The following is a 57671-nucleotide window of genomic DNA, read 5'->3' as shown; positions in this document are numbered from 1 at the left end:
GGCAAACAATCAAAATAATACACACTACATAACCACCTCATCAACTTAAACTTCAAGATCCATTAATGTCCTCAAACAACAGGCAGATATTTCAGGCCGATAACCCCGGAAGGTGGAACCGTTTTAAATGGCTTAGTCGTGTATTACTTATAGTTTTTGTAGTTGGCGTTGTTGCTGCCGTTATTACGGTAACATCAAAAGAATACCCTGCATTGCCGGTTTTGGATCCTACACCAAAACGGATAGCCAAAGAAGACCTTAATGCTTTCAAAAAATCTAAAAGATACCGCGATTTTACAATCGAAAAGGCGGAGATAGAGCAACTGGCACGCGCGCGCCGTCTGCACCAGCTCAAGCACCCAAACAACGCTAGGCGTATTAACGCAGCTTTTTATAAAGCATGGGAATCACAGGCTTACACATCCCTGGTAGAGAGTATGCCTCACCTGGATATGATCATATCTGAGGGTTTTTCTTTTTCGCGCAATGCCGATACGCTCACTACTGCCATTGATACCGGTTTGATCAACGTAAACAAGCGCTTTAAAAAGCAGGTACTTGTTACCTTATCCAACTACGTAAACATTGATAATAAAACCGGCGAATTTGATACCAAGGATGTACAGCGCATCTTTAAAAGCAAAAAGTTGCGTACCGCTTTCATCAACAGTATGGTGGGGGTGTTAAAGCATTACAACTTTAATGGTGTTAACGTTGAGATTGAAGATATTAAAAACCGTAACAGCAAAGAGTATATTGCCTTTCAGAATGATCTTTACCGGATATTTAAAGCCAATGACCTGCTGGTAACACAAAACGTTGCTCCTGATGATGAAGAGTACGACCTTAAGCGCCTGCAGCATGTAAACGATTATTTGTTTGTGATGGCCATAGATGAACACAACGACGGCACCAACTCCGGCGACGTGGCTCACCAGCACTGGGTAGAGGAGATTTTGGATCATGTTTGTTCTCTTATACCGAGCGAAAAAGTGATCTTAACGCTTGCCAGCGGCGGGTACGATTGGCCCGAGGGTAGCGTTGGGCAATCCATAGGTTATCAGCAGGCAATAGGTACTGCACAGCAGAAAAATAAAAAGATAATTTTCGATTCCAACTCGGCCAATTCACACTACACTTATTTAGGTAATGATGGTCTCGACCACACCGTTTACTTTGCCGATGCAGCTACCAACTTCAATGTTATGCGCATGGCTGACGATTGGGCAACGGGTGGCGTGGCCCTTTGGCGCTTAGGTGGTGAAGACCCGCGCTTGTGGACCTTCTTCCGCAAAAACCTTTCGATAGACTCGTTAAAGAAAACCGGCGTCGAGATAAAAAGGCTAACAACCGTAGGTTTAAATAATAACATCAGTTACGCTGGTGATGGCGAGGTGCTGGACCTGATAACTGTACCTAACAAAGGAGAGATCGATATTTCGATGGATCCGAAAAATTTTATCATTACCAGTCAGTACTATAAAACTATACCCACCAAATACGTTATCCGCAAGTATGGTTACAAGCCGGGTAAAATTGTTCTAACTTTTGATGATGGTCCCGATCCTGATTATACGCCACGGATATTAGATATTCTGAAGCGTGAGAAAGTTCCCGGATCTTTCTTCGTGGTGGGGTCAATGGTAGAGAAAAATATACCTCTGCTCAAACGTATTTATGATGAAGGATATGAAATTGGTAATCACACGTTCTTTCACCCTGATATTTCTACCATAAGCCTTGAGCGGGTTAATCTGGAGCTTAACTCCACCCGTAAGTTGATCGAATCGGTAACCGGGCATAGCACCATACTTTTCCGCCCGCCGTTTAATGCCGATGCCGAGCCGCAAACGCTTGCAGAGGTTATCCCGGTGGCCGAGAGCCGCAGACAAAGCTATATTACCATAGGGGAGTCTATCGACCCATGGGATTGGCAGCCTGGCGTTACAGCTGATAGCATCATCGCCCGTACCATTCGCCAGAAAGACAATGGCAGTATGATTCTGTTGCACGATGCGGGTGGTGATACGCGCGAAGAAACGGTGAAGGCTCTCCCGGCCATCATCCATTTCTTTAAAAAGAACGGCTACGAGTTTACCACCATTGCTGATATCCTAAATAAAAAGAAGATCGAACTGATGCCGGTAGCTACCGATGAGCAGAATTTCTGGGGGCATTACTACGATATTGTTGTGGTAGGGTTCTTCCTGGGTAATAAGTTCTTCTTCTACGTGTTCTTGTTTGCGATATTCCTGGCAATGGGTCGTATTATCCTTATAGGTATACTGGCAACAAGGCAGTTTAATGATAACAAGAAGATACAATACACGGCGCATGAATTGCCGCCGATAAGTATTATTGTGCCGGCTTATAATGAGGAAGTAACGGCAACGAAAACCATCGAAAGTTTGCTAAAGACCGAATACCCGGTATTCAACATCATTTTTGTCGATGATGGTTCAAAAGATAGTACCTACAAAGTGGTAAGCGAAGCTTATGCAAATCACCCTAAGGTAACGGTGCTCACCAAGCCTAACGGGGGCAAAGCTTCTGCTTTAAACTTCGGTATAAGCCATGCAACCAACGATTATGTGATCTGTATCGATGCTGACACCCAGCTCAAAAATGATGCTATTTACCACATGATGACCTATTTTACTGACGAGCAGATAGGGGCAGTGGCAGGTACGGTGAAGGTGGGTAACGAAACCAATATGATCACCAAGTGGCAGTCGTTAGAGTATATAACCGCTCAAAACATGGACCGCCGGGCGTTTGACATCATTAATAGTATTACGGTTGTGCCTGGCGCTATTGGTGCTTTCCGCAAGTCGGCTATATTCAGGGCTGGCGGTTTTACTTATGATACGCTTGCGGAGGATTGTGATCTTACCATGCGTATCCTTAAAGAAGGCTACGTAGTGAAAAACTGTGCCGAAGCGATAGCCTACACCGAAGCACCTGAAACATTAAATGCACTGCTTAAACAACGTTTCCGCTGGAGCTTTGGCGTTATCCAGAGTTTCTGGAAAAACCGGGATGCTTTATTCAATAGCAAGTTCAATTACTTTGGTATGGTTGGGATGCCTAACATCCTGATCTTCCAGATCATCTTGCCGCTATTTTCACCACTGGCCGATCTCATCATGATATTAGGTTTATTCGGTAGCCACCCTGAAAAAATGCTGGTATTTTATGTAGCATTCCTGCTGGTCGATTTTATAGTGGGTGCAATCGCTTTCCGTATGGAAAAGGAACCGTACGGTAAATTGGTATATCTGATACCGCAGCGCTTTATATGGAGGCAACTGATGTATTACATCTTATTCAAATCTATCCGCAAAGCTTTAAAAGGGGAGTTGAACACATGGGGTGTATTAAAACGTACCGGTAATGTGAAAGTGAAAAAGGCAGGGCTCGTAGGCGGCGGAGACGAGCCACCGGTTTAATATACATTAACGTTGATAATGGCTTAACGCAAGATTAATAATGCTGAAGTTCTTTTGCGGACAATTTAACTACTCCTCAAATGAACAAAAATTTACTAACTATTCTTGCTGTTGCTGCCCTTAGCTTTAGTGCTTGTAAGAAAGACCGTGTTGCAATTGATCCGGTTACCACGGTAAGCTATCCTGATATGGCAGAGGCATCAGATCCTGCTGTGCTTTTTACTACTGCTGCCGGTGTAAAAGTTTACAACGGTGGTTTTGGTTCTGCTTTGGCTGCTGATCCTAACGACCCAACCGTATTTTACCTAATGACAGACCGTGGCCCAAATGTGGCCGGTACTGCTGCAAACTCTATAATATTAGGCAAAGCTGATTTTACCCCGGCAATTGGAAAATTCCGTTTAAAGGATGGTAAACTCGTTTTAGAGCAAACCATTGCCTTTAAAAATGCTGCCGGCGCCAACCTTAATGGTTTGCCTAACCCAACAGGGCAGGGTGCAACTGGTGAGGTACCTTACGATCTTAACGGTAATGTTTTACAAACCAGTGCCGATGGTATCGACTCTGAAGGCCTTGTGCGTGCCGCAGACGGCTCTTTTTGGGTGAGCGACGAATACGGCCCGCACATTGTCCATTTTGATGCTACAGGCAAAACTATAGAGCGTATTAATCCATTTGGCACCGGCACCGGCGGAAGGAAGATCCCCTTGGTGTTTGCAAAGCGTCGTGCTAACCGCGGTATGGAAGGCCTGGCTATCACACCTGATGGAAAAACACTGGTAGGTTTAATGCAATCGCCAATGTACAACCCATCAAAAGCAGCAATCGGCAACTCTGTTGTGTTGCGTATTCTTACTTATGAAATTGCAACCGGCAAAACCAAACAGTACGCTTACCTAATGGATGATCCATCGCTCACCGGCTGTAGCGAGATCACGGCCGTTAACGCAACCACGTTCCTTACTATCGAGCGCGATGGCTTATATGGTGGTGCTGCAACTAATCCGGCAAAATTTAAAAAGATCTTTAAGATCGATATCAGCAATGCCACGGATATATCAGACCCTGATAACGGAGCCAATGGAAAACTTTACGGTGGTAAAACGGTAGAAGAACTGGGTACCACAGCTGGTCTGCAAGGTGCAGGCATCACCCCAGTTACAAAAACATTGGTTTTAGATCTTTTAAAAGACCTGCCAACTGTTTACCCGCATGATAAGGCCGAAGGTATCACGCTGCTTCCGGGAAACATCCTGGCTATATCAAATGATGACGATTTTGGTGTGGTGGATAATGGCTCAAATACCTTTGCCCAAAAGCTATTGCCGTTAACAGGCAAGGTAGACCATAACAGCATTTATTTTGTAAAAATCAAGCTGTAATAAAAAGGCCTAATTAAATTCTTATAAACGCTATGGCGTATAAAACAAAGGCCCCCGCCAACTGGCAGGAGCCTTTTCATTTTTTGTGCTCCGTAATTTATACAATTACTTAATTGTAAGCTACCAAAAAAGATGGCAGCTGATGTAGATGATTATAGCTGTAAAAGTTCTTATAACCGTATTTTTCAGGGTTCGTGATGATCTCCTTCATGGCTATAAGTTTGTAAACGTAAGAACCGGTTTCGCGGTTAAGGCTCATGCGGAAATAATTATCCTCATTTTGCTTGTTAATGGCGCGTTCCAGTTTAATAGAACCATTGTTGTAAGCTGCTGCAGCAAGCGTCCAGCTGTTAAACTCCTGGTAAAGCTCTTTGATGTACTTACAAGCTGCTATGGTTGATTTGCGCAGGTTAAGGCGTTCATCAACCCGGCGGTTAACCCTTAAGCCATAGGTGCGGGCGGTACCAGGCATAAATTGCCATACCCCACGTGCACCCTTTGGCGACGTACCTCCACGTAAGCCTGATTCAACTAAAGGCACATATTTAAAATCTTCGGGGATACCGTAAGCTCTTAAGATTGGCTCGATAATTGGAAACACTTTATCGGCTTTAGCATGTAACACGTTTGACTGTACAGTTTTATACCTGTGTTTTGCTATCGATTTTTTTAATTTAAAATCTACTTTTTTGTCGTCAAGCGGTAGCGCTTCGTCAGCAAAATTGTAAGCTGCTTCTTCTGCTTCAGCGGGCTTGCTGAAAAGGAGATTTGCAGGTACTAAAACAATGTGTTTTGCTGCCGGCATAACCGGTGTTGTACTGAAAATGTTGAGTGCGGAAATGATAACCATCACTACGATTACGGAGCACGTAATTAAGTGTTTTTTAGTCATTTCTTTTCTATCCATTAATTAAACATTTTGGTAAGATGTGCTGCAAAGGTACGTTATATGAGGCAGACTGTCAAACAGTTAGTAGGTACTTAGTGTTTTGAGAATTTAAAAAAGGGTACAAAATCGGCGTTTAAAGTGGTTTAAACGCCGATTTTTAAACAGGTAAAAAAAAATAAATTAGCGGGTTAAAATCCCGGAAATTTCGTACTTTTGACCCTTCACGCTGCGAAAGCGCAAAACAAAAATATATGGTATTTAAAAGACCAACCGGTAATCGCGACGATAAGCCAAACAGAAATTCAGGCAGCCAACGTGGCGGTGCCGAAAGCACGAAAAGAACGTCTTCTTCCGCTCCCTACGGAAGCCGTGACGCGGATAGTAAACCGTACGGTAACAGAAGGCAAAACACAACAAATCCAAAACCATTTTCCCGCAAGGCAGAGTTCGGCGATAAAGAACCGGGCAAGCGTTTTGATGCGTCATCAGCTGGCGACAGAAAACCATTTGCCGGGAAAGGCAAGCCATATACAGGCCGTCCCGAAGGAGGCGACCGCCCATACAATGCACGCCCTACCGAGGGTGACCGCCCAAAGCGCAATAACTATGGCGAACAGGCAGGCGGTAAAAAAGCATTTGGTAAAGGCAAACCATACGCAGGCAGGGCTGAGAACAGCGACCGCCCTTATGGAACTCGCTCTACCGAAAAAAGTGACCGTCCTTATGGCGCACGTCAGACAGAAGGGACAGATCGTCCTAAAAAATCATTTGGCGAAAGCCGTGGCACTGGTTATACCAACAGCACGGGTAAAAAAGATTTCAAAAGCACAACATCAGGTTACAGAAAACGCGAAGGTAGCGAATTTGAAGGTGGCAACGAAGGTTCTTCAAGAACTATGCGCAGCCGCAAGAATGCACCTGCTGCAACGGCTAAAGACGATGGCCTGATAAGGCTGAACCGTTATATTGCTAATGCCGGCATATGCAGCCGCCGTAAAGCGGATGAGCTGATACAGGCAGGTGTGGTATCTGTAAACGGCGAGGTAGTATCTGAATTGGGTTATAAAGTTGATCCGAATAAAGATCTTGTACGTTACAACGGTGAGCCGCTTAAACGCGAGCGCATGGTTTACGTATTGCTAAACAAGCCAAAAGATTATATCACCACTACTGATGATCCTCAGGAGCGCCGTACGGTTATGCACCTGGTAGAGAAAGCCAGCCGTGAACGTATTTACCCCGTTGGCCGCTTAGACCGCAACACAACAGGTTTGCTGCTAATGACCAATGATGGTGATTTAGCTGATAAGCTATCGCACCCACGCAATAATATTGTTAAATTATACAATGTAGAGTTGAATAAAAGCCTAACCCAGGGCGACCTTAACAAAATAGGTTTTGGTTTAGAACTGGAGGATGGTTTCATTAAACCGGATAGCGTATCTTATGTAACCGGTGGAACTAAGAAAGAAGTAGGTATCCAGATCCATAGCGGTAAAAACCGCATTGTACGCAGGATATTTGAATCATTAGGGTATGAGGTTGTAAAGCTTGACCGTTCGGTTTATGCAAATTTAAATAAGAAGGACCTTCCTCGCGGCCGTTGGAGATATCTTGATGAGAAAGAGATCATCCAGTTAAAACACCTGGTATAATACAATAATAGTGAAGGGCGCCTGATAAGGCGCCTTTTGTATTTAAACTTAACGGTGTGCGGCGGAGTCATACCATCATCAGGCGAAATGTAAAATTTTGTAAAGCTGTTATAAAATCAGGATTTTACTACCTTGCATTCATAAACCAAATTTCTTGATGAAAAAGATTTTATTTTGCGCTTTGGCAATGTTCCCTGGGCTGGTTTTTGCTCAGAAGAAACACATGGGACCAAAATCATACGACCTTGTGGTAGGTACTTACACCAGCGGCACCAGCAAGGGTATATCAGTATACCGTTTTTACCCGGAAAGCGGTAGGTTGGCTTACTTAAACCAAATTGAAGGTGTAAGCAATCCGTCGTACTTAGCGGTATCAAATAACAACAAATTTATTTACGCTGTTAACGAGAACGATCAGGGTGAAGTAAGCGCATTTCATTTCGATGGTAAAACCGGCAAAATGGATTTCATTAACAAGCAATCTACCCTTGGTGGTGCGCCTTGTTATGTGACTGTTGACAAGGGGCAAAAGAACCTTTTGGTTGCAAATTATTCAGGCGGCAACATCGCTGTGCTGCCATTGAATGAGGATGGCTCTATTGCCCCGGCTGCATTGACCATCGCTGGCGATAGCAGGAAACTGGGTCCTAACAAAGAGCGCCAGGAAAAATCGCATGTACACACAGCAGTATTATCACCCGACGAGAAACAGGTTTTATATACAGATTTAGGTGCCGACCAGATCCACATAGCTAAATATAAAGCAGCTAAGAAAGATCAAATTTCACAAGGCACGGTTATTTCAGTTAAGCCGGGCGATGGCCCAAGGCACATAGCTTTTTCTAACGATAAGAAGTTTATGTACCTGATTACGGAGATGGGTAGTTCGGTTGTGGTATTTGACTATAATAGCGGCAAACCTAAGCAACGCCAGGAAATATCTTTATTGCCTGATAACCCTAAAGGACAAACCGGCGCTGCAGACATCCACTTATCGCCAGATGGTAAGTTCTTGTATGCATCAAACCGCGGCGATTATAACGATATATCTTTTTTCTCGGTTAACCCGGAAAATGGCGAGTTAACATTCGTTCAACGTACGCCATCAGGTGGTAAAGGCCCGCGTAATTTTATTATCGATCCATCAGGTAAATACTTGCTGGTAGCACATCAGTATACCAATGACATTGTGGTTTTCAAGATAGACCAGGAAACCGGCAAATTGATACAAGCAGTTAATCGTGTTGAAATTGGTAACCCGGTTTGTTTGAAATTTGCTGCTGTTGAATAAACGTTCAATAACCCCATAAAAAAGAGAAAGCCCGAAGCATTATGCCCCGGGCTTTCTCTTTTATGTTAAATGCAGGATTATTGCTTTGTAAAGGTGTACACTACATAGCCTGTACCGTTACCTACGGCAACAGGTGATAGTAAACTCATGTTTGTGCTGGTGATCTGGCCGATATTAAGGCGGTAACCTTCTGCAACGTTTTTAGCTTTATCGCCTTCAAACAATTTTTTGAATTGGAATTGTGTGCCACCGTTACCATTGAAAACAGACCAAAAAATAGTTTGAGACTGGCCATTGGTAAGCGAGTACATGCCGTTACCGCTGTTGGTTAACTTCCAGGTGCTGCCTATGAAAGCTGCGGGTGGTGCCTGGTCAAATACATTTTGTACTGCATTTGGTAAAAGGCCCTGATAGCTTACATCATTACAAACCCAGGTACCTACAAATTTACCGCGTGATACATTACCAGACGACATGCCCGATTGTGTGTTTTGGGTAGATGAGCAGGCTGAAATAACAAAGGTTAGGGCTAATACTGCAATTGCTGTTTGGAATATCTTTTTCATGGTTGATTTGGTTATTATTTTTTGTTGTGTGTGTTTTTGCTAATAACACAAATCAAGCCAAAAGGTTACTGGTTTTTGCTGTTTTCTATTACTTCTTCGTAATAGCGCTCATACAGCGGCATTATATTACTTAGTTGCAATTGTTTAGCTCGTTCAAGCGCATTTTCCTTAAACTGCTGTAAGCGTTCATCATCTTCCAATATATATATTGCTTTCTCGGCCATTCCCTCAACGTCGCCAACATCTAACAGGAAACCGGTAACACCTTCTATATTTAGCTCAGGAAGGCCGCCGGCATTACTGCTTATAACCGGTACTTTACAGGCCATGGCCTCAAGAGCCGCCAAACCAAAACTTTCTGATACAGACGGCATCAGGAACAGATCGGCAACAGATAAAATCTCTTCAACCGCATCCTGTTTACCCAGGAAACGCACATGCTCGCTTATGCCCAAAGAGCGGCTTAATTTTTCGCAAGATGAACGCTCACCGCCATCGCCAACCATTAACAATTTGGCCGGTATGGTTTTAATAACACGGGCAAACATCTCTATCACATCTTCTGTACGTTTAACCTTGCGGAAGTTAGATGTATGTACCATTATTTTTTCGCCGTTGGGAGCGATCGCTTTTTTAAAGTGATCCTTAGGTTTAAGGCTAAAGCGCTGCATATCAATAAAGTTAGGTATCACACGTATATCTTTCTCTATCTTAAAGTATTTGTAGGTATCGGCTTTTAAATGTTCAGACACGGCTGTTACACCATCAGATTTATTGATGGAAAATGTGACTACGGGCTTTAGCGTGTTATCCTGGCCCACCAAAGTAATATCGGTACCATGCAAGGTGGTTATAACCGGTATGCTAATGCCGTAGGTGGCTAGTATCTGTTTGGCCATAAACGCCGCCGAAGCATGCGGTATAGCGTAATGTACGTGCAGCACATCCAATTTTTCAAAACGTACTACATCAACAAGGCGACTTGCAAGTGCAAGTTCATAAGGCGGATAATCAAATAGCGGATATTGTGCAACCGAAACCTCGTGGTAAAAAAGATTTTCAGAAAAGAAATCTAACCTGGCAGGCTGGTTATAAGTAACGAAATGGATCTGGTGGCCGCGGTCGGCGAGGGCTTTGCCCAATTCAGTTGCAACAACGCCGCTACCACCAAAGGTAGGATAACAAACTATTCCTATTTTCATTGAAATTGAAAGATTTAAGCCCTCGAAACAGGGCTTAGCGGCCATGCTTTAGAGCATGCAAGTTTAACAGCATTTTATTATAAATGTGTTACAGGGGTGTAAAATGATTGTGGCAGAGGCGCCGGGGCCAATTAAATGCTTCAACAGCGTTCGCGTCATCGGCGGAACGAAGCAGACTACTTTATGGAATAGAGATTAAGATAAATTAATTACCTACACCAGCCACCCACTTCAATAATGAAGCATCGATGATGTTATTGATGGCGTTAAGAGCAGCATTGCTTTTAGATTCCTTCTTCAAGTCTTCATGATAGATCATGTGATCAACACCTAAAACTTTAAGGGTAGAATCAGCACGCGGACTTTCTTTTTGCTTATAGCAACAGATCTTAATGTTCTTGTAGAAAATATTTGATTGCAAACGTCGCAGCACGCGCTCCATGTGGTCAGCCATGTGGGCATGGTCAAACAATATTACATGGGGTTTAAGCTCGTGTATGGTTGGGAATATCGTGGTAATAGCCGAAATATGTTTAACGTTATCGTACTCGGCCAGTAACTGGTCGGGGAATATGCTCGGCGCTACCAAAAGAACTTTTTTGGAACGGGTACGTATCATGGTCAACTAATTAAGGGGTTTGTAAAGATAAAACGTATCTTTTACAATGTCAACCATTTATACGCGCAAACGGGCAAAAGGATACTGTTAATGTAAAGGTCGGGCGTCTGCAGTATCAACTGCGCTCCGGCCAGATGGATCTGCATTGCCGCCGTTCATCTTACCGCTATCATTCTTGGTACTGTCGGCAGCCTTTGTGTTGTTAGGGTCGCCGGTGCCTGCTTTTGCAACGGTATCTTTTGTTCCGCCAAGCGTTGAATTACTGCGGTCGCCACAGGCAGTTAATGTTGCAGAAAGTATTAGTACAGCTGCTATATATTTTAAAGCTTTCATGAGGCCGTTTGGTTTGTTAGTTATTATTTAACATGCCCCTAAACCAAATGTTTGCAACAAAAAACGGCGGACCATAAAGCCCGCCGTTTAACTTATATATTGATTTGATTATTTTATCTCGAAAATAGCATTGATCTGGAAGCTCAGTTTGATCTTACGTACATCAATGTCAGACTCAGGCGTAGCATCACCAGCCATATTGGCCTTTGCCATAAACATTACATTACGTGGCTGTGGGAAGTTGCTGTTGTCGCTTTCGGTGATGTTGAGTGCGCTTCCAAGTTTATCGCCCAGGCCGTTAACTAAAAATGCTGCCTTATCGCGTGCAGATAATAAAGCTTGTAGCTTAAGCTTGTTTTTGATCTCGTTTATTTTAGAGTAATCGTAACTATCGATGTTTGTAGATTGTATGCCTTTTGCATCAAGTTTGGCAATTATCTGGTTAAACTTGTTTAGGTCATGAAATTTGATTCCATAGGTTTTGCTCGCCAGAAAGTCCGGGTTCTTTTTCTTTTCGGTTGTATAGTTCCATGATGACAGGCTGTTAACGGTAAAATCTTCTTTAGGGATACCTGCCTGCGCAACGGCTTTTTCCAGTTGCTGCTCTAATTGTGTAATGGTTACTTTGGTTTTGCCATTCATGTATTCTTTAAGCGAAATACTAACGTTGATAATATCTGGTGTAACCTCCTGCTCGGCAGTGCCGGTAACTTCAATTTTGCGGCGTAGGTCAGCGCTTTGTGCAAAGGCGCCAAGGCTGGTTAATGCGAATACGGCTAATAAAACAAATTTTTTCATAGTACTTAGTGTTTGTTATGTAGATATTATTACGGCAATAAAGTTTAATATGAAACAGAAAAAAATAATATATATGGCCTTAAACTGATGAGTGAGGATTGTGTTTGATGCCCACTCTAAATTGCGAAGCGTTCATGAACATCCATAATGATCACTCGTGAATAATCTTTCCGGATAGCCGAGACTTTCAACATCTTTTTACCCACCCCAACATCGCTACGCTTGTTGGCCCTCTCTTCGCTGCGCGAAAAGAGGGTTAGTTGCTTAGAAAAATCACCCCCTCTTTGCGAAGCAGAGAAGGGGCAGGAGGAGAGTCCCAAATAAAAATTGTAAATTTGATCTCTCACTATGTACCTGCAACACCTCTCTTTTATCAACTTTAAAAATTACGCCGAAGCAGAGTTATCACTCGCCGAAGGGGTAAATGCTTTTGTTGGTAATAACGGGGCTGGCAAAACCAATTTGCTTGATGCGGTGCATTACCTTTCGCTTTGCAAGAGCTACTTTAACCCTATAGATAGTCAGCAGATAAAACAGGGCGCTGATTTCTTTATGATCAACGGGACGTTCCAGAAGAACGGTGGAAAAGAAGTGGTTGCCTGTGGTGTTAAGCGAAATCAAAAAAAACAATTTAAGCGAAATAAAAAGGATTACCAGCGACTTGCTGATCACATCGGCCTGCTGCCTTTGGTAATGATTTCTCCATACGATATAAGCATCATTATAGAGGGTAGTGAAGAACGCCGTAAGTTTATAGACAATGTGATTTCGCAAACAGACAGCAAGTATCTGGATGAGCTGATTGCTTATAACAAGGTTTTAGCTAACCGCAACAGTCTCTTAAAGCAAATAGCAGATAAAGGCCGCTATGACCCGGAACTGCTAAGTATTTATGATGAGCAACTGGTATCATCAGGCACGCGCATATTTGAGAAACGCCGTGTGTTTATGGATGCCTTCACGGAAATATTTAACCGCCATTACCAGTTTCTAAGTCAGGATGCTGAGCGTGTTGAGCTGGCTTATGAGTCGCCCTTGTTGCAGGATAACTTTGCCACTCTGCTAAAAAAAAATATGGAGCGCGACAGGATATTGGAGCGTACGTCCCTGGGTATCCATCGCGACGATCTGCAGTTTAACATTCATGGTATGTCCATGAAAAGGTTTGGCTCTCAGGGGCAGCAGAAATCGTTTTTAATAGCCCTTAAACTTGCCCAGTATACATTTTTAACGCAAACAAAAGGCTTTAAGCCGCTACTGCTATTAGATGATATTTTTGATAAGCTTGATGATAACCGCGTTACCAAACTGATGCAAATGGTATCAAACAATAACTTTGGGCAGGTTTTTATAACCGATACCAGTATGGAACGGGTGCAAGCTATTTTTGAAAAAATAAATGTTGAGGTGAAATTATTTAAGGTAACGGAGGGTAATATAGATGCGTAAGGCTAACGATAAATCTATTAAGGATGCCATTGAGCAAATGCTTAATGTTTATAAGATAAAGCGCCGTTTTGATGAAACCCATGTAGTAGCTGCCTGGCCTGATATTGTGGGCAAAAGCGTTGCTAACCGTACTAAAGAATTGTTTATAAGAGATAGAAAGCTATTTCTTCGTATCGAATCATCAGTTATCAAAAATGAACTGGTAATGATGCGCCAGCAGATCATTCAGAAAATAAACGAAGAAGCTAAAAGTACTTTGGTTGATGATATAATCTTTTTGTAAAAGATTATCTGCTGCGTGAGTAGCGTAAACGATGGCTTACTTTACGGAAGCTATCATCCATTATCTGCGAGAAAGCCAAGAGGAAAATACCGGGGAAAATAAAGGCAAACTGCGCTTCTGGGTGGTTACGAAAAATATCCATTGAAGCAACTACGATACTTACGATAATGATGGAGTAAATAACATATTTGAATACTAACTTCATGGTAATTGGCTTTCGTAAAACGCAGACTGTCTTTGCGTTGTAAAGATAAAAAATCAACTTTAACAAAACAAATTAAAATATGTTAAAAGGGGTTGCAACGCATTTGGTTACAACCCTTTGTTTTGTAAAGTGCCTTTAACGCTTAGAAACGCTCAAATGCAGAGAAAAAGAAGTTGCCTTCGATCTCGGCATTTTCATCAGAATCTGATCCGTGGATGGCGTTTGCATCAATTGATTTTGCAAAGCGGTTACGGATAGTACCTTCTTCTGCCTTGCTTGGGTCGGTAGCACCGATAAGTTTACGAAAATCTTCAATAGCGTTATCTTTTTCAAGTATAGCTGCTACAATTGGGCCTGATGACATAAAGGCAACAAGATCATTAAAGAAACCACGCTCTTTGTGCACCGCGTAAAATTCGCCGGCTTTTTCCGCAGGCAGTGCAGTATACTTAAGGGCTACAATTTTAAAGCCTGCTTTAGTGATCTGATCAAGTATTGCACCAATGTGGCCGTTTGCTACCGCATCGGGCTTTATCATTGTAAATGTTCTGTTAGTTGCCATGTAAATCTACGTTGTATTTGAGGGCGCAAAATTAGCGTTTTATAACTGAAACCTAAAGCTTTTGCTTTAAATATAGTGCGCGTATTTGATTAATTTATTTAGCTTTGCCTTTCTTTAAAAATTGATGTTGGATTTAGCCTCGCTTACAGATTTCTTATCCCAGCCCCGCAAAGTAGTGATCACCACCCATCATAAACCTGATGGCGATGCTATGGGCTCATCATTAGGGATGTACAATTATCTGATACAGCAAGGCCACCATGCAAAGGTGATAACCCCAACAGATTACCCCGATTTCCTTACCTGGATGCCGGGTAACGAAGAAGTCATCATCTTTACAGAAAACCAGGAACTATCAGCTCAATTGGTAGCAGAGGCTGAAATTATTTTTTGCCTTGACTTTAATTCATTAAACCGAATTAACGAACTGGGCGAACTGGTTAGGGCGAGCAATGCCTACAAGGTAATGATAGACCATCACCTGGAGCCTGAAGATTTTGATGATTACCGCCATTGGGACATCAAAGCTTGCGCTGCTGCGCAACTGGTTTACACATTTATTGCAGATCAGTTAAATAATAAGGCACTCATCAATAAAGACGTAGCTACTTGTTTGTACACCGGCATCATGACGGATTCCGGATCATTCAGGTTACCAAATACCACATCGGAAGTACACCGCATAGCTGCAGAACTGATAGACGCCGGCGCAAATAACTCCCGCATCCATGAGCTGGTTTATAACAGCGCATCTGAAAATCGTCTGCGCTTTTTGGGCTATTGCCTGGCTAATTGTTTAGAGATATTGCCTGAATATAATACCGCAATAATTGCTGTAAGCAAACAAGATATTCAGCGTTTTGACGTTAATACCGGCGATACCGAAGGTATTGTTAACTACGCATTGTCAATAGCGAGCATACGTTTAGCAGCTTTCATTGTAGACAGATCTGAGAAAGTTAAATTATCCCTGCGCTCAAAAGATGAGTTCCCGGCTAACGAGATCTGTAAAAAATACTTTGCCGGCGGTGGTCACCGCAATGCGGCTGGCGGGCAGTCTGACGAATCTTTGGAAGCAACCGTAGAGAAATTTAAATCTATTTTACCCTCTTATAAAAAACTATTAATACAGTAACATTAAAAACAGAAATGAGAAAGAACTTAATGATAATGGCAGTTGCCGCCCTGGCATTTGCAGGTTGCAAAAGCGGTTTTAAACAAGCCGACGGCGGTTTGCTTTACAGCTTCCGTACAGATAAAACCGGTGCTACCATTAAAGAAGGCGATTTTGTAAGTGCAGACCTGATTTTGAAAAACGAAGCAGATTCTGTTATGGGCAGTACTTATGATATGGGCCGCCCTGCACCGCTTATCTACCAAAAACCACAACGTAAAGGTGATATCACTTCTATATTCCCGTTATTGAGCGAAGGCGATAGCGTAACCATTAAAGTGAACATTGATTCAATGTTTACAAAAGGCCAGCCAAAACCTCCGGGTCTTAAAGGTAAATACCTTATTTATGAAGTCAAAGTTCAAAAAGTAATTGCCAAAGGCGGTGCAAGTGATCCTGTGTTCCAAAAACATATCAGCGATTACTTCCAGGCGCAAAAAGAAGCAATGTTAAAAAAAGAGCCTGCGGCTATGAACAAGTATGTTGCTGATAAAAACCTTAAAGTAACTAAAACAGCATCTGGTATTATGTACCAGATTACCAAACCGGGTAGCGGCCCAAACATCCAGGTTGGTGATACAGCAGTTTTAAACTATACCGGCAGATTGTTGAATGGTAAAGTATTTGACAGCAGCTTACCTGAGGAAACTAAAAAGATAAAAGGTTATGATCCTCGCCGTAAACCGGAGCCAATTAAAGTTAAGGTTGGCGCAGGTAATGTTATCAAAGGTTGGGACGAAGGCTTGTTGTTGCTAAATAAAGGTGCAAAAGCAACTTTTGTTATCCCATCAGAGCTTGGCTATGGCGAGCAAGGCATCGGCAATGGCGTTATACCAGCATACGCTCCGCTTACATTTGATGTGGAGATCCTTAATATTATCAAAACCGATCCTAACGCACCAAAGGCTACGCAGCCAATGATGATGCCGCAGGGAAGATAGTTAGTTATTTAATTTACAGCCTCCCGGCAAACCGGGGGGCTTTTTTATTTAAAAATGAAGAAGATAGTTTATCTGCTGGCTTTAACAGCTTTAACGTTTAATGCGTCAGCACAATTTAAAAAAGCTGATAACGGCGTTCAGTACCAGATCATTTCGCAAACGCCAGGTCGTAAGCTGGCCCCTAATGATGTTATTACATTTAACGTTGTGCAAAAGAACGATAAGGATTCTGTTCTTTTCAGCACGTACAAACAGGGACAACCGGTAAAAACTCAGATCAGGGCAACCAATAATCCGGCAGACCTGATGAATATTTTTACGCTGATGAGCGTGAACGATAGTGCATGTGTAAAAGTGCCGGTAGACTCCATATTTAAAGGGCACGAAGAACAAATGCCGCCTAACTTTAAAAAAGGTAGTGATGTGGTTTTTAATCTTAAAATATTAAAAGCTCAAACCCTTGAAGAGGCAATGGCGGAGCGTAATGCTGCCATGGCAAAAATTAAGGCTGAAGGTGAAAAGCGCAAAGTAGAAGAAGCCGGTTTATTAGCTAAATATATAGCGGACAATAAATTGTCGCCTAAGACAACGGCATCTGGATTAAAATATATTGTAAGAGAGGCTGGTGCAAAACCAAAGCCGCTTAACGGCGATACCGTATTTGTTAATTATACAGGTCGCACTATTGATGGTAAGGTTTTCGACAGCAGTATTGAGGCTGACGCAAAAGCGGCAGGTTTGCAGCAGCCGGGCCGTACTTACGAGCCAATCAGTTTTGCATTGGGCTCACACCGCGTTATACCTGGTTGGGATGAGGGCCTGGCACTGCTTAATGAAGGTTCTAAGGCAACGTTCTTGATCCCGTCTAACCTGGGTTATGGCGACCGTGCCATGGGCGATGACATTAAGCCATACTCAACATTGATCTTTGATCTCGAGCTGGTGAAAGTAGTAAGGGTTAAACATGCCCCTGCAACCAAAACGCCTGTTAAAAAGAAAAGCGGTGTGAGAAAGCGCACTACAATCAAGAAGAAAAGTTAAAATGACATATCAAAAGCCTTCAGTAATGGAGGCTTTTTTATTTTTGTAATATGGTATTAACAGATACACACACCCATTTATATTACGAGACGGATGCGACCAAACGCAATGAACTCATGCTGCGCTGCAAGCAAAATAACATCGACAGGTTGTTTTTGCCAAATGTGGACGCGGCATCAGTTCCGCTTATGTTTGATCTGCTGCAGGCTTACCCGGATAATTGTTACCCCATGCTGGGTTTACATCCGTGCTCTGTCAAAGAGAATTGGGAAGAAGAACTTGCCGTTATACACCCTGCTATTCATCAGCATAAAATATATGCAATAGGAGAAATAGGAATAGACTTGTACTGGGACAAAACTTTTCTTGCCGAGCAGATCCAGGCTTTTAAGCTGCAGATAAAGTGGGCTAAAACCCTAAGCTTGCCAATAGTGATACACTGCCGTGATGCTTTTGATGAAGTTTGCCAGGTTTTGCTTGAAGAGCGCGATGAAAAACTGCGCGGTATATTCCATTGCTTTAGCGGAAACCTGGAGCAAGCGCAAAAAATAATTGGTCTGGGTTTTTATCTGGGTATTGGCGGCGTGGTTACTTACAAGAATGCCGGACTGGACAAAGTGGTAGAACAGATAGATCTGAAACACATTGTTTTAGAAACCGATTCGCCTTATTTAACACCGGTACCGTACCGCGGTAAACCTAACGAAAGTTCATACCTGATATATGTTGCCCAAAAAGTTGCCGACCTGCATAAAACCTTCGTTGAAGAGGTGGCTGAAATTACCACAGCCAATTCAAAGGCCGTTTTTGGCATATAATAACTATATTTACCGCCGTTAACCCCGAAATAATCCTAAATGAGCCAGATCCTGATCATCTATACCGGAGGGACAATCGGTATGATGAGCGACCCTGTTACAAAAGCACTGGTGCCCATTAACTTTGAACAGATAATGGACAATGTGCCCGAGCTTGAAAAGCTTAATTGTAAAATCAAAGTCCACTCGTTTGAGCAAATCATCGATTCATCAAACATGAATCCTCAGATTTGGGGCGAATTGGCAGCACTCATCGAAGCTAATTATGAAGAGGTTGATGGCTTTGTGATCCTGCATGGCTCTGACACCATGGCCTACACGGCATCGGCTTTGAGCTTCATGCTTCAAAATTTAAATAAGCCGGTTATTTTCACCGGGTCGCAGTTGCCTATCAGCGCGGTGCGCACCGATGCTAAGGAAAACCTGATGACGGCTATTGAGATAGCCAAAGCAAAAAAGAACGACCGCTCGCGTGTGCCGGAGGTTTGTATCTATTTCGATTATAAACTTTTCCGCGGCAACCGTGCCTTTAAATATAACTCATCAAAGTTCGAGGCATTCCGCTCGCCAAACTATCCTATTCTGGCAGAATCTGGTGTACACTTGCGTTTCAGTGTAAATGATATTCGCCAGCCGGGCGAAGGCCCGCTTAAGATCCATAACCACATGGTTAGCGATGTTGCTGTGCTTAAACTTTACCCCGGAATTGGTCCGAAGGTAGTTGAAGCCGTTGTGAATGCCGATGTACGTGGCATCGTAATGGAGACCTTTGGCGCCGGTAATACCACAACCGACCAGTGGTTTGTTGACCTGCTGAAGAACGCCATCGACTCGGGCAAAGTGATATTGGATATCTCGCAGTGTAAAGTAGGTTCGGTTGAGCTTGGCCGCTACGAGACCAGCAAACAGCTTAAAGATATTGGCGTAGCCAGCGGTTACGACATGACCTTTGAAGCTGCTGTTACCAAAATGATGTACTTACTGGGCGAAGTCATCGACCCGGTAGAAGTAAGGCGCTGCCTTGAAAAAGATCTTAGGGGAGAGCTTACGGAGTCATAAGACCGCTTTTTCGTTTCATTGCGGCGGGCAGTGTTCACGTTCACGGCATGAACACTCGTGAACACCGTGAACGCTGACAGGATTTTGTCAGTATAATTTGCGATTACTTTCAAAACATCCTCTTGGTCACAACTTCCATAAACCCGTCCCTGAATTTATCACTTACAGGTATTTGCTTGCTGCTAATATAAATGTGGTTGTCTTGTACCTTGCTGAGTAAACTCGTGTTAACGATGTAAGAATTGTGCACCCGGACGAAAGGCGGCTGTAATTGCGCTTCTATTTCTTTTAATCTGCGGTACACTAACAACTCTTCTTTGTTGGTTACCAAACGAACATATTCTTTCTCTCCTTCAAAGTAGAGCACTTCGTCAAGTGATATCCGGCTTAAAACCTTGCCAGATTTGATGAAAAAATAATTGTTGTTAATTTGATCGGGTAATTCGGCAGGTGGGGTGTTCGTTGTAAAGGCAGCTTCTATTTTTTGTGTTGCCGCTAAAAAGCGTTTAAGCGTAATAGGTTTAAGCAGGTAATCAATGGTTTTAAACGAATAGCTATCGGCAGCATGTTCGGCATATGCTGTTGTGAAAACTATTTTAATTGAAGCAGGTAATAATGCGGCTAACTCCATGCCCGTTAGGTGGGGCATATTAATGTCCAGAAATACAAAATCGACCTGCTTCTCTTTTAAAAAGGCTAATGCCTCTAAGGCATCATAACACTTGCCCATCAGTTGCCAGTGGGTAGTTTGAGCTATCAAAACTTCCAGCAGGTATACCGCGTTGGGTTCATCGTCAATAATTAAACACTTTAAACTCATGCCAGCGGGATATTTAGCTTTGCCCTAAATTCTTTACCTAAGTTAGAGGTAGTCAGTTCAAAATTGTTACCGTACAAAAGTGACAGCCGCTTATGCAAGTTACTTAGCCCAAATCCCGAGGAGTTTTTCGCAGAATGTTGTGCGGGGATGTTGTTGGCTACAGTATATAACAGCCTTTCGTCCTGATAAATTAATGTGATAATGCATTTATTATTAGCGCTGCTTTTATCAATACCGTGCTTAAATACGTTCTCAATAAATGTCATCAGCAACATAGGAGGTACACTAACATCAGGGAAATTCTCTTTAATGATCTCAATCTCTACGCCGTAGCGTATCCTTATTTTTTCTAACGCGATGTAGTTCTCAATAAAACCGATCTCTGTTGAAAGGCTTACCTTATCTTTACGACTCTCATCAACAAAATATCGCATGATCTCCGATAGCTTTTCTATCAACCCCGCCGTACGGGGCGACTCCAGGTAAGCCTCGTAGTAAATATTATTAAGCGTATTGAATAAAAAATGGGGCTGTACCTGTGACTTTAGCAGGTTGAGCTCTGCCTGCTTTTTTTGAGCGATGATCGCGTCTGATTGCTGTTTTAGCACAAAATAAGCTATGGCTATCCTGAAAATAAAGCTAAGCAAAAACACCATAACGCCGCCCAGTACAAAGGTGAGGATAGCTTTGTTGCTCATTGGCTCGGGGTGTTTGGCAAACAGCGTGTTGTAAATATGCATAGTTACAAACGCCCGGATAAACCCCATACCCGCCAGGAAAATTATCACCGCGGCTATGTAAAGCACGATTTTCCCCTTCTGATACAACCGGGGGAAAAACAGCAGGATGTTGCCGTACACAATGGCCGCGTAGAAAGCACTGTTAAGCAACGCATAAACTGCTGCCTGCAGCATACCATCCATAGCTGTTAGCGACAAGAAAAGTACCAGGTATACAAATCCCCATATCATCCATTGCAGTTGCGATAATGTAGGCTTTGGCTTAAATAACATCCTTAAAAATATGAAGCTTTATTTGGCAGACGGTGCTATTTAAACAGAGCACCTTCTTTTTTAAACTATAGACCATTTTTCTTCAATAATGTTACCGCAATGCCACTTATTGAAAGTTGCTGCCCATCTGTTAGAAATACCGGGCGAGAGGTTGATTTGAATATTTTGATTGCACGCTAAGCCGCAGTTTTGTGCCATAATAAAAACCTATCATAACAAATGAAAGCAACAACCATTACACTATTAGGCCTGGCGGCAATTCTGCTATTTTCGGCTAAGTCACAGATGGCACACGCACAGGTAGATACCATTCGTGTTAATGATCACCGTTTAAATACTGCTGCATTGAAACCCGGCTTGCGGCAGTACCTCGTTTATTTCCAAAATACAAAAATCCCCAAGATGTTAAGATTTTGGTTTTGGCTCCGCGATACTAAAATAGGCCAGCGAAACGGCGAAAAAGTTTTTGCTACCACACAGCATTGGTATGGCAGTGATACCATCAGCTACCGTAGCGGTTACTCAATAAATCGCGCATCTGATTTTGCACCGGTCTACCACTCTGAAGTCATTAACGGAAAAATGGGTGCTTACAACTGGTTTGCTGATAAAGTTACAGGTGCTGATAGTATTGCCACCAATACCAAAAAGGATTTTAAACTTGAATTTGATAAGCCCTGTTTTAATTGGAATTTGGACATAGAAACATTTGAGATGCTGCCACTTGAGGCAGGTAAAACCTTTGCCATTAACTTTTACGATGCAGGTTTTGGCAAACCAACATTTGTTAATTACAAGGTAACCGGCAGCGAGGTATTGTTAACCTACAACGGACAAAAGATAGATTGTTGGAAACTCTTTAACGAAAGTGATAACGCAGGCAGGCACTTTACGCAAACATTTTGGATAAGTAAAAAAGCCCACGAGTTTTTGAAGGAGGAAGACAGCTTCCCTGGTGGCTATCGTTACAAGGTAAAAATGCCGGCCGCCGCTGCAGATATTTCATCAAGATTTCAAAAGCCGTAAACCGGAGATCAATCTAATCCTTCGCACCATTCATCAATAGTTTTCATTCCGGCTTGCCGTGGGAATACTTTGGTTAAAAGTACACGGTGGGTTTCCTCATCGGCATCAAAACAACCGTCGGCAAGTATGGTAAGTTGAAGATCTTTATCTGCAGCTTCTCTCGTGGTGGATAATACTACACCACTGGTTGATACTCCCGCCAGCACCAAATGCTTTACGTTTAAACCGCGCAATACTACATCAAGGTCGCTGCCGGTGAAAGCGCTAAAGCGTTTTTTGTAAACGATTATGTCGCCCGTCTGGGGCGCAACGTCCGGATGAATATTTGCAAAATCAGGATTATCAAACCGTGAGCGCGCAGCGTCAAAAAATTGGTTGTTGCTGCTTACTTCGGGCGTACCGGGCCTAAATGATAATGCCACATAAATAACAGGTATCTGATGAGCGCGCGCTGCATTTGCCGCTTTGTTTACGCGGTCAAGCAATTCAGCCAACTTGTCGTTGGGCATACCGGCTAATATTGCAGGTTGCAGGTCCATCAATAATAAAGCTGTATTTGCTGTTGCCATGGTTATATTAATATTATTAACATAACGCTAAAAGCGTACTGCTGTTGGATGTGCGGCAGAAAATCATGCTATTGTTACGATAATTGTGCAACAAACCTTGGTGAAGGTCTGTTAAATGTCAAAAACTAAACTATGTGTAACTTTGCACAAAATAAGATGTTACCATTACCTAAAACAAAGCTGCTTTGAGTAAAAATCTTACATACTTGCTCTCAAAAAAAATATTAGGTGTTATCAGCACTGTAATGATGGTTTTGATTACCAACATTACTTATGGGCAAATAACACCAGCAGATACGATTAAGGCCGATTCATTACAGAAGATTGCTAAGATCAAAAAGAACAATAATACTGCCGGGCAATATGATGTGGGCGATCTGTTTAAACACCTTTTCCATCCCCATAGAAAACCCGACTCCGTTAAGAAGAAAGCATCGGGTATTACCATTATCCCTAACATCGCATCAAACCCCAGCATTGGTACGCAAATAGGTATAAAGGCAGTAGCGGGCAGGGTATTGGGAAATAACCCAAATACGCTGATGTCTGTAGCGGCTACCTCGGCATCCATCACTACTAAAAACATCATCTATTTTTATCTTACACATAACATTTATACGCCGGGTAACAAGTGGAATTTTCAGGGTAGTTTAGTTGCTGCCAAGACTGTTACGCCTGATTTCGGCCTTGGCATAGGGCGTGGCGCAAATGATGGTAACCCCGAAGATCTTATCCTTACCAACCCGGGCAGAAAGCCCTATGTGCTTAACGCGCAGTATTACAGTTTTCGCGAGAAGGTTTATAAACAGATAGATAAAGGCTTGTTTGTTGGGGCAGGTGTTTCGTTTGATGTGCGCCGGAAGATCTATGATAAGAACAACGCGGATTCCGTATTAACGCCTTACCGCATCTACAACCAGCGCAACGGTTTTGAGAACGATCATTATGCCTCAAATGGATTTTTAGCCAATATACAATACACTACCCGCGACAACCAGAACCGTGCATATACCGGTATTTATGCCGATGCAGGGGTAAGGGTAAATCAAACCTGGATGGGTAGTACAAAAAATGCTGTTCAATTTAATACCGATTTTAGAAAGTATTTCAGCCTGTCTGAAACCAATCCCGAACATGTGCTGGCTTTCTGGAACTGGACATCATTTGTAGTGGGTGGCGCACTCCCTTACCTCGAATTATCCGGTACCGGCAGGGACGCCAACTTCCGCAGCGGCAGGGGCTATACTGTTACTTACTTTAAGGGGACGCAATATTTCTACTCAGAGATGGAATATCGTTTCCCGATAACGAGAAACAAATTCCTGAGCGGTGTTACATTCTTTAATATCCAGAGCGCTAATGATGATCTGGGGACAAAACTATTTGATGTTTGGCAGCCCGGCGGCGGTGCGGGTTTACGCGTGCTATTTAATAAAGCCACCCGTACCAACCTTTGTATAGATTATGCCTGGGGTAAATACGGTGCCCGCGGTTTGTTTCTTGGTTTAAACGAGGCTTTCTAAATACTGATATGATCAAAGCTTACCTACTTACTACCGGTGACGACGGTCACTCGCACGTGCAAACCGGCCATTTAACCGATGCTGTATTTTACGATGCCAAAAGCATCAGCTTTAAAGAAACTGCACCTCATTCGTTTTTAGACTGGCACACCGCCCCAACCAACCAATATGTAATATGCTTAACAGGTACGCTCGATTTTGAAACGCATACTGGTGAAAAGTTTACGCTTCATCCCGGCGAGGTACTCATTGCTAAGGATACCACAGGTACCGGCCATGTTTGGCATATGCAGGGGCAGGATCCATGGCGACGGGTTTATGTACCCTTTGATGAAACAGAAGGGTTTAATTTTAAAGCAGACGAATAAAAATTTAGCAGTATTTATTAAATATCAGCACAGCGGCCTTAGAGCCGTTTTTTTATTACCAGTACTTTGTTGATGTTATTTAGATTAATTAAAAATAACTATTGACAATGATGTCTTTTTGGTGTTTCTTTGCCGCTGTTTAGAATCATTCAAAATAAGGCATGAAGAAATTTTTATCCCTCCTGATTACCATAATTACTATTTCGGGCGCTTTCGCTCAATCACAGCACGGCAGCGTGAGCGGTGTTGTTACCGCAACAGATGGCAGCCCCGTTGCTTACGTATCCGTAGCTTTAAAAGGCACATCATACGGCGCATCAACTACAGATAAAGGCCATTTTCGTATAGGCCGCATTAATCCCGGTACTTACACCGTTGTAGTTAGTGCTGTTAACATGGCATCGCAAGAGAAAGATGTTACTATAATAGCCGGCCAAAATGCAACGGTAAATTTTATGCTCGACCTAAATACTTCACAATTGAAAGAAGTAATGGTTAACGCACGTACCAACAGCGTTAAAATGGATAACCCATCACAATCTTTACGTCTGCAGGAGCCATTGCTTCAGGTACCGCAAAACATACAGGTGGTATCGGCACAGTCATTAAAAGAGCAGCAGATCATCAGCATGAGCGATGGTATTGTGCGCAATGTAAGTGGTGCGTTCAGGTTAGAGCACTGGGGCGATCTTTATGCCAACATAAACATGCGTGGTTCGCAGGTACAGGCATTCAGGAACGGTTTCAATATCGTTACTTCTTTCTGGGGACCCTTAACTGAAGATATGAGTTTTGTTGACCATATAGAATTTGTTAAAGGCCCGGCGGGTTTTATGCTCTCAAGCGGCGATCCGAGTGGTTTGTACAACGTGGTAACTAAAAAGCCAACCGGCCAAACCAAAGGCGAGTTTAGCTACACAACCGGCAGCTACAACCTTAACCGGGCAACACTTGACCTGGATGGCAAACTGAGTAAAGACGGTAAACTGTTGTACCGCCTAAACTTGTCAGGCCAAAACAAAGGCTCGTTCCGTGCTAACGAGTTTAATAACCGTTATGTGATTGCGCCGGTAGTGTCATACCAGGTTGATGATAAGACCAAACTTACGGCCGAGTATGTTTACCAGCGTGCAAATATGTCAAATGTTGGTTCTTACTATGTATTCAGTCCTAACGGTTACGCGCAATACCCACAAAGTTTTACCGCTTTACCGTCTGGTTTGCCGCCAACCAATATCAATGATCATAGCGTAACGCTGAACATGCAAACCCAGTTAAGCGACAACTGGAAACTTACCGCACAGGCGGCTTATTATAACTACGGGCAAAATGGTTCATCTATGTGGGCTGATAGTGTTGGCCGCGATGGCAGGTACATCCGCAGCATTGGTATCTGGGATGCAAAAAGCACCATGTCTTTAGGTCAGGTTTTCCTGAATGGTAAAGTTAATACCGGCTCAGTTGTACATAAGATATTAGGTGGCGTTGACCTGGGGAACAAGGTTTACAATGCCGATTATAACCAATCGCACCCGCTTGATACCAAGGATCAAATGTTTGATCCGCTGAACCCTAACCTGGGCGTGCCGCCAAATGGTTACCCGGTGTTTGACAGAAGCACCAACCTGGAAGCGCGTGCCGCTGCAGGCTTTGGCTATATCGCAAGTACTTACAGCAGCCTGTATGTGCAGGATGAGTTAGGCTTTTTTGAGAATAAATTACGCTTAACTTTAGCAGGCCGTTACACCTACATCAAAATCTCTAACTACGGCGGTCCCGAGCCAACTGCCAAGCACTTCACGCCGCGTTTAGGTTTAAGCGTGTCAGTAGACGAGCGTACCGCTTTATACGGATTGTATGACCAAGCCTTTACGCCTCAAGTTGGCAGGTTAGCTGTTGGCAGCGTTAAACCGCTTACCGGTAATAATATCGAATTTGGTATTAAAAGAGACTGGGCCGATGGCAAATGGAATACTACCTTAGCAGTGTACAGGATATTGAAGAACAACGAGCTTACCGCCGATCCAAATGCTGATCCTAACGCAGGCTTAAGCGTTGTTTTAGGCCAGAAACGCGCGCAAGGTATTGAGTTTGATTTACGTGGCGAGATTGCGCCTGGTTTTGATGTAACCGCTAACTATGCTTACACAGATTCAAAAGTTACACGGTCTGTAGTAACGGGTGTTACCGTTCCATCTTTCGCTAAGCATACTGCAAATGCCTGGTTAACTTACAAACTACAAGGTGGGGCTTTAAGAGGTACGGGTATTGCTGGCGGGTTTACCTTCCTGGGCGACCGTTCAACAGATGCGCCAGCACCGCTTAAAATGGACAACTATTTTAAACTGGATGGCGGTTTATTTTGGGAAGGGAACAAGATGCGCATCTCGGCAAACGCGTTTAATATTCTGAATAAATATTTATACAGCGGTTCTTATTATGCCTTCTTGCAATCGTATTATTACCAGGCAGAAGCGCCGCGTAACTACCGTTTATCTATCAATTACAAATTTTAAGCGTCCCTGCTATTTACCTATAAATAGAAAAGACCGGCTTTCTCAAAAAAAGCCAGTCTTTTTTTGTTTAACAATTTGGGTAATATTTTGTTAATATTGGCTTAACACAAAACTATAGTGAAGAAAATTTTATTCACCTTATTGATATTAAGCTCTTTAAGCGTGCAAGCGCAGGTCAAAGATACTACCAAGATCGATTCATCAAGCTTGTTGGCCTTACCAGACACCGTGCGAAAATTACGCAGTTCGCTACCTGCTTACATCCCACCGGCGGTTTTTATCACTTATGGGGTATTATCTTTCCCGGTAAAGGCTATCCGTAACCTTGATCATAGCATCTATAACGATCTTATCCAGGACGTGCCAAATTTCAATTATCACATAGAGAATTATTTTCAATACGCGCCGATAGTGATGGTTTATGGTTTAAACTTAGCAGGCATACATGGTAAGAATACTTTTATTGACCGTACAATACTCATTGGTATGTCTGAAGGGATAATGGCCCTGACTACCTTCAGCATAAAAAAGATCTCGCATCGCTTACGCCCGGATGGTTCTAACTATTATTCCTTCCCGTCAGGCCATACCGGTAATGCTTTTGCCGCTGCCGAGTTTATGGCGCAGGAGTACAGCGAAAAATCGATATGGTACGGTATTGCGGGTTATTCGTTCGCAACAGCCACAGCCATCTTGCGCGTTTACAACCGCGACCACTGGTTCAGCGATATTATTGCCGGTGCCGGCTTTGGTATTATTTCAACCAAGTTAGCTTATCTCATCTACCCGCTTTTCCGCAATAAGTTGTTTCATGATAAACACTCTGATAAAACAAGCATCATTATGCCATCGTACTCCAACGGTATAGCAGGTTTCTCGTTTGTTAAACAGCTCTAATAAGTGTAACAATCATTATACGCCGCTTAAGCTGTAAAACACAAGATTTTGCTTTATTTTGTTCTGTTTAAACTAACTGACTAAACAATGAACAAATATTTACTTACGGCTGCTGCAGTTGTTTTTGGCTTAAGTGCGGCTGCACAGCAGGGCGGGGCGCTTACTGCTAAAGATTATGAGCATGCGGAGAGCTTTCTGGCTTATAACACTATGCCGCTTGTTTACAGGGCCAATGTAATGCCTAACTGGCTGCACAACGGTAAATTCTGGTACCGCGTTACTACACCTAACGGCGCTGAGTTTTACCTCGTTGATCCTGCGAAGAAAACTCGCAGTAAAGCCTTTGACGAAACAAAGCTGGCGACGGCGTTATCTTCTGCCGCTGGCACAACTTATAGTGCGGATAAACTGCCGTTCATGAGTATTGGCTACACTGCCGATGATAAATACGTAACTTTTAATGCCGACGGAAAGGGATGGAAATACGACCCGCAAGCTAACCAGGTAACGGCCGATAATTCCACAACAGAAGCCGTGAAGCCTGCACGCTTAACCGGCAGGGCGGCCCGTGGTGGTGGTAATGAGGTTTTATCTCCGGATGGTAAAAAGGCTGTATTTATCAAAGATTATAATCTGTGGGTGCGTGATGTAGCTAATAATTCCACTACACAACTAACTACCGATGGCGTTAAAGATTTTGGCTACGCTACCGATAATGCAGGCTGGACGCACAGCGATCGCCCGATAGTTTCATGGTCGCCGGATTCTAAAAAGGTAGCAACCTTTCAGCAGGATCAACGCAAATCAAGCGATATGTATTTGGTAACGACCAACGTGGGTAAGCCAACCTTAAAAGCCTGGAAATATCCGTTGCCGGGTGATAAGGACATCACCATGATACAACGCGTTATAGTTGATGTAGAGAATCCTAAAGTTGTACGCTTCAATATTGAGCCAGATCCTCACCGCGCTACCTTAAGCGATGATATTGCCAGCAGCGGCAGCTTGGATGATGCTGATTGGAAAGCAGACGGAACCGAGTTTGCTTTTGTTTCCACATCACGGGATCACAAGAATGAAAAGTTCCGCATTGCCAATGCACAAACGGGCGTTGTGCGCGATGTATTCGAGGAAACTGTAAAAACACAATACGAATCTGGCTGGGGTGCTATCAACTGGCGGTATTTACCGGCATCAAAGGAGATCATCTGGTTCTCTGAGCGAGATAACTGGGGGCACCTTTACTTATATGATGCTACCACCGGTAAGTTAAAGAACCAGATAACCAAAGGCAACTGGGTAGTAACCAAGCTGCTTAAAGTTGATGAAAAAAATCGAGCGCTTTATTTTATGGCAGACGGCCGCGAACCGGGTAATCCTTATTTTGCACATCTGTACAAAATAGGGTTTAATGGCAAAGGCTTAACGCTACTTACGCCGGAGGCCGGTAATCACGTGATAAGCTTTTCTCCCGATGAGCAATACTTTGTGGATACTTACTCACAGCCCGATGTACCACAGGTAAGCGTTGTGCGCGATCTGAACGGTAAATTGATCAGCAATTTAGAGAAAGCAGATATCTCACAACTTGTTGCAACCGGCTGGAAAGCGCCTATCCCCATAAAAGTAAAAGCGCATGACGGCACTACTGATATTTACGGCTTGGTTTTTACGCCAACCAAAATGGATGCAGGTAAAAAATATCCTGTGATAGATTACATCTACCCTGGTCCGCAGGGGGGCAGTATTGGCAACTGGTCTTTCGGGCCATCGCGTAATGATAACCAGGCACTTGCCGAACTGGGTTTTATTGTAGTGGCAATCGAGGGTACCAGTAATCCGCTGCGTTCAAAAAGTTTCCATGATATGAGCTATGGCAACATGGCCGAAAATACACTGCCGGACCAGATCACAGCTATCAGGCAGTTATCTGCAAAGTACCCAATAGATACTACTAAAGTTGGCATATGGGGCCACTCGGGTGGTGGTTTTGCTACAGCAACGGCTATGTTCCGTTACCCTGATTTCTTTAAGGTAGGCATATCAGAATCAGGCAACCATGACAACCGCAACTACGAGGATGATTGGGGCGAACGCTACGACGGTTTGGTTGAAAACTCCGACTATGACGCTCAAGCAAACCAAAATTGGGCTAAGAACCTTAAAGGTAAACTAATGCTGGTACATGGTATGATGGATGACAACGTACCACCCTACAATACTCTGTTAGTGGCAGAAGCACTGGAGAAAGCCAACAAAAGTTTCGACCTTGTGATTTTCCCTAACAGTGCACATGGCTACGGGGCTTACTCGCCCTACATGATGCGCCGCCGCTGGGATTACTTTGTAGAGAACCTGTTAGGCCTTAAACCGCCTTACGATTACCAGATGGGTAAACGAACAGTAGGGCGATAAATAGTTCTCAGGCCTTGCAAATTTTTGCAAGGCCTGAGAACTATATCTGCAAGGATTTTATGTTAGTTGTTTAAAAATTTGATGACTCGTTAGCAGCAGAAGCTACTTCATGATCTTGTTCTACAGTGCCGCCTGATACACCTATGGCTCCAATGATTTTACCGTCGCTATTTTTTAATACAACGCCACCGGGAAAGCTTATTAATCCACCGTTAGAGTGTTCGATGTTATAAAGCGGGCCGCCCGGTTGCGATAATTTACCTATCTCGCCGGAGTTCATGTCAAAGTAACGTGCCGTTTTAGCTTTCTTGATGGCGATATCAATCGATCCAAGCCATGCGTTATCCATACGGTGAAATGAAACCAGGTTGGCCCCTTCATCAACAATGGCGATGTTCATAGCTACACCAATTTCTGTAGCTTTAATTTTTGCTGTATTCGAAAGTTTCTCTGCTTGCGCTAATGTGATACTCATAATTCTTGGTTTGAAAGTTTAACAGGCGTTGCGTAAGGTTGTTTTGTCCTATCTAATTGTTTTAAGTATATACGCACCTTTAACAACGGTATCAAACAAATTACCCCGAATGAGCAATCTATCAGTCGCCAGAAAAAAGGGATATGCCTGATGCTGCCGGCAATAAAAGCCAGCGGAAAAATGGCTATACTGGCAATTATGCCAAATTGAATTATCCAGATGTTCTTCACCGGATCACGCAGCGGACCGATAAAAAGTACCGCCAACAGCAGGTGAGCAAATGCCAGCCAATCAGTTCCATAAGATAAATACGGATATGCAGCGTTTGTAGCTTTAACTGCATTGTAAACGGTATTTAGCCAGTGTTGCGCATGGGCAGACATAAAGCCCGAGTTGGTGCTAAGCCAGGCCAGTTCTGTTTCGATAGGGAAGGCCGTGATGCCGCTTAAGGCCAGGCCAATAATGATCATCCATATCAATAGCTTAATACGTTTTTGTAATTGTTTCCGGTTGGTTGGCATGATAGATCAGGTTAAGATTTGATGCTCAGCAGATCATGGATGGCATGGGCAGCTTCGGGGTATTGGAATTGGTAGCCGCTATCTAAAAGTAGTTTCGGGTAAACCCATCTGCTTTTAAGCACCAGTTCCGTTTCGGTACCTATAAGGGCAGCGCCGATCTCCAAGAGCCATTTGGGAGAAGGCAATCCAACCGGGATGCCGTAAGTATCGCGAATAATGCGCATCACGTCGGTATTGGGCAGGGCGTTTGGTGATGTTACGTTAACAACACCGTTGATTTCCGGGTGATCGTAAGTCCACTCCGTAATGGCGGCTACGTCCTGTTCGTGTACCCAGGTTACGTATTGGCGGCCATCGCCTTGCTTACCGCCGAGGCCAAATTTAACAAGGTTGCAAAGCGCCGGGAAAGCACCGCCATTTCGGCTCAACACAATACCTATGCGCAACGCAACTTTGCGCGTTTTGGGCGTTTGTTGCTCAAAGAAAGTTTGCTCCCACTGCTTGCAAACGTCTATTGAAAAGCCATAACCGATCTCCCCGGTTTCTTCATTCTGCGGACGGTCTTCTGCATGGCGGTAAATGGTTGCAGAGGCCGCGTTGAGCCAAAGCGCAGGTGGATTTTCTGATCTGGCTATAACTTCACCCAGCAAACGGGTAGGTACCAACCTTGAACTTAGTATCTCTGCTTTATTCTTATCGGTGTAGCGGCAGTTTACGTTTTTACCACACAGGTTAATGAGTATATCTGACCCGTCCAGTTCCTTTATCCAATCTCCGGCCGTTTTAGCATCCCAAACAACGGTACGGATGTTACCTTGAGGGGCTTTAGGCTTGCGGCTCAGTATCACTATCTCATTTGCCTTATCGCTGTAATATTCGGCCAGTTTAGTGCCAAGGCTGCCGGCACCTCCTGCTAATATGATCTTGTTGAATTTCATGATGATAAGTTTAAATATACAAAATAGCACCCAGCACTGCCGCACGGTAAATTGCCCAGGTAATGGTTAACCACCAGCCAATGCCCATAATTTTGCTTCGGCGGATGTGTTCAAGGAACATAAGGCCTGCTACCAGCAGAAAGTAAAGGGTATAGAATACCGGATGCATGCCAATAGCAGTGCTAAGTAGCACCACAGGCAACAGCAACAGACTACCACCGAAAGAGATGGTCATCATGTTACCTAAATATTCCCAGCGTTTTTTATTGAACAACAGGCTGATGAAAATACCCTGGAACAAGATCTGGCCGCCGCAAATCAGGTATTCGCGGTAGGCGCTGCCAATTGGTACCATCCCTTGCAATAAGGTTGCGTAGTTGGTAAGTATTGCAGCTGTAATAAACCAGGTGAAAAGCAGGTAAGCTATGCGGTAGCGGAGTTTAAAAGTAGGCTGGTAAATATAATTCTCGGTATTTGCAGGGATAATTACCCTGCGGTTGTAAGATATAAAAGCATATACCTTACTCATTAGCCAAACAAAGGGTGTAAAATTAAATAGCCCTTTAACTACCGGCCAGCTATTACCCAATACTTTGAATAAACTTTTTACACCATAAGTAACCTCGCCGGTTTGCCGATTAACCAGCGCGATCTCATCTGCTGCGCGCTGACGGTTAACCAGCGGACAAGCATCTGGTGACAATTCCTGGTAGGGTGCCCTGCCGGCAGCATCAAGCATCCCAGTTTTTACAAATGCTTTAGTGTAGATTTTGCACATAGGGCATTCAGCATCGTAAAGTATAGTGTAATTGCCAAGTGTTTTCATGATGGATAGGTTTATAGATATTATTATTTATATGTTTCGTATTTTCAGTAAATATTGAAATATGGGAAGCGAAAAAAATGTCCTATTTGAACATTTTAAAAATCGATCCCCAAAACCAGCTTTCGTCTGCTTTAAGCATGGTATCAAGCATACGGTCGACGTTTTTAGACATTTTGTTGATGTCTGTCATAGATTTATTGAATGTTTTAAAGTCAGGGTCGTTCTTATCGCCTTTTACCTGTACCAGTTCTTCCAGGGTTTTTAAAACCGGCTCCAATTCGCGCTTGCGGCGCTCTTTTGCAACCTGGCGGGCAATGTTCCAAATGTCTTTATCTGCGTAAAAGTACTCCTTGCGTTCCCCAGGCTTCAATTGCTTTTCTACCAGGCCCCAGCTCATCAGATCACGAAGGGTCATGTTGGCATTACCGCGAGATATGCTAAGTTCCTCCATCACCTGTTCGGTAGTTAAAGCATCTGGTGTCACCAGCAGCAGTGCATGTACCTGGGCCATGGTGCGGTTAATGCCCCACTCAGAGCCTAACTTGCCCCATGTTTCTATAAATTTTTGCTTTGCTTCCGGTAATTGCATGTACAAATGTAAACACTTTTTTAAACTTTCAAAACCTTTTGAAAGTTTATTTTAAATCTTACTCACCCCGTCCCGATAGCAATCGGGATACGCTGGTCGACCCTCTGTACTTCGTAAAGAGGGTAGGAAATTTCATTTTTGCTTTTTACCCTCTTTTCGCGCAGCGAAGAGAGGGTGGTCGAGCGCACGCGATGACCGGGTGAGTTAACTATGCTTGCTCGTCCAGCTTTTGCAAAAAATTCTCTGCGTTATAGATGTGCTTTTTTTGTTTTTCTGCATCCATTTTATCGAAGGATCTTACCAGCATACCCAGCCTTGGGTTTTGGGTAAAAAAGTTGCGGTGTTTATGCATAAAGCGCCAGAACAGGCCGTCCCAGGTTTCCTGCCAGTCACCTTTGGGCCAGTTACCCATCTTCATGAGGTAGTTGCTGCCGCTGATGTAAGGTTTGGTCATCATCAATCCGCCGTCGGCAAATTGGGTCATCCCATAAGTGTTAGGCACCATTACCCAGTCATAAGCATCTATGTACATTTCCATAAACCAGCGGTACACATCATCCGGGTCAAACTCACATAACAGCATAAAGTTCCCCATGATCATTAAGCGCTCAATGTGGTGGCTATACCCGGTGTGCAGCACGCGCTTTATCACAGTATCAACAGGTAAAATTCCGGTTTCGCCCGTCCAAAACGTCTTTGGAATACGGCGTTTGAAACCCCAGTAATTTTTAGTGCGCTGTTTTACACCTTCGCGCTCATAAATAAGGTGAATAAATTCGCGCCAGCCCATAACCTGTCTTATAAAACCCTCAAGCGAATTTAGCGGTATGTCATTGTCGGCTGCATAATCTAGGGTTTTATCTATCACCTCCTGCGGGTCAAGCAAGCCGGTATTAATGAGAGGCGACAGAATAGAGTGATATAAAAAAGTTTCGCCGATGACCATCGCATCCTCGTAAACCCCGAATTTTTGAAAGCGGTTTTTCAAAAAATCCTTAAGCCAAAGTTGCGCTTGCTGATGGGTTACCGGATAAAAGTCACCGATGTTTCCAAAAGGCGAGTTGGTATCGCCGTAATTATCGGGGTAATGTTTTTCTACCCATGTTATGGCGTCTTTTACATATTGATTCTCCTCAGGAGGGTTCAACATAGGGACTACCTCGTTTTTTGGGAATTTTTGCCGGTTCTCGGTATCATAAGTCCATTTGCCACCAAGGGGCTTGTCTTTGCCCTCTAACAATATGTTACGCTGTTTACGTTGGGCGGTATAAAAATCAGTTTGGAAATAGGTTTTACGGCCATCAAAATAATCGGCCACTACTTCGGCGCTGTTCAGGAAGTTCGGGCTATCGTATTTCTTTATGCCGACGTCTTGTTTTTCGCAGGCTGATACAATGCGTTTCTCCAACCAATCATCTGCAACATGGGCGTAATGGATGTTATCAGCGCCTTGTTTAACCAAATGGGGGATGAGTTTACGGATATCGCAAAGCTTATCCGTTGCCTCAATGTAAGTTACATTAATGCCCTGCTCTTTTAGATGATCGGTATAGTATTGCATCGATGCCCGGTGCAGCACCAGCTTTTTCTTGTGAAAATTATATTGATTGAAGAACAGACTTTCCTCGATCAGATAAACAGGACGACCTGCAGCAACTGCCGGGTGTTTCTTAAATAATTGATGAGGAAAAATAAGGGTAACTGCCGATGGATGCATGCATGAGCAACATGGCGAAAGCTGAAATGGTTTGGTTAACTCTTAATCTTGCATTGCTTAAAATTCGGATAATCTATCTAATTAGCAAGTCATAGCCTATCATATAATCCTCAACGTTTAATCATTGAGAAATCAAATTAATAGCATTGGTTAAAATTCTAACAATCAGCCGCAAAAGAGACGAAAACTTAGAGCTATAGGGAATGCTTTTTGTAAAATTGTGTCCCCTACTAATTTAACCGATTCTAAATGAAACTAATTAAAAAAGTACCTTATACAGGGACTACTTTTAAAAAGTACATTATTTGTACTTTGTTTTTTTTGCTTGCAGTTGTGCTTGATGTTAATGCTCAACAGGGTTGCCTTTTTAACGGTGCGGTTTACACCACTTATAACAGGTACATATTTATTTTTGTTGATCTTTCGTACTATTCCAATCCAATTTCCGCCAGTTGTCCTGTCCCTTCTACACCAGCCAACACGTATTTGTACACCTTTAATCCATCTGGTTCTTGCTCAGCAGGGTCAGGACCTTCCTTTTTTCCCAATGTAGGGACTTTAGTAAGTTATCAGATGAGGCAATGTCCTTTAGACGATTTTTTGCCTTTACTGTTTTCAGGAATCGCTTTTATAGGGATTTGGAAAATGAGGTATCGTTATCCTATGTATCAAAAAAGCAAATCAAGCATCTAATCTAGACTTGTATTATAACTGCCTTAATTTATCGGATCGGCCTTTGCGGGCTTGGTAGGATCATAAACCGCTACGCAGACCCTCGAATCAGCAGCACCATAGTACAGGAACCATTTCTTTTTAAAATAAGCCATCCCTTCCAGAAAGACCGTACCTGCCGGGTATTGTCCGCTTTTTTCAAATGAGGCCATTGGGCGCATAAACGGCACATCCAATCGTGTGATAAATTTTAGCGGGTCATTCTTATCAAATAAGCCTTGCCCGGCACAGTAGCTGTTCAGTGTAAAACGCTTATCGCCGTCATCTCCTGCTTTGTTTTTGCCGTTGTAAAGCAGCACAATTCCTTTATCAGTCATGATAGCAGGGGGGCCGCATTCGGTCAATTCGCTATCAAAATAGCCTTTACGGGGCGAGAACAGTTCAGTTAAATTACCATCAGGGTTAACAACCGGTGTCCAGTCTACCAGGTTGGTTGATGTTGCAGCAAAAACGTGTAATTCGCCCCAGTACATCCAGTATTTGCCTTTTACTTTCGCTACAACTTGCTTACCATTAACAATTTTGGTAAGAATGGAAGCTGATTTATGCGGGATGTTTAAGAACTTTCCCTTGTAAGCATCTTCAAATATAGGCCCATGCTTGGTCCAGTGTTTAAGATCTTTTGATGTAGCTACACCAAGGCGCGGCACATCACGGTTCCATTGGGTATAGAAAACCACGTAGGTGCCATTAGCCGTAACAGCAACGCGGGGATCTTCGCAACCGCCCGGCCATTCGTATTTTTTCTGGCTATCGTTATCGGGGTAGAACACCGGCGTTTTATCACGCTTAAAATGTAAACCATCTTTACTGATCGCGTAACCTAACCTTGAGGTGCGGTAACCTATACCAACACCCGATTTATCTTCAGAGCGGTAAAGCACCACCACATTGCCCCTGTAAACCGCAGCACCAGGATTAAAGGTGTCGTTAGATTCCCAGCCCACATATTTTTTAAGTACGGGATCCAGGAAGCGCGTTGTGCTATCGGGCGAGATGATAGGGTTTAGTGTAGTTTCGCGCTCAAAACCTCCTAATGCCCATGCGGGTAACCGGTTCACTTCCTGCGCTAATGCGCTGCCTGTTAAAAGACATAACAGGACTAAGCTTTTAATGAAGATGTTTCTCATATTGGTTTATTGGCGATAAACAAATATATACATCTCTATCTATCAATGTAAAAAAGCCGCTAAAAGCGGCTAAGTAATTCTCAAGCGATACGGAAAAACTATTCCGGGCTTACGGAGCCGGTCTTAACTTCACCACTTTTTTTGTAGTTGGTAACAATAACCCCCTTTGGTGTTATATGGCTTTCAACCAGTTCAAATTCTTTAGGCATGGCATCGTTACCAAAAAGCTTTTTGCCATTACCCAGGATGATGGGGTAGATGTTTAGCCAAAACTCGTCGATCAGATCGTTTTTCAATAGCAGTTTAACCAATTCGCTGCTGCCCCATATTTTAAGGTCGCGACCTTCGGAGTTTTTAAGTTGCCTGATATCATCAACTGTTTTCAGAAAATGCGAATTTTCCCAGGCAGATTCGGTAAGCGTGTTAGAGAAGGCATATTTATTCACCTCCATAATGCCCGGCCAATACTGCGCGTTCTTTGGCCAATATCCTGCAAAAATGTCGAAGGTTTTGCGGCCCAGCAGCAGATCGGCAGGTTCTAATTGTTTCTGCATTGCTTTTCCCAATTCCTCATCGCCATATGGAGCTGTCCAGCCGCCAAATTTAAAATCGTTTGAAGTATCTTCTTCGGGGCCGCCCGGGCCTTGTATTACGCCATCTAATGTGATAAACGATAATAAGATTATTTTTCTCATGTGATCGATCTCCTTGTTTTAGTTGTTTTGATAAGTCAAATCTCGGGATAAATATATAAGCCGGCGAGGTGTGAAAATGACGAATGATAGGGCTGTTTGCGACTTTTAGATTTTAACAATATATACAAGCTGATCGGAGTAATAAAATTTATTTTTTAGTTGTTAAAACGATTTAGCAAATTTTATTTAATATTGTTTAGGATTTAATTAGTTAACTAAAATGTTTAAACAGTACACGTGTTTACGCCTTAAAAAAGGATTCACTAAAAGCTTATTATTGATATCATTATTTGGCAGCAGTATTACAATGCAAAGCTGTTCAAAAAAGATTTTGCCGAACGTTCCGCAAAATGCCAAATTATTTAAGGCCGGTGATAGGGTGGCTTTTGTTGGTAACAGCATTACGCATGGCGGGCGCTACCATCAGTATATCTGGTTATATTACATGACGCGATTTCCCAACCTGCGTTTTACCATCATGAATGGTGGTGTAGGAGGCGATATTGTGGCCAATATCAACAATCGTTTCGATGAAGACATCCTTACCAAGCAGCCAAATAAAATAGACCTTACCTTTGGAATGAATGACTCCGGTTTTTTTCAATACATGACCGGCGACTCTGCTAAGATATCAGACCAGCTATTTGCAAAATGTGATAGTGCTTTTAAACTTTTGCAAGCAAAGCTAATTCAGCATAAAGAGATCAAAACTACGTTGATGAGCGGTTCTCCTTACGATTTTACTACTAAGGTGATAAACGGTAACGGTTGGCGCGAGAAACCTGCCACCTTTGAACGTATTGTGCAATTGCAACGCGCCACAGCGGCTAAGAACAACTGGCCGTATATTGATATTTATCACCCAATAGACAGGCTGAACAAGCAATATCAGCAAACGGATCCAAATTTCACCCTTAGCGGAAGTAACGACAGGGTACACCCTGAATCTTACGGCCATTTAATTTGGGCTTACCTTTTCCTTTGCAACCAAGGTTTAAAAGGAATGGAAGTAGCAGATTTTACTGTTGATGCAGCAAACGCTAAAACTGTGGCATCGGTAAACTGCAGCATCAGTAATGTTAAGGGTAATGCACAAGCTATAAGTTTTGATTATTTGGCAAATTCGCTTCCTTTCCCGGTTGATGAGGAGAAACATAACGGCGATCATCACCCCGCATCATATGCACTCAATTACGTGCCGTTTACAAATGACTTAAACAAAGAAGTGCTTAAAGTACAAAGCCTTAGTGGTAATTATGAATTAAAAATAGATGATAAAGCGATGGGGCATTTCAGCGCTGCTGACCTGGCAAAAGGTGTAAACATGGCGCTGATCACTAATACACCGCAATATCAGCAAGCACTGCAAATATTAAAGCTTAACGAAGAACGCGGCTCGGTTGAGCGCGAAACACGCGATTACGCCGTGCAAGTATATAATTTCGCAAGGGCTAACGGTATCAAAAACGATAACGACCCTGCATCATGGGCAAAAATGCGCGATTTAAAGAAAACTAATGGTTGGATAAACAATGACCTTTATGAACGCGGCAGTAATCCAGCTACCCAAAAAGCTTGGCAGGATAAAATGAATAACCTCATCAACCAGATATATGCAAGCAATAAACCGGTAAAACATAAGATTGAGTTATTAAAAATTACCGAAAACCAATAACGCAACAATTTGATTTAGGAGCCTGCCGACGCGATGTTTGCAGGCTTTTTTCGTGTTGGTGGGCGTGGCAAATTTGAATTACCTTACTTTTGCAGAAAAATTGAAGGTGCACAACATGGCCGGGAAGGTAATTTATTTTGATGAGAGCGAGATTGAGGGGATAGACCTGCCCGCGCGTTTTACCTTTCCTTTTTTTTATGAGCCACACCCGCTGGCGTTGATAGCATCAGAAAAGCTTAAAAATTATCTCCAGGGCCAAACCGATCTCGACCATAATTTTGGTCTCGACCGAGATGCCGAAGGCACAGCTATCGGTAAAATGTTCGGCGTTTTGATAGTACAAGATAAGGAAGGTAAGTTGGGCTACTTAGCCGGATTCTCGGGCAAACTGGCCAATTCTAATGATCACTCTTATTTTGTGCCGCCAGTGTTTGATATGCTTACCGAGGATGGCTTTTTCTTAAAAGGCCAATACATCCTTAATGATATTAATCGCGAGGTTAAAGAGATTGAAGCCAATCCGGACTATATCGCTTTACAGCAGCAGCTCAAAAATTTAATCGCGCAAACGGAGAGAGAATTGGCTGATTTTAAGGGTCAGCTAAAAGCAAATAAGCTCGACCGTAAAAAGCAAAGAGAGTTTCAAAAGCAAACACTCGATCCAGAAGCCTATGCAACGTTTGAGGCCCTGATGATAAAAGGCAGCCTGCACGATAAACATCAGCTAAATTTGCTGGGCGCCAGGCACGAGGAACAATTAGATAAGCTTAGGAGCCGGATAGCAATCTTTAGCGATAGAGTAGAAACCTTGAAGAAGCAGCGCAGGGAAATGTCGGCTGGTTTGCAGCAGCAGCTTTTTGAGCAGTATGTTTTCGTGAACCAGCAAGGGCAAACCAAAAGTTTGCATGATATTTTCAGCGAAACGGTTTTAGGCGTGCCATCTGCCGCAGGCGAATGCGCTACGCCCAAGCTATTGCAATATGCTTTTCTGCAGGGTTACACACCCCTTGCAATGGCAGAGTTTTGGTGGGGAACCTCACCAAAATCGGAGATAAGGGTGCACGGGCAGTTTTATCCCGCATGCACCGGTAAATGCAAACCCATCCTTAAACATATGCTGGAAGGTATTGAGCTGGATGATGACCCGTTGCTCATTAATCCCGGTGAAAACAAACCGCTGGATATTGTTTATGAGGACGATCACTTTGTAGTAGTAAACAAGCCGCACGGGTTATTATCCGTACCCGGTATCAATATCACCGATTCGGTTTACACAAGGCTAAAACAGCGTTTTGAGACAATTGACCCGATGATCATCCACCGGCTGGATATGGCTACATCGGGGTTATTGGTAGTTGCCAAAACAAAAGAAGCGCATAAGCATATACAGCAGCAATTTCTTAAACGCACAGTAACCAAATGTTACACCGCATTACTTAATGGCATAATTAGCGATGCCGAAGGAGAGATCAGTCTGCCGCTAAGGGGCGATCCGGAGAACCGGCCCTGCCAACTGGTATGTTTTGAACATGGGAAAAAAGCGGTAACAAAGTGGAAAGTAGTTGACAGACAAAACGGCAAAACCAAGGTACATTTTTGGCCGCTTACGGGCCGTACACACCAGCTTCGAATGCATGCCGCCCATGAGGGAGGCTTAAATGCCCCAATTTTGGGCGATGACCTTTACGGCATATCCGCAGATCGTTTGCATCTGCACGCCGCTTATCTGGCGTTCACTCACCCTGTTTCCGGAGAAGAAATGATTTTTGAGATGGCCGAGGATTTCTAAAAATCAAAAGAGCAACCCTATAAGTCGCTCTTTTGATTTTATTATATTTCTCAAATCTATTATCGCCAGCCTAAGCCAGGGGCAACATGTTCCAGTATGGATGACAGCACATGTACATTATAATCAACCCCTAAAGTATTAGGAATTGTTAAAAGTACTGTGTCTGCTTCTTGTATGGCCTCGTCCTTTGCCAATTCTTCGATCAGCCTGTCAGGCTCGGCTGCATAGCTGCGGCCAAATACAGCAAGGGTATCACTTTCAATGTAGCCGAATTTATCCGTGCTTTTGTTATCGCGGCCAAAGTATAGCCTGTCCTGGTCGTTCATTAAAGCAAAGATCGATCGGCTTACCGACACGCGCGGTTCGCGTTGATGGCCGGCATTTTTCCATGCTTCTTTAAAAAGGCGGATCTGCTCGGCCTGTTGTATATGGAAAGGCTTACCGCTCTCGTCAAACTTTAAGGTAGAGCTTTGCAGGTTCATGCCATTTTCTGCAGCCCAAACCGCGGTAGCATTTGTTGCTGCGCCCCACCAAATACGCTCGCGTAAGCCGGGTGCATAGGGTTCTAAACGTAACAAGCCCGGCGGGTTAGGAAACATGGGATTGGGGTTAGGTGTCGCGAAACCTGCACCATTTAATTTACTTAAAAATTGCAGCACCTTTTCGCGGCCCATATCTGCATCTGTTTGGCCTTCTGCGGGCTCATAGCCAAAGTATCGCCAGCCATCTATAACCTGCTCCGGCGACCCTCTGCTTACGCCCAATTGCAAGCGCCCACCAGATATTAAGTCGGCAGCGCCTGCATCTTCAACCATGTATAAAGGGTTTTCATAACGCATATCGATCACACCAGTCCCGATCTCTATCTTACTGGTTTTAGCGCCAATGGCGGATAGCAATGGAAATGGTGATGCCAATTGTGCAGCAAAGTGGTGGACACGAAAATATGCTCCATCAAGGCCGATCTCCTCAGCAGCTACTGCAAGGTCTATCGACTGCAGCAGTGTATCGGCTGCGGTGCGGGTTTGATAAGCCGGGTGATTGGCCCAATGCCCAAATGATAAAAATCCTATCTTTTTCATATTAAATCTCCGAAATCAGATCATTAAAGTAAAGATAACGATAGTACATTTAAAATAAATGTTTAAACATATAAAATTGCTTTTGGATGTCTTTTTTGAGATAGATGCTATTCTGTTTTTCTGTTACTCATGAAGTTGATTGCCTTGGATTATTGATAGCAATACATCATATGCAGATCTCTTTTCTATCCGGGCAATGAGCCAGGCTACGAAACCTGTAGTGAACAGATCACTTTTCTGCTCGTTTTGCAATAGTTGCATAACATCTTTTTTGTAAGCCGCCTCTGAAACAACATCCGGGTTTGTGAGGTACTTTTCAACCAGCTTAATAAAAATGATCACCCGCTCTTCTGATGTTTGCAGCAAGTATTTTTTGTACCGGCGTTTAAAGCTTTGCAATCTTGAGGTTGCCGGATCTATCTCATCAAACTGCGCCCATATTAGTATCTCCATCAGGTTTTTCCTGATGGTCCACAACATCCCCATTTTCTTTTCGTAGCGGGCATCTGTATGGTTAAAATGGCTCAATTGTTTTACACAACGCTTGTTGCCGCATAGGGCCCAAAACATAGTTAGGCATAAACGATGATCCTCGATATCTTCTTGTTTAAAGGTTTGCCTGTTCTTCCTGAGCGATTGTTCCAGCGTGAAAATAGCGTCTTCTGCAAAACCGGTGTAGAATAGATTTAAAGCGTGCAATAGTTGATAGCGCAGGTAGAAAACCCAATAGAACCGCGTATCTGTAAGCATCAGGCACATCATGTCCTCTAAATAGGATGCGCTTGTTTTAAACACTTGTGTTCTTAAATGATAATTAGCTAATAAATATAATATGGAAAGATAGTAGAATAGGTAAGGCTTTTGGTTGGCTTTCTGGCTTATAAAGTTTTCTGCCGCTGCTATAAATTTTGTTATAAGTCCGTAATTATGGTTTATAGCAGCGTATTCGTTAGCTATAAGTAATATCTGGTAAACTGATCTGTAAGTTTGCAGGTCTTTCGTAGAGATCTGATAGTTTTTGATACTCGTGACCATCAACTCAGTAAGATCTACTACCTTGCCTTTAAGATGTATCTCCTGTAATTCCGTCCGCAGGTAAGCATAAGCCATGTTAAGCTTCGCTTCCCGCTGCATGTTTGTTTGATTAAGGTTAAAACGCTCAATAAGGTCTTCAAACCTTTCGGCACCATGCAAGTGCGCATATTGTATTTTCAGCGAAAGCAGCTCGTTGAGCAGGTTAAACTGCTCCAAATGTTCTGCGAGTTTTTCTGCTTTATTCAGGCATTTAAAACCCAACCTGGTTAGATCATTCTCTAATAAGAAGCGCCCAACAACAACCAATCTTAGTGAATCATAAGTATCAGAACTATCGTCTTCAAAAGTTTTTTGCGAAAGAAACAAAAGCAGGTTATCCTGCAATCTTTTACGCAATGCATGGTATGCGTCGCTATTTTTTTGCCCGTTGTATAATTTATTTTTATGATTTATATCATCAGTTTCTATAAATTTAAGTAGATCTAAATTCTTGACATCAGCTCGTTTGTTTTTACGTTGTAGAAATGCTTTGAATTGCCTTTTGTCATCAATATCAAGTAAATCATTAAGTGCTGAAAGTGAATCCATTCTTTAAATTGTAGCCGTTTTGGTATAAAAATAATAAAAATATATCATCAGTTTAAATGATATTATTGTTTTAGTAGCTCCGCAGTTCACCGCACATTTGCTTCCATATCAACAACAAAAAAATTAAAATTATGGAACCGCTACAAAACAGAACAGAAGAGACTTCATCCATCCTGAAATATGGAGACAGAACCAGGAATCCGTTTAAACCAACCCCGGCATTTATAGGTGCATCCTGGTTTGCATTATTGGTTGGCATAACAGGCTATTGTATTGGCTTGTGGAATGCAGATATACAGCTTAACGAAAAAGGGTACTACTTCACCATATTGCTATTTGGCTTATTCGCAGTGATTTCCGTACAGAAAAGTGTGCGCGACAGGGCCGAGGGACTAACGGTGTCTGACCTTTACTATGGCATAAGCTGGTTTGCAACCATAGCTGCGATGGTATTACTAACAATAGGTTTATGGAATGCAGGACTGGCCCGAAGCGAGAAAGGCTTTTACGCAATGGCGTTTTGCCTGAGCATGTTCTCCGCCATTGCCGTACAAAAAAATACCCGCGACGCAAAGATGTTTGAGGATAAAGAGTTGTAACGTAGCGGTTGCCACCCCGCAGTGTTCGCTAAGGTGAACCTGCGGGGTTTATTTTATAGCAATAAAGATTATCCTTAATAACCTAAATCTTGTACAAAAAAGCAAAGCCCATGGAAGTTTTCCTACCGGGCTCTATTGATATTTTCAGAATTTAATTTTGAAATTACAGCGTTTTGATAAAATTATTTAAATAAAATATATATTTGAAATAATATTATTTGGCACAGCTTATCTGTCACTATGAATTCAACTTCTATAATTAAAACATTAAGTCAAGGTTTATTTTTGTTGATGCTGCTTTTTAGCCTGGTAAATTGCAAGCAAGGTAACGCAGCTAAAAACGGTAATAAAAAAGAACGAATTTCTTTTAAACCGGTATTTGATATTAACTATATAGAGGTGGCCCGCAGGTTAGATAACGGCTTGTCGTTTAATGAGGATGGATACCAGTTAGAGCCCACCTGGCAAATAAAATTTGTGTCTGACGATTCGGCTTCCATCTATAGTCCGACAAAGAAAGCGTCAATCAATTTCCCTATGGCCCGGGGAATCGATTCTATTTTCTACGCGGCGAAGGTTTTTTTCAAGGTAAAAAAGATAACACGTGATAGCATGCTTTTGCAGCTTATTGAGGCGAAGGAAGATTCTATAGACCTGCGGGGAGCTAAGTTATACATGACCTTTTATGCCGAGAAGTTTATAAAAGACGTAGTACATAAAGATTTGGCGACATTAAAGGCCCCAACCTGGCGCGATACCATGTTTGTTAAAAACCTTACTGACTCTGCCGAGAAAGATTATAGTAAAGCTTTTTTTGCGCGGCAGCCAGCTGTAGTAAGCAGTAAAAGCAGCTCGGTTAAGGTAGAAACGCTTCATGTAACAGGTAATATACTTGAAACCAACCCAACGGATAACGATTATATGTATCCCACATTTAATATCTCTATAAAGCACGCCAAAAAAGATTTTTACTATTCCTTTTCAGTAACAGTTGATAGCCGGGGTGGCCTGCACTATGAGAAACCCATGGTACCCGGCAATAACCTTTATTACATTTCGCACTCAAAAGCGATATTAGATAAATACTTGAAGCGATATTTAAATGTTAAGCCCGGCTCAACATTGGGTATGGTGCATCCCAGCAGTATTTACTTACATGTGAGAGGGAAAAAGGACATGTGATGGTGTGAAAAACATGGCCGAAAAAAAGATGTTTTAAGCGTTAAATCTTAGGTAATTCTAATTCCTCTTTAGGCTTCTTTTTATCCTTCCCAAAAAGTTTCATAACAGCCTTGAAAAAATTACTGCCAGCAACCCTGAATGCAGCGTTTAGAATGGCTACACCCATTTTTGACCGTGGGTAAACTAAATTAGGAACGCCCGGCGGCAGTTTTTGCACTTTGGCAACATAGGGTCTTAACCGGTTTTCGTACGCTTCAAACGCTTTGGTATGATCGGTGTTGCGGGCAAGTTCTGTGGCAACTATGTAAGCACCGGCAATTGCAAGGTCGGTACCTTTACCACCGATTGGGGTTACACAGTATGCAGCATCGCCTATCATGGCAACCCTGCCTTTGTACCATTGTTTTGCCTTTACCTGGCTCAGCCTTTCCAGGTAAAGATCCTCAGACTTATTTATCGCTTCGGTTAGCCTCGGTGCTTCCCAACCTACATTTTTTATTTTATCAGTGAGCAATTTTCGTTGCTCATCAAGCGGAAGCTTTTCATACCCACGCTCCGGCGATCGGAAATTTACAGATGCCCGTGTTGTACCATAATTATCTGGCCGTATTAAAAAAACAATACCACCCGGTGCGTTACACCAACGAGCCCATTCACTATCAGTGGCTGCCTTTGGTGCTGTGAAATATGATGTGTACACTCCCAGATAAGCGAAGCTTACCTCGTTACCAAATACCTTTTGTCTCGTGGCTGAACCGATACCTTCGGCGATAATAAGCAGATCGAAATTTTCTTTTGCACCGCTTTTAAATTCAACCTCAACGTGGTTGTCCAGGTTGTTTACGGCAGTGATGTGGTCGTCGAAACGGATATCTGCATTCGCCTTTGCCTTGTTATAGAGAATCTCAACCAGATCGCCACGCAAGATCTCCAGTTCCTGGGTCATGCTAAAAGCATCGTCTTTTGAAAATTCAGATACAACTTTGTTTTTTGTAGTTACAAACCTGATACCAACTTCAGTGGTGTTGGCGGCTTTTATCTTTTCTTCAAGCCCCATCATCCTCACTACTTCAACAGCCGGACCTTTCACATCAATATTTTGGCCACCTAAGCGGAGATCGCCACCTTTCTCGATGATGGTTACATCAAACCCATATCGCTGTAACCAATAGCTAAGCGTTAGGCCCGCAATGCTGGCACCGGAAACCAGTACTCTTTTTTTGTCCATGTAGAAAACTGCCTTAAAGTATTTGAAGTAGTAAGTAGACGTTTGGCGTGGCAGAAGGTTTGAGTATCACGCTATTGTTCACCAACACATCGCACGGAATAAAGGAATTGTGAAGCTAAAACCAAAAAGGCGTTTTTGCGATTGTAGGTATATGAATTTTGAAGGCAAAAATGTTTTAATTATCGGTGGCAGTTCCGGTATCGGTTTATCTGTGGTAAAGCAGCTTCAGGCGCAAAAGGCTGTGGTTTATCTTATCTCCAGGTCTTCATCTGAAGAGTGGGGAGCCGATGTTCATTTTCTCTCTGCTGATGTCACAGGCGAGATGGGTGAGGTGGAAGCATTTTTACCTCCGCAGTTACACGGGTTAGTCTATTCGGTAGGGAGTATTAATCTGAAGCCTTTTAACCGGCTAACCGTGGATGATTTCATGACCGATATGCAGCTCAATCTTTTTGGAGCGGTAAAGGTGATACAGCAGGCACTTAAACAGCTAAAAAATGCAGTGGGGAGTTCTGTTGTTTTGGTAAGTTCTGTTGCCGCCAGCACCGGTATGGCTTATCACGCCAGCATTGCAGCAGCAAAAGGAGCGGTTGAAGGTTTTGCTCTTTCGCTTGCTTCAGAACTGGCCCCGGCAAAGATCAGGGTTAACGTAGTAGCGCCATCTTTGACAGATACCCCACTTGCGAAAAATTTACTCAGTACACCGGAGAAAAGAGAGGCATCAGAAAAAAGGCACCCTTTAGGGAAGATCGGAAAACCCGAGGATATCAGCCGGGCGATAACTTTTTTGCTGTCGGAAGAAAGTGAATGGATGACCGGACAGGTAATGCACGTTGATGGTGGTATGGGAAACTTGAAAATGCTTTAAATGAAGAATTTTAAAAACGATGAGATAGGTAAAATGGAAAAGTTTTACCGCATGAACCTGATCAACAGCCTTATTGGTTTCCGCGCACTTAATTTGTTAGGCACAGCTAATGATGACGGCGTAAGTAATCTTTGCATTATTAGTTCAACTTTTCATCTTGGCGCCAACCCACCGTTAATTGGGTTGGTAATGAGGCCACAACGCGAACACAACGACACGCTGAAGAACATCCTTTCCTCAGGCCAGTATACGCTTAATAACATCCTGCCTGATTTGTATAAGCAGGCACATCAAACCAGCGCCAGCTATCCCTCGGGCGATTCAGAATTTAAGGAATGCGGCTTTGATGAGTTGTATATTGATGGTTTTAAAGCTCCGTTTGTGCAAGAAGCAAATGTCCGAATCGGGTTGGAGTTAAGAAAAACAATATATGTGGACTTGAATGGCACCACCATAGTTATTGGCGAGATAATGCACATCCTTACCGAAGATGGCCTGATTGGGGATGATGGCATGATAGACCATTACAAAGCAGGAACGATCACTGCTGCCGGATTAGATAGTTATTATACTATAGATCCTTTGGGTAGATTGGCATATGCCAAGCCTTACGTTGCGCCTCATGAAATTTAAATTGAAAATAAAATAGCCTGTTAAAGTAATTTTAACAGGCTATTCTCTTTTGTAGCTTATTTAACTTCTATTACAAAATCTTCGGTTGGGTTGCGTACTTTTTTCATCGGTGCAAGCCAATCGTTTTCGTCGCGGTAACCTAAGTACAGCAGGGTTACACTTTTTAGGCCTAATGATTTAAGGTCGAGCAGTTCATCCACCAGCTCATTGTTAAAACCTTCTGCCGGCGTGCTGTCTATCCTTAATTCCGCCGCTTGTGCAATAGCCATAGCAAAAGCGATGTATGATTGACGGGCAGTATGTACAAAGTTCTCCTCCGCGCTTTGGTTAAGATAAAGGCTTTTGATCTTATCTGTATAGCTGCTGAACCTTCCCTGGGGCAAGCCCCGCTCATCGGTTATGCGGTCATAAATGCTGTCTATCCGTTCGGCACTATACCTGTCCCAGGCTGCAAATACCAGCACGTGCGAGCAATCAACCATTACCTCGGGATTAAGGGAGCTTGGCGCGAGCTTTTCTTTTATCTCCTGGTTAGACACAACCAGCACACGAAACTGCTGCAAGCCTGATGATGTAGGTGCTAATCGAGCGGCTTCAACAATTTTATCGATATTTTCCTGGCTTACTTTTTTAGTCGGGTCATACTTCTTAGTGGCATATCTCCACTTCAGATCTTCTATTAATGACATTGTATAAATTTTTAATTATTGGTAACTGCTAACTTCACTTCGATGTTACCACGAGTGGCGTTAGAGTAGGGGCATATCTGGTGCGCTTTTTCTACCAGTTCTTTAGCTTTCTCAAGTTCAGTTTCGCTAACGTTCACATCAAGCTCAACGGCAAGGCCAAAACCTCCCGCATCGTTTTGACCGATGCTTACCTTTGCGGTAACAGTGGTGCCGCCAGTAGAAACCTGTTCTTGTTTGATCACTAAGTTAAGGGCGCTGTCAAAGCAGGCTGCATAACCTGCAGCAAACAATTGCTCTGGATTGGTATGATCATCGCTGGTGCCGCCAAGTGCTTTGGGCATCCTGACTTCCAGGTCTAATACGCCGTTGCTGCTTTTTACATGGCCGTTGCGGCCTCCGGTTGCGGTTGCTTCCGCAGTATATAATGTTTTCATTTTTTAGGTCTTCTTAAATAATTATTTTAAACGGGCGATCATCTTTTCTGCAACACCTTCTGATGACGCAGGATTTTGTCCGGTTATCAATAAACCGTCTTCAACCACATGTACGCCCCAGTCGTCGGTTTTACTGTAATTTCCGCCCAGGTTTTTCAGTTCGTCTTCAACCAGGAATGGCACAACATCAGTCAGTTTTACTGCCGCTTCTTCGGTATTTGTAAACCCGGTAACATCTTTTCCTTTTACAAATGACTCGCCATTCTCAAATTTCACATTTTTGAAAACGCCCGGCGCATGGCAAACTGCACCCACTAATTTTCCGGCGTTATAAAAGTCGAGGATCAGTTGTGCCGACTTCGTATCGTTAGCCAAATCCCATAGCGGGCCATGGCCACCTGGGTAAAATATCGCATCAAAATCAGATGCATTCATTTCATCAAGCTTATGGGTGTGGGCAATTATATCCTGCACCTTCGCATCGTTGTAATAACGTTTGGTAGCTTCGGTTTGTGCAGAAGGAGCTTCGCTGTTGGGGTCAATCGGTGCCTGGCCGCCTTTTGGGGTAGCTACCACCACTTCGTAACCGGCATCTGTAAACTTGTAATAAGGTGCTGCAAATTCCTCAACCCAAAAACCTGTTTTGTGGCCTGTATTGCCTAATTTATCGTGTGAGGTAACTACAAATAGAATTTTCATCGGTGATTTTTTAAAGTTATATGTTATTGATTTTTGTTTTTAAGCGCGTTAGTGCTCCAAAGCGCCCATAGAATAAGGATCGGCTGAAAAAAGAGTCTGATGAGCCTTGCGTTATCAGTATTGAGGCCGAATGCGTTTACTTTATTAACATACTGAGAGACATTGCCGGGGAAGATGAGTATAAAGAAAATGGCTGCTGTAATGCCAACCCATTTTTTGTACTTTACTGCAAAAATGAGCGCTAAACCCAGGCTGATCTCTACAATGCCGGATAACACGACTGTCAGGTCCGGGTTGATAGGCAACCATTTAGGTACCTGCGCCAAAAACTCCGTACGGTTAAAGGTAAGGTGACTTACACCCGCAAAGGTTAAGAAAGTACCCAGAACTATGCGGGCTATATTCTGTATTTTGGTAGTGCGCATTATTTGCCTAAAACTTTATTTAAAAGAGTGCGTAGTTGCAAGAGTTCATCAATAGAAACATTTGCGCATTTCACTAACTCCATTGGGATATGCTTTGCTTCTTCTTTCAATTGGCTGCCTGCGGTTGTCAAAGAAATCATGACAATACGCTCGTCCTGTGTGCCCCTTATTCGGTTTACAAGTCCTTTCTGCTCTAATCTTTTCAATAACGGGGTAAGGGTGCCAGTATCGAGGTATAACTTTTCTCCTAACTGGTTTACGGTTTGCGTTTTATGTTCCCACAATACCATCAGCACCAGGTATTGCGGATAGGTAATATCTAATTTGGCCAGCAGCGGCCTGTACAAATTTGTCAGGTTTCTGGAAAAAGCATACGCAGGGAAACAGATCTGATTTTCGAGCTTTAATAAATCTTCCACGGTGTTATAACGATGCAAATCTATAAATGTTTTGCACAATATAATTTTGTAAAATATTTATGGATATGGCTTTTCTATTTACGGCAATGCAAACGCTTTCAGCCATCCACGTAACCCAATGCTCAAGCTGTTTATTAGCTAATAAGAAATTAAAGAGAGATATCTGAGCAACTCAAAGCTTTAAAACTAATAGTACAAGCTTTGAGTTTGCGTTGCATCAGCCTTTCAATATTATCAAACGCTTTCTTCGGGCATTTAGATCAAGTAATTTCTTTATTACATCAATTTTGAAGGAATTTTTGGTAGTACCTTTCCAGTTGAGTCATATTTCTTTAAAATTAACAATAAGCGCGCGATGGGTGGTAGGCTAACGAAAGTTTTATTCAGTAGTTTGTATTTAGGTGTAGCTTTAGTAGGCTTCAATTCGTTTACCGTTAAAAAAAGTGTTACCATCAAAGATGATGGAAAAGGGCTGTTTACAACCTATTGCGCCATTTGCCATATGTTACCTAACCCGGCAAGTCTTACAAAAAACATATGGCAATTGCACGTGCTACCTGTTATGGCCAGCAGAATGGGGATAATCTATCCAAATTATGACCCATTAAAAGGCCTTTCTGAAGAGGAACGGAAGATAGTTAACAAAAATGGCATTATCCCTGAAAATCCAATGTTGACAGATAAACAATGGGACCAGCTAAAAAATTACATTCTTAAAAACGCTCCGGATTCAATTCCATTAGATAGAAGCCGTTTAACCAGGGATAGTAAACTAACGCAATTTGTAAGGAACGATGTGCAGGTAGACGAGCAGCTACCATCCTTGATAACAGGTTTAAAGTATGATAAGGATACAAAGAAGTTATGGATAGGCAGCTACTATAACAAGGTTTTAACCTGGCAACCGCGTATTGGTGTGGTTGATATTATCCCAACCAAAAGCCCGGTTGTTGATTTTAGTTTTTATAAGGGCGATGTTTATTTCACCCAGATTGGAAAGCTTTATCCTACAGAGTTAAGTACCGGGCAGATCACAAAGAATGACGGATCTTCAGTGTTGGCTGGTGCATTACACAGGCCGGTAAATACCGCGGTAGAAGATCTTAATAACGATGGCACGCCTGAGATCGTAGTATGTAATTTTGGTAACAAGTTAGGGTCACTATCGTTGTTTAAAAAAGACAAAAAGGGAAAGTACAAGGAGGATGTATTGCTGCCACAGGCGGGAGCTATTAAATGTTATGTGCAGGATATGAATGGCGACGGCAAGAAGGATATTGTTGCTATGTTCTCCCAGGGTGATGAAAGTGTTTACATTTTCTATCAAACGGATAATCTAAAATTCAAAGCTAAACGAGTGCTACGTTTCCCGCCAAACTATGGTACTACCGATATGGTACTTACAGATTATAACCGTGATGGCCTTACCGACATTATAACTGTACATGGTGATAATGCCGATTACTCAAACATATTGAAGCCTTACCATGGCGTTAGGATAAATATCAACGAGGGCAACAGTGTATTTGCAGAAAAGTTCTTTTATCCTATATATGGCGTAACACGCGTGCTGGCCGAGGACTTTGACAAAGATGGCGATATCGACCTGGCCGCAAGCGCGTTTTTTCCTGATATGGGACCATTGGTAGATGAATCTTTCGTTTATCTTGAAAACATGAATAGCGCCAAATACAATTTTAAAGCTTACAACCTAAAAAGTGACGTGCCATTAAAAAGTTTAACGCTTGAAAAAGCCGACATAGACGGCGATGGAGACGTTGATATAATAGCAGGAAACTTTGCACAAAGCCCGGGTGCGGCACCGCCTGAACTGGATAAGAAATGGAAAGCCGCTACCTACGGCTTAATCATCTATTTAAATACACTTAAAAAGTAGATGTTTTACGGGCAGGTTTCAGGACCAAACTTATCCTGCTATTGTTAAATAATATTATTTTAAAAAAGCACAATCACTTATACCGATCAAAAGGCCTTACATGTTGATGTAAAGCCTTTTGATATTTTATATTCTACCTGGCGGAGAGGGAGGGATTCGAACCCTCGATACGCTTTTGACGTATACACACTTTCCAGGCGTGCTCTTTCGACCACTCAGACACCTCTCCGTTTTTATAAGGATTGCAAAGGTAAAATATTATAACAAAAAAGCGGAACCTTTTTGGGGTCCCGCTTTTCACGAAAACTTTAACTCACAAAAACTAAACTTATGCTGTTATTACTAACTGATATAATAGAGTAGCTTACCCGCAAATGGTTTAACGCCACACTAAAAAAAATCTGATGTTTGTACATATATATCTTATAAACCTTATGTTTGCCTCCTGAATAAAAGGCTGGCCTGTTTGCATGCTAAACATCAACGAAATTAAGAAACCCATTGCTGCAGAAATTGATGTTTTTGAGGGAAAGTTTAAAGCCTCAATGCAAAGTTCTGTTCCGCTGCTTGATCGTATTACGCATTACATTGTTAAGCGCAAGGGAAAGCAGATAAGGCCAATGTTTGTTTTCTTCTCAGCCAGCATTTGTGGCGGCATAAATGAATCTACGCATCGCGGTGCCGCGCTTGTAGAACTGTTACACACTGCCACCCTGGTGCATGATGATGTGGTTGATAACTCATATCAACGCCGTGGTTTTTTCTCTATCAACGCCCTTTGGAAAAACAAGATTGCCGTTTTGGTTGGCGATTACCTGCTGAGCAAGGGCTTGCTGCTTTCTGTTGATAATGGCGATTTTGGTTTGCTAAAGATCGTTTCTGAAGCCGTAAAGCAAATGAGCGAGGGAGAGTTGTTGCAAGTGGAGAAGGTTCGCCGCATGGATGTAAGCGAAGATGTTTATTACGAAGTTATAAGGCAAAAAACCGCTTCGCTGATTGCCTCTTGCTGTGCTTGTGGGGCCGCTTCTGCCGGTGCTGATGAAGTCATCGTTGAAAAAATGCGCCTGTTCGGCGAAAAGATAGGTATAGCCTTCCAGATCAAAGATGATATGTTTGATTTTGGAACTGATGATGTAGGCAAACCTTTAGGTATAGATATCAAAGAGAAAAAGGTTACCCTTCCGCTTATTTATGTGCTAAACAGTGCAGGAGGTGCCGAAAAGAAACGCATGATAGGCGTGGTCAAAAACCATAACGATGACCCCAAGAAAATAGCCGAGATCATCAGTTTTGTTAAAAGCAACGGCGGCCTGCAATACGCCCAAACCCAAATGGAAAAATACCAGCAAGAAGCTTTTGATATCCTGAACACCTTTCCACCATCCGAGGCCCGCACCGGGTTAGAGCAATTGGTAAGGTACACTACGGAAAGGAATAAGTAAGTTTGAAGGCTTGAATCAAAGTAGACCTGTCATTCTGAGCGAGAGCGAAGAATCTATCTGTCTGTTAGCGAAAGTGTCATTGTGGGTTGCGCGGCAATCTTTAAGGGTGGCCATGATATACTTTAAGGCTTTTACAGGGATGGATGGCTCAAGAAGCCCATCTTGGCAGTGAGGCAATAACCTCATTAATCCTCAAATCCTTTAACCATGGTTCAAAACAATTATTAACTTCGTGATATGCATTTCCCTGAACTCAACTTTCCAAAATTTGGCATTTTTGATGTGCTGGATATATTGCTGGTAGCTTTTCTCATCTATCAGTTGTATAATCTTATCAGGGGTACCATTGCTGCCAACATCTTCATAGGTTTAATCACTATTTACCTCGTTTACCGCATTGTAGATGCTTTGCACATGCAGATGCTATCGGGTATCCTCAGCAAATTTGCAGATGTTGGCATTATCGCTATAATTATCGTTTTTCAGCAAGAAGTGAGGCGGTTTTTGCTGTTGGTTGGTAAGAATGCATCGCTGCAGCGCAACAAAACCTGGTGGAAGTATTTTTTTGGCAAAGCCGATGTTGAGAAGAACAACTACGCCCGCATTAAACCCATCATAGATGCCTGCAAAAGCATGAAACAGACCCGCACTGGCGCGTTGATCGTTTTTGCTAAATATTACGATGAACAGTTTTACCAGAACAGCTGCGAAGTTTTGGATGCCAAAATATCGAAAAGGGTTTTAGAAAGTATTTTCCAAAAGAACAGTCCGCTGCATGATGGAGCGGTAGTTATCTCAGAGAACAAGATTAAGTCGGCGAGTTGTATTCTACCGGTAACTGAAAAGGCAGACCTGCCAGCGCAATTTGGTTTGCGCCACCGTGCAGGTATTGGCGTTACCGAGGCGAATGATGCAACGGCTATCATCGTATCAGAAGAAACCGGCGAGATCTCTTACGCCAAACAAGGCCGTATCAAGATGGATGTTAGTTTTGCCGAGTTAGAGAAACTACTCAATAAAGATTTTTAAGGGATCACAACCACGCTGTCGCGGTTATTCTTCGGTTGCGGAGCGGCACCCATAACAGGCATCTTTGAATTACCCTTAAGCTTTACCACCGGCATTTTTGAGTAGAACGGGATCACCTTAACAGCAGGGCCATAGTTAGTGTTGGCTCGTAATGGCAATGTTTTGTTCTGAGGAATTTCCGCATACATTTTGTTGAGGTTGCCCAAATTATTTTGACTGTCCATCTTCAATTGCGGGAACTTCTTTAGAAAGGTGCTATCAGCCTTTAAATTCTTTGATAACTGCTGGTTGAAGAAATTATCAGCAGAATTTGCAGGAGCTTTTTGAGCCGATGCCATGCCGGCTACACAAACAGATACTACCAGGAAGAACAACTTTTTCATAACAAGGTAATTACGTAATACTAAGATAATAAACAAGACGAAAATTTGTTGGCATGTGTTGCTTGGTATAAATGTTAAAGCGAAAACTTTAACATTTGTGATAAAACAATAGCCGCTCCTTTTGGGGGGAGCGGCTATCATTATTACAATAAGATATTGTTAGTTAGCCGGTGCGTTCAATTCAGCTACGCCTTTGTCAATAGCTGCATTTGATGATGTATCACCTGCTTTAGTGCGGGCCTCTTTAATGTTGGTTAGGATGGTGGCTATTTGCGGACCAACACCATACTTTTTGTATTTATTACCAAATTCAATAATCGAGTTTACACCTTGCTGGGCGTTAGCCGGATTTTTAAGGCGGCCTATCATATCAGCATAGTTCCTCATGATGTTGAATTGCGACTGAGGCTGACCGTTTTTGAACGATTCGTAAACAAATGGCCATTGCTCATCGCTGCCGCTGATAGCGTAGGTGTTAAGCACTGATTGTTTAAGCGCGCCATTGCTGTCTTTCTCATAAGTTTTAGCCAAGGTCATTGCTTCGGCAGGATTGATAAGGGCAAGTGCATTTAATGCAGCACCTTCAACAGCGTACGATTGGCTGTTAAGTGCTTGTTTTAACAAGTTGCTGTTACCAGATGCTTTTAGTTTACCCAAAGCAGTGATTGCAGCTGCTTTTACCAAGTTGTTTGGATCAGTTTGCGCCAACTTTACAAGAATAGGTTGCGCTGCATTACGCACGTCATCATTATTCATGTCTGCAGCTTTAATAGCGTCTATCTGCAATTCCCAATATTTATCATTAAGGGCGGCAATGATCACTTTGCGGGCCGCTGCATTGCTGTTTTGTGATTTTGCAGCTGCTTTAATAGCTTCGTAACGGTCTAAATATAAAGGCGCATTAAAGTACTGGAAAGCAAACTCATCAAGTGTTTTGTTGTCGGTTTTTTTAGCTAACAGCATTTTGTCTGCATCAACGTTAACCAGGCTTGGCTTAACAGCCGATTTGAAAACCAGGCTATCAACCTTGTTGCGCATCCAGAACGTTTTACGTTCTTTTTTTCCACCCGCATAAACATCAATAGCCAA

General features: G+C 42.9%; 57 protein-coding genes and 1 tRNA gene (2 of these 58 running past the window's edge). 28 read left to right on the top strand and 30 right to left on the bottom strand.

Annotation, left to right across the window (positions count from 1 at the left end; all coding sequences use genetic code 11):
* The 3 genes from FPZ42_RS03010 to FPZ42_RS03000 all read left to right on the top strand — a co-directional run.
* On the top strand, window positions 1–18 hold the final stretch of the coding sequence (locus FPZ42_RS03010) for a FeoB-associated Cys-rich membrane protein (RefSeq protein WP_146268993.1). It extends 144 nt beyond the left edge of the window; only the last 18 of its 162 coding nucleotides appear in the window; the start codon falls outside the window, past its left edge; its stop codon occupies window positions 16–18.
* Between the two features lie 47 nt (window positions 19–65).
* Window positions 66–3449: a glycosyltransferase gene (locus FPZ42_RS03005; protein ID WP_146268992.1), complete on the top strand. Its 3384-nt coding sequence runs from the start codon at window positions 66–68 to the stop codon at window positions 3447–3449.
* An 80-nt stretch (window positions 3450–3529) separates the two neighbouring features.
* Window positions 3530–4831: an esterase-like activity of phytase family protein gene (locus FPZ42_RS03000; RefSeq protein ID WP_146268991.1), complete on the top strand. Its 1302-nt coding sequence runs from the start codon at window positions 3530–3532 to the stop codon at window positions 4829–4831.
* A 109-nt stretch (window positions 4832–4940) separates the two neighbouring features.
* On the opposite strand, the gene FPZ42_RS02995 is transcribed toward FPZ42_RS03000, so the two are convergent.
* On the bottom strand, window positions 4941–5738 hold the full coding sequence (locus FPZ42_RS02995; RefSeq protein ID WP_261382211.1) for a lytic transglycosylase domain-containing protein: 798 nt from the start codon (window positions 5736–5738) through the stop codon (window positions 4941–4943).
* 233 nt (window positions 5739–5971) lie between these two features.
* Here FPZ42_RS02995 and FPZ42_RS02990 point away from each other — a divergent pair, with 233 nt between their 5' ends.
* A complete protein-coding gene (locus FPZ42_RS02990) occupies window positions 5972–7375 on the top strand; it encodes a pseudouridine synthase (RefSeq protein WP_146268990.1) in 1404 nt (467 codons plus the stop codon).
* Window positions 7376–7532: 157 nt separating this feature from the next.
* Window positions 7533–8666 carry a lactonase family protein gene (locus FPZ42_RS02985; protein WP_146268989.1) on the top strand — a complete coding sequence of 378 codons (1134 nt, stop codon included), beginning with the start codon at window positions 7533–7535 and terminating at the stop codon, window positions 8664–8666.
* A gap of 77 nt (window positions 8667–8743) precedes the next feature.
* Here FPZ42_RS02985 and FPZ42_RS02980 read toward each other — a convergent pair whose 3' ends face one another.
* The 5 genes from FPZ42_RS02980 to FPZ42_RS02960 all read right to left on the bottom strand — a co-directional run bounded on the left by FPZ42_RS02980 (window position 8744) and on the right by FPZ42_RS02960 (window position 12184).
* On the bottom strand, window positions 8744–9232 hold the full coding sequence (locus tag FPZ42_RS02980) for a hypothetical protein (RefSeq protein WP_146268988.1): 489 nt from the start codon (window positions 9230–9232) through the stop codon (window positions 8744–8746).
* Window positions 9233–9297: 65 nt separating this feature from the next.
* Window positions 9298–10434, bottom strand: a complete 1137-nt coding sequence (bshA, locus tag FPZ42_RS02975) for an N-acetyl-alpha-D-glucosaminyl L-malate synthase BshA (RefSeq protein WP_146268987.1) — start codon at window positions 10432–10434, stop codon at window positions 9298–9300.
* Window positions 10435–10639: 205 nt separating this feature from the next.
* On the bottom strand, window positions 10640–11053 hold the full coding sequence (locus tag FPZ42_RS02970) for a hypothetical protein (RefSeq protein ID WP_146268986.1): 414 nt from the start codon (window positions 11051–11053) through the stop codon (window positions 10640–10642).
* An 87-nt stretch (window positions 11054–11140) separates the two neighbouring features.
* Window positions 11141–11386: a hypothetical protein gene (locus FPZ42_RS02965; RefSeq protein ID WP_146268985.1), complete on the bottom strand. Its 246-nt coding sequence runs from the start codon at window positions 11384–11386 to the stop codon at window positions 11141–11143.
* Window positions 11387–11494: 108 nt separating this feature from the next.
* Window positions 11495–12184, bottom strand: a complete 690-nt coding sequence (locus FPZ42_RS02960) for an SIMPL domain-containing protein (RefSeq protein ID WP_146268984.1) — start codon at window positions 12182–12184, stop codon at window positions 11495–11497.
* 348 nt (window positions 12185–12532) lie between these two features.
* Between FPZ42_RS02960 and recF the strand changes: the two genes are divergently transcribed.
* Window positions 12533–13633 carry a DNA replication/repair protein RecF gene (gene recF, locus FPZ42_RS02955; protein ID WP_146268983.1) on the top strand — a complete coding sequence of 367 codons (1101 nt, stop codon included), beginning with the start codon at window positions 12533–12535 and terminating at the stop codon, window positions 13631–13633.
* A complete protein-coding gene (locus FPZ42_RS02950) occupies window positions 13626–13916 on the top strand; it encodes a DUF721 domain-containing protein (RefSeq protein WP_146268982.1) in 291 nt (96 codons plus the stop codon). Before recF ends, FPZ42_RS02950 begins: the two co-directional genes overlap by 8 nt.
* 4 nt (window positions 13917–13920) lie before the next feature.
* Here FPZ42_RS02950 and FPZ42_RS02945 read toward each other — a convergent pair whose 3' ends face one another.
* Together FPZ42_RS02945 and FPZ42_RS02940 are read right to left on the bottom strand one after the other, a co-directional pair.
* Complete coding sequence (locus tag FPZ42_RS02945) at window positions 13921–14121, bottom strand: hypothetical protein (RefSeq protein WP_146268981.1); 201 nt, start codon at window positions 14119–14121, stop codon at window positions 13921–13923.
* Between the two features lie 142 nt (window positions 14122–14263).
* Entirely contained in the window at window positions 14264–14683 is a 420-nt protein-coding gene (locus tag FPZ42_RS02940; protein ID WP_146268980.1) for a nucleoside-diphosphate kinase, read from the bottom strand.
* 124 nt (window positions 14684–14807) lie between these two features.
* Here FPZ42_RS02940 and FPZ42_RS02935 point away from each other — a divergent pair, with 124 nt between their 5' ends.
* Genes FPZ42_RS02935 through FPZ42_RS02915 form a run of 5 tightly spaced genes read left to right on the top strand, consistent with a single transcriptional unit; the run spans window position 14808 to window position 19716 of the window.
* Window positions 14808–15818 (top strand): DHH family phosphoesterase, encoded by a 1011-nt coding sequence (locus FPZ42_RS02935; protein ID WP_146268979.1) that lies wholly within the window; start codon window positions 14808–14810, stop codon window positions 15816–15818.
* Window positions 15819–15832: 14 nt separating this feature from the next.
* Window positions 15833–16798 carry an FKBP-type peptidyl-prolyl cis-trans isomerase gene (locus FPZ42_RS02930; protein ID WP_146268978.1) on the top strand — a complete coding sequence of 322 codons (966 nt, stop codon included), beginning with the start codon at window positions 15833–15835 and terminating at the stop codon, window positions 16796–16798.
* A 54-nt stretch (window positions 16799–16852) separates the two neighbouring features.
* Window positions 16853–17839 carry an FKBP-type peptidyl-prolyl cis-trans isomerase gene (locus FPZ42_RS02925; RefSeq protein ID WP_146268977.1) on the top strand — a complete coding sequence of 329 codons (987 nt, stop codon included), beginning with the start codon at window positions 16853–16855 and terminating at the stop codon, window positions 17837–17839.
* 50 nt (window positions 17840–17889) lie between these two features.
* A complete protein-coding gene (locus tag FPZ42_RS02920) occupies window positions 17890–18657 on the top strand; it encodes a TatD family hydrolase (RefSeq protein WP_146268976.1) in 768 nt (255 codons plus the stop codon).
* 39 nt (window positions 18658–18696) lie between these two features.
* A complete protein-coding gene (locus FPZ42_RS02915) occupies window positions 18697–19716 on the top strand; it encodes an asparaginase (RefSeq protein ID WP_146268975.1) in 1020 nt (339 codons plus the stop codon).
* A 109-nt stretch (window positions 19717–19825) separates the two neighbouring features.
* Here FPZ42_RS02915 and FPZ42_RS02910 read toward each other — a convergent pair whose 3' ends face one another.
* Together FPZ42_RS02910 and FPZ42_RS02905 are read right to left on the bottom strand one after the other, a co-directional pair.
* A complete protein-coding gene (locus tag FPZ42_RS02910) occupies window positions 19826–20536 on the bottom strand; it encodes a LytR/AlgR family response regulator transcription factor (RefSeq protein ID WP_146268974.1) in 711 nt (236 codons plus the stop codon).
* Entirely contained in the window at window positions 20533–21549 is a 1017-nt protein-coding gene (locus FPZ42_RS02905) for a sensor histidine kinase (RefSeq protein ID WP_146268973.1), read from the bottom strand. The genes FPZ42_RS02910 and FPZ42_RS02905 overlap by 4 nt, the downstream gene beginning before the upstream one ends.
* A 219-nt stretch (window positions 21550–21768) precedes the next feature.
* Between FPZ42_RS02905 and FPZ42_RS02900 the strand changes: the two genes are divergently transcribed.
* Complete coding sequence (locus FPZ42_RS02900) at window positions 21769–22575, top strand: DUF3108 domain-containing protein (protein WP_146268972.1); 807 nt, start codon at window positions 21769–21771, stop codon at window positions 22573–22575.
* Window positions 22576–22583: 8 nt separating this feature from the next.
* Here FPZ42_RS02900 and FPZ42_RS02895 read toward each other — a convergent pair whose 3' ends face one another.
* Window positions 22584–23144: a cysteine hydrolase family protein gene (locus FPZ42_RS02895; protein WP_146268971.1), complete on the bottom strand. Its 561-nt coding sequence runs from the start codon at window positions 23142–23144 to the stop codon at window positions 22584–22586.
* A gap of 245 nt (window positions 23145–23389) precedes the next feature.
* Between FPZ42_RS02895 and FPZ42_RS02890 the strand changes: the two genes are divergently transcribed.
* The 5 genes from FPZ42_RS02890 (at window position 23390) to FPZ42_RS02870 (ending at window position 30863) form a co-directional block, all read left to right on the top strand.
* Window positions 23390–24667, top strand: coding sequence for a BamA/TamA family outer membrane protein (locus tag FPZ42_RS02890; protein ID WP_146268970.1), 1278 nt, complete (start codon window positions 23390–23392; stop codon window positions 24665–24667).
* Window positions 24668–24675: 8 nt separating this feature from the next.
* Window positions 24676–25035 carry a hypothetical protein gene (locus FPZ42_RS02885; protein ID WP_146268969.1) on the top strand — a complete coding sequence of 120 codons (360 nt, stop codon included), beginning with the start codon at window positions 24676–24678 and terminating at the stop codon, window positions 25033–25035.
* Between the two features lie 161 nt (window positions 25036–25196).
* On the top strand, window positions 25197–27551 hold the full coding sequence (locus tag FPZ42_RS02880) for a TonB-dependent receptor (protein WP_146268968.1): 2355 nt from the start codon (window positions 25197–25199) through the stop codon (window positions 27549–27551).
* 117 nt (window positions 27552–27668) lie between these two features.
* Window positions 27669–28448 (top strand): phosphatase PAP2 family protein, encoded by a 780-nt coding sequence (locus tag FPZ42_RS02875; RefSeq protein ID WP_146268967.1) that lies wholly within the window; start codon window positions 27669–27671, stop codon window positions 28446–28448.
* Window positions 28449–28535: 87 nt separating this feature from the next.
* Window positions 28536–30863: a S9 family peptidase gene (locus tag FPZ42_RS02870; protein ID WP_146268966.1), complete on the top strand. Its 2328-nt coding sequence runs from the start codon at window positions 28536–28538 to the stop codon at window positions 30861–30863.
* A 70-nt stretch (window positions 30864–30933) separates the two neighbouring features.
* On the opposite strand, the gene FPZ42_RS02865 is transcribed toward FPZ42_RS02870, so the two are convergent.
* From FPZ42_RS02865 to FPZ42_RS02840, 6 genes are all read right to left on the bottom strand, one after another.
* Window positions 30934–31338, bottom strand: coding sequence for a GlcG/HbpS family heme-binding protein (locus tag FPZ42_RS02865; protein ID WP_146268965.1), 405 nt, complete (start codon window positions 31336–31338; stop codon window positions 30934–30936).
* A complete protein-coding gene (locus FPZ42_RS02860) occupies window positions 31335–31859 on the bottom strand; it encodes a hypothetical protein (protein WP_186458669.1) in 525 nt (174 codons plus the stop codon). The genes FPZ42_RS02865 and FPZ42_RS02860 overlap by 4 nt, the downstream gene beginning before the upstream one ends.
* 11 nt (window positions 31860–31870) lie before the next feature.
* Window positions 31871–32797 carry a TIGR01777 family oxidoreductase gene (locus FPZ42_RS02855; RefSeq protein ID WP_146268964.1) on the bottom strand — a complete coding sequence of 309 codons (927 nt, stop codon included), beginning with the start codon at window positions 32795–32797 and terminating at the stop codon, window positions 31871–31873.
* A gap of 10 nt (window positions 32798–32807) precedes the next feature.
* Window positions 32808–33623 carry a DCC1-like thiol-disulfide oxidoreductase family protein gene (locus FPZ42_RS02850; RefSeq protein WP_146268963.1) on the bottom strand — a complete coding sequence of 272 codons (816 nt, stop codon included), beginning with the start codon at window positions 33621–33623 and terminating at the stop codon, window positions 32808–32810.
* Window positions 33624–33705: 82 nt separating this feature from the next.
* Window positions 33706–34212 (bottom strand): GbsR/MarR family transcriptional regulator, encoded by a 507-nt coding sequence (locus FPZ42_RS02845; RefSeq protein WP_146268962.1) that lies wholly within the window; start codon window positions 34210–34212, stop codon window positions 33706–33708.
* A 208-nt stretch (window positions 34213–34420) separates the two neighbouring features.
* Window positions 34421–35929: a cryptochrome/photolyase family protein gene (locus FPZ42_RS02840; protein WP_146268961.1), complete on the bottom strand. Its 1509-nt coding sequence runs from the start codon at window positions 35927–35929 to the stop codon at window positions 34421–34423.
* A 249-nt stretch (window positions 35930–36178) separates the two neighbouring features.
* Between FPZ42_RS02840 and FPZ42_RS02835 the strand changes: the two genes are divergently transcribed.
* Window positions 36179–36622 (top strand): hypothetical protein, encoded by a 444-nt coding sequence (locus FPZ42_RS02835; RefSeq protein ID WP_146268960.1) that lies wholly within the window; start codon window positions 36179–36181, stop codon window positions 36620–36622.
* Window positions 36623–36645: 23 nt separating this feature from the next.
* Here FPZ42_RS02835 and FPZ42_RS02830 read toward each other — a convergent pair whose 3' ends face one another.
* Both FPZ42_RS02830 and FPZ42_RS02825 read right to left on the bottom strand, forming a co-directional pair.
* The gene (locus FPZ42_RS02830) at window positions 36646–37791 is read right to left on the bottom strand and encodes a glycoside hydrolase family 130 protein (protein ID WP_146268959.1); all 1146 of its coding nucleotides are present in this window, start codon (window positions 37789–37791) and stop codon (window positions 36646–36648) included.
* Between the two features lie 98 nt (window positions 37792–37889).
* Window positions 37890–38486 carry a dihydrofolate reductase family protein gene (locus FPZ42_RS02825; protein ID WP_146268958.1) on the bottom strand — a complete coding sequence of 199 codons (597 nt, stop codon included), beginning with the start codon at window positions 38484–38486 and terminating at the stop codon, window positions 37890–37892.
* Between the two features lie 220 nt (window positions 38487–38706).
* On the opposite strand from FPZ42_RS02825, the gene FPZ42_RS02820 reads away from it, so the two are divergent.
* Together FPZ42_RS02820 and FPZ42_RS02815 are read left to right on the top strand one after the other, a co-directional pair.
* Complete coding sequence (locus FPZ42_RS02820; protein WP_146268957.1) at window positions 38707–40161, top strand: SGNH/GDSL hydrolase family protein; 1455 nt, start codon at window positions 38707–38709, stop codon at window positions 40159–40161.
* A 64-nt stretch (window positions 40162–40225) separates the two neighbouring features.
* On the top strand, window positions 40226–41950 hold the full coding sequence (locus FPZ42_RS02815; RefSeq protein ID WP_261382210.1) for an RluA family pseudouridine synthase: 1725 nt from the start codon (window positions 40226–40228) through the stop codon (window positions 41948–41950).
* Window positions 41951–42009: 59 nt separating this feature from the next.
* On the opposite strand, the gene FPZ42_RS02810 is transcribed toward FPZ42_RS02815, so the two are convergent.
* Window positions 42010–43032 (bottom strand): LLM class flavin-dependent oxidoreductase, encoded by a 1023-nt coding sequence (locus tag FPZ42_RS02810; RefSeq protein ID WP_146268956.1) that lies wholly within the window; start codon window positions 43030–43032, stop codon window positions 42010–42012.
* Between the two features lie 123 nt (window positions 43033–43155).
* Entirely contained in the window at window positions 43156–44655 is a 1500-nt protein-coding gene (locus FPZ42_RS02805) for a hypothetical protein (protein ID WP_146268955.1), read from the bottom strand.
* A 131-nt stretch (window positions 44656–44786) separates the two neighbouring features.
* On the opposite strand from FPZ42_RS02805, the gene yiaA reads away from it, so the two are divergent.
* Together yiaA and FPZ42_RS02795 are read left to right on the top strand one after the other, a co-directional pair.
* Window positions 44787–45254: an inner membrane protein YiaA gene (gene yiaA, locus FPZ42_RS02800; RefSeq protein WP_146268954.1), complete on the top strand. Its 468-nt coding sequence runs from the start codon at window positions 44787–44789 to the stop codon at window positions 45252–45254.
* A 240-nt stretch (window positions 45255–45494) separates the two neighbouring features.
* Window positions 45495–46436, top strand: a complete 942-nt coding sequence (locus FPZ42_RS02795; protein ID WP_146268953.1) for a hypothetical protein — start codon at window positions 45495–45497, stop codon at window positions 46434–46436.
* A 40-nt stretch (window positions 46437–46476) separates the two neighbouring features.
* On the opposite strand, the gene FPZ42_RS02790 is transcribed toward FPZ42_RS02795, so the two are convergent.
* Window positions 46477–47664 carry an FAD-dependent monooxygenase gene (locus tag FPZ42_RS02790; RefSeq protein ID WP_146268952.1) on the bottom strand — a complete coding sequence of 396 codons (1188 nt, stop codon included), beginning with the start codon at window positions 47662–47664 and terminating at the stop codon, window positions 46477–46479.
* Between the two features lie 151 nt (window positions 47665–47815).
* On the opposite strand from FPZ42_RS02790, the gene FPZ42_RS02785 reads away from it, so the two are divergent.
* The gene (locus FPZ42_RS02785) at window positions 47816–48532 is read left to right on the top strand and encodes an SDR family NAD(P)-dependent oxidoreductase (RefSeq protein WP_146268951.1); all 717 of its coding nucleotides are present in this window, start codon (window positions 47816–47818) and stop codon (window positions 48530–48532) included.
* On the top strand, window positions 48533–49165 hold the full coding sequence (locus FPZ42_RS02780; protein WP_146268950.1) for a flavin reductase family protein: 633 nt from the start codon (window positions 48533–48535) through the stop codon (window positions 49163–49165).
* 56 nt (window positions 49166–49221) lie between these two features.
* Here the strand turns inward: FPZ42_RS02780 and FPZ42_RS02775 are convergent, their stop codons facing one another.
* Genes FPZ42_RS02775 through FPZ42_RS02755 form a run of 5 tightly spaced genes read right to left on the bottom strand, consistent with a single transcriptional unit; the run spans window position 49222 to window position 51831 of the window.
* On the bottom strand, window positions 49222–49854 hold the full coding sequence (locus FPZ42_RS02775) for a nitroreductase family protein (RefSeq protein ID WP_146268949.1): 633 nt from the start codon (window positions 49852–49854) through the stop codon (window positions 49222–49224).
* Between the two features lie 11 nt (window positions 49855–49865).
* Window positions 49866–50288 (bottom strand): organic hydroperoxide resistance protein, encoded by a 423-nt coding sequence (locus FPZ42_RS02770; RefSeq protein ID WP_146268948.1) that lies wholly within the window; start codon window positions 50286–50288, stop codon window positions 49866–49868.
* A gap of 21 nt (window positions 50289–50309) precedes the next feature.
* On the bottom strand, window positions 50310–50987 hold the full coding sequence (locus FPZ42_RS02765) for a type 1 glutamine amidotransferase domain-containing protein (protein ID WP_146268947.1): 678 nt from the start codon (window positions 50985–50987) through the stop codon (window positions 50310–50312).
* Between the two features lie 23 nt (window positions 50988–51010).
* Window positions 51011–51412, bottom strand: a complete 402-nt coding sequence (locus tag FPZ42_RS02760) for a DoxX family protein (RefSeq protein WP_146268946.1) — start codon at window positions 51410–51412, stop codon at window positions 51011–51013.
* Entirely contained in the window at window positions 51412–51831 is a 420-nt protein-coding gene (locus FPZ42_RS02755) for a MarR family winged helix-turn-helix transcriptional regulator (protein WP_146268945.1), read from the bottom strand. Before FPZ42_RS02755 ends, FPZ42_RS02760 begins: the two co-directional genes overlap by 1 nt.
* 355 nt (window positions 51832–52186) lie before the next feature.
* On the opposite strand from FPZ42_RS02755, the gene FPZ42_RS02750 reads away from it, so the two are divergent.
* Complete coding sequence (locus FPZ42_RS02750; RefSeq protein ID WP_146268944.1) at window positions 52187–53728, top strand: FG-GAP repeat domain-containing protein; 1542 nt, start codon at window positions 52187–52189, stop codon at window positions 53726–53728.
* A 138-nt stretch (window positions 53729–53866) separates the two neighbouring features.
* Here the strand turns inward: FPZ42_RS02750 and FPZ42_RS02745 are convergent.
* Window positions 53867–53957 (bottom strand) — tRNA-Ser (locus FPZ42_RS02745).
* A 241-nt stretch (window positions 53958–54198) separates the two neighbouring features.
* Here FPZ42_RS02745 and FPZ42_RS02740 point away from each other — a divergent pair.
* Window positions 54199–55170 carry a polyprenyl synthetase family protein gene (locus tag FPZ42_RS02740; RefSeq protein WP_146268943.1) on the top strand — a complete coding sequence of 324 codons (972 nt, stop codon included), beginning with the start codon at window positions 54199–54201 and terminating at the stop codon, window positions 55168–55170.
* 237 nt (window positions 55171–55407) lie between these two features.
* Window positions 55408–56199: a diadenylate cyclase CdaA gene (gene cdaA, locus FPZ42_RS02735; RefSeq protein ID WP_146268942.1), complete on the top strand. Its 792-nt coding sequence runs from the start codon at window positions 55408–55410 to the stop codon at window positions 56197–56199.
* Here cdaA and FPZ42_RS02730 read toward each other — a convergent pair.
* Window positions 56196–56582: a hypothetical protein gene (locus FPZ42_RS02730; RefSeq protein WP_146268941.1), complete on the bottom strand. Its 387-nt coding sequence runs from the start codon at window positions 56580–56582 to the stop codon at window positions 56196–56198. The two genes, cdaA and FPZ42_RS02730, sit on opposite strands and share 4 nt — an antisense overlap.
* 159 nt (window positions 56583–56741) lie before the next feature.
* Window positions 56742–57671, bottom strand: the end of a protein-coding gene (locus tag FPZ42_RS02725) for a M1 family metallopeptidase (protein WP_146268940.1). It continues 1566 nt past the right edge of the window; only the last 930 of its 2496 coding nucleotides appear in the window; its start codon lies beyond the right edge, outside the window — the gene reads right to left on this strand; it ends in the stop codon at window positions 56742–56744.

Origin of the sequence: Mucilaginibacter achroorhodeus (genome assembly GCF_007846095.1) — a bacterium.
Classification (GTDB): Bacteria; Bacteroidota; Bacteroidia; order Sphingobacteriales; family Sphingobacteriaceae; genus Mucilaginibacter; species Mucilaginibacter achroorhodeus.
Note: the sequence above shows the minus strand (reverse complement) of the source record. Positions and strands in the feature narration are given on the sequence as shown.

Coding starts and splice junctions, on each gene's coding strand:
- FPZ42_RS02925 (WP_146268977.1), top strand. CDS start 16,853: ATGAAGAAGATAGTTTATCTGCTGGCTTTAACAGCTTTAACGTTTAAT.
- FPZ42_RS03000 (WP_146268991.1), top strand. CDS start 3,530: ATGAACAAAAATTTACTAACTATTCTTGCTGTTGCTGCCCTTAGCTTT.
- FPZ42_RS02775 (WP_146268949.1), bottom strand. CDS start 49,854: ATGTCATTAATAGAAGATCTGAAGTGGAGATATGCCACTAAGAAGTAT.
- FPZ42_RS02985 (WP_146268989.1), top strand. CDS start 7,533: ATGAAAAAGATTTTATTTTGCGCTTTGGCAATGTTCCCTGGGCTGGTT.
- FPZ42_RS02965 (WP_146268985.1), bottom strand. CDS start 11,386: ATGAAAGCTTTAAAATATATAGCAGCTGTACTAATACTTTCTGCAACA.
- FPZ42_RS02850 (WP_146268963.1), bottom strand. CDS start 33,623: ATGAAAACACTTGGCAATTACACTATACTTTACGATGCTGAATGCCCT.
- FPZ42_RS02905 (WP_146268973.1), bottom strand. CDS start 21,549: ATGTTATTTAAGCCAAAGCCTACATTATCGCAACTGCAATGGATGATA.
- recF (WP_146268983.1), top strand. CDS start 12,533: ATGTACCTGCAACACCTCTCTTTTATCAACTTTAAAAATTACGCCGAA.
- FPZ42_RS02990 (WP_146268990.1), top strand. CDS start 5,972: ATGGTATTTAAAAGACCAACCGGTAATCGCGACGATAAGCCAAACAGA.
- FPZ42_RS02770 (WP_146268948.1), bottom strand. CDS start 50,288: ATGAAAACATTATATACTGCGGAAGCAACCGCAACCGGAGGCCGCAAC.
- FPZ42_RS02740 (WP_146268943.1), top strand. CDS start 54,199: ATGCTAAACATCAACGAAATTAAGAAACCCATTGCTGCAGAAATTGAT.
- FPZ42_RS02780 (WP_146268950.1), top strand. CDS start 48,533: ATGAAGAATTTTAAAAACGATGAGATAGGTAAAATGGAAAAGTTTTAC.
- FPZ42_RS02980 (WP_146268988.1), bottom strand. CDS start 9,232: ATGAAAAAGATATTCCAAACAGCAATTGCAGTATTAGCCCTAACCTTT.
- FPZ42_RS02930 (WP_146268978.1), top strand. CDS start 15,833: ATGAGAAAGAACTTAATGATAATGGCAGTTGCCGCCCTGGCATTTGCA.
- FPZ42_RS02935 (WP_146268979.1), top strand. CDS start 14,808: ATGTTGGATTTAGCCTCGCTTACAGATTTCTTATCCCAGCCCCGCAAA.
- FPZ42_RS02855 (WP_146268964.1), bottom strand. CDS start 32,797: ATGAAATTCAACAAGATCATATTAGCAGGAGGTGCCGGCAGCCTTGGC.
- FPZ42_RS02840 (WP_146268961.1), bottom strand. CDS start 35,929: ATGCATCCATCGGCAGTTACCCTTATTTTTCCTCATCAATTATTTAAG.
- FPZ42_RS02960 (WP_146268984.1), bottom strand. CDS start 12,184: ATGAAAAAATTTGTTTTATTAGCCGTATTCGCATTAACCAGCCTTGGC.
- cdaA (WP_146268942.1), top strand. CDS start 55,408: ATGCATTTCCCTGAACTCAACTTTCCAAAATTTGGCATTTTTGATGTG.
- FPZ42_RS02945 (WP_146268981.1), bottom strand. CDS start 14,121: ATGAAGTTAGTATTCAAATATGTTATTTACTCCATCATTATCGTAAGT.
- FPZ42_RS02845 (WP_146268962.1), bottom strand. CDS start 34,212: ATGCAATTACCGGAAGCAAAGCAAAAATTTATAGAAACATGGGGCAAG.
- FPZ42_RS02820 (WP_146268957.1), top strand. CDS start 38,707: ATGTTTAAACAGTACACGTGTTTACGCCTTAAAAAAGGATTCACTAAA.
- FPZ42_RS02880 (WP_146268968.1), top strand. CDS start 25,197: ATGAAGAAATTTTTATCCCTCCTGATTACCATAATTACTATTTCGGGC.
- FPZ42_RS02890 (WP_146268970.1), top strand. CDS start 23,390: ATGATGGTTTTGATTACCAACATTACTTATGGGCAAATAACACCAGCA.
- FPZ42_RS02805 (WP_146268955.1), bottom strand. CDS start 44,655: ATGGATTCACTTTCAGCACTTAATGATTTACTTGATATTGATGACAAA.
- yiaA (WP_146268954.1), top strand. CDS start 44,787: ATGGAACCGCTACAAAACAGAACAGAAGAGACTTCATCCATCCTGAAA.
- FPZ42_RS02810 (WP_146268956.1), bottom strand. CDS start 43,032: ATGAAAAAGATAGGATTTTTATCATTTGGGCATTGGGCCAATCACCCG.
- FPZ42_RS03005 (WP_146268992.1), top strand. CDS start 66: ATGTCCTCAAACAACAGGCAGATATTTCAGGCCGATAACCCCGGAAGG.
- FPZ42_RS02920 (WP_146268976.1), top strand. CDS start 17,890: ATGGTATTAACAGATACACACACCCATTTATATTACGAGACGGATGCG.
- FPZ42_RS02765 (WP_146268947.1), bottom strand. CDS start 50,987: ATGAAAATTCTATTTGTAGTTACCTCACACGATAAATTAGGCAATACA.
- FPZ42_RS02825 (WP_146268958.1), bottom strand. CDS start 38,486: ATGAGAAAAATAATCTTATTATCGTTTATCACATTAGATGGCGTAATA.
- FPZ42_RS02750 (WP_146268944.1), top strand. CDS start 52,187: ATGGGTGGTAGGCTAACGAAAGTTTTATTCAGTAGTTTGTATTTAGGT.
- FPZ42_RS02950 (WP_146268982.1), top strand. CDS start 13,626: ATGCGTAAGGCTAACGATAAATCTATTAAGGATGCCATTGAGCAAATG.
- FPZ42_RS02915 (WP_146268975.1), top strand. CDS start 18,697: ATGAGCCAGATCCTGATCATCTATACCGGAGGGACAATCGGTATGATG.
- FPZ42_RS02885 (WP_146268969.1), top strand. CDS start 24,676: ATGATCAAAGCTTACCTACTTACTACCGGTGACGACGGTCACTCGCAC.
- FPZ42_RS02785 (WP_146268951.1), top strand. CDS start 47,816: ATGAATTTTGAAGGCAAAAATGTTTTAATTATCGGTGGCAGTTCCGGT.
- FPZ42_RS02970 (WP_146268986.1), bottom strand. CDS start 11,053: ATGATACGTACCCGTTCCAAAAAAGTTCTTTTGGTAGCGCCGAGCATA.
- FPZ42_RS02730 (WP_146268941.1), bottom strand. CDS start 56,582: ATGAAAAAGTTGTTCTTCCTGGTAGTATCTGTTTGTGTAGCCGGCATG.
- FPZ42_RS02790 (WP_146268952.1), bottom strand. CDS start 47,664: ATGGACAAAAAAAGAGTACTGGTTTCCGGTGCCAGCATTGCGGGCCTA.
- FPZ42_RS02995 (WP_261382211.1), bottom strand. CDS start 5,738: ATGGATAGAAAAGAAATGACTAAAAAACACTTAATTACGTGCTCCGTA.
- FPZ42_RS02870 (WP_146268966.1), top strand. CDS start 28,536: ATGAACAAATATTTACTTACGGCTGCTGCAGTTGTTTTTGGCTTAAGT.
- FPZ42_RS02795 (WP_146268953.1), top strand. CDS start 45,495: ATGAATTCAACTTCTATAATTAAAACATTAAGTCAAGGTTTATTTTTG.
- FPZ42_RS02835 (WP_146268960.1), top strand. CDS start 36,179: ATGAAACTAATTAAAAAAGTACCTTATACAGGGACTACTTTTAAAAAG.
- FPZ42_RS02760 (WP_146268946.1), bottom strand. CDS start 51,412: ATGCGCACTACCAAAATACAGAATATAGCCCGCATAGTTCTGGGTACT.
- FPZ42_RS02940 (WP_146268980.1), bottom strand. CDS start 14,683: ATGGCAACTAACAGAACATTTACAATGATAAAGCCCGATGCGGTAGCA.
- FPZ42_RS02860 (WP_186458669.1), bottom strand. CDS start 31,859: ATGCCAACCAACCGGAAACAATTACAAAAACGTATTAAGCTATTGATA.
- FPZ42_RS02900 (WP_146268972.1), top strand. CDS start 21,769: ATGAAAGCAACAACCATTACACTATTAGGCCTGGCGGCAATTCTGCTA.
- FPZ42_RS02895 (WP_146268971.1), bottom strand. CDS start 23,144: ATGGCAACAGCAAATACAGCTTTATTATTGATGGACCTGCAACCTGCA.
- FPZ42_RS02865 (WP_146268965.1), bottom strand. CDS start 31,338: ATGAGTATCACATTAGCGCAAGCAGAGAAACTTTCGAATACAGCAAAA.
- FPZ42_RS02830 (WP_146268959.1), bottom strand. CDS start 37,791: ATGAGAAACATCTTCATTAAAAGCTTAGTCCTGTTATGTCTTTTAACA.
- bshA (WP_146268987.1), bottom strand. CDS start 10,434: ATGAAAATAGGAATAGTTTGTTATCCTACCTTTGGTGGTAGCGGCGTT.
- FPZ42_RS02910 (WP_146268974.1), bottom strand. CDS start 20,536: ATGAGTTTAAAGTGTTTAATTATTGACGATGAACCCAACGCGGTATAC.